61 protein-coding genes, 1 pseudogene and 2 riboswitches (1 of these 64 only partly in view) are annotated in these 54,429 nt (G+C 62.7%); of the genes and pseudogenes, 19 read left to right on the plus strand and 43 right to left on the minus strand.

Annotated features, from left to right (window positions below; all coding sequences use genetic code 11):
* Positions 1-134, plus strand: a 134-nt coding sequence (locus tag AB9K34_RS13210; RefSeq protein ID WP_148044812.1) for a transposase, incomplete at its 5' end; no start/stop codon positions are given.
* A gap of 45 nt (positions 135-179) precedes the next feature.
* On the opposite strand, the pseudogene AB9K34_RS13215 reads toward AB9K34_RS13210, so the two are convergent.
* Positions 180-392, minus strand: a pseudogene (locus AB9K34_RS13215) (glutathione S-transferase family protein); the annotation flags it as partial.
* 17 nt (positions 393-409) lie between these two features.
* On the opposite strand from AB9K34_RS13215, the gene AB9K34_RS13220 reads away from it, so the two are divergent.
* The gene (locus tag AB9K34_RS13220; protein WP_369955041.1) at positions 410-748 is read left to right on the plus strand and encodes an FAD-binding protein; all 339 of its coding nucleotides are present in this window, start codon (positions 410-412) and stop codon (positions 746-748) included.
* Between the two features lie 159 nt (positions 749-907).
* Here the strand turns inward: AB9K34_RS13220 and AB9K34_RS13225 are convergent, their stop codons facing one another.
* The 6 genes from AB9K34_RS13225 to AB9K34_RS13250 all read right to left on the minus strand — a co-directional run bounded on the left by AB9K34_RS13225 (position 908) and on the right by AB9K34_RS13250 (position 5,458).
* Entirely contained in the window at positions 908-1,375 is a 468-nt protein-coding gene (locus AB9K34_RS13225; RefSeq protein WP_369954898.1) for a CreA family protein, read from the minus strand.
* A 171-nt stretch (positions 1,376-1,546) separates the two neighbouring features.
* Entirely contained in the window at positions 1,547-1,747 is a 201-nt protein-coding gene (locus tag AB9K34_RS13230) for a CsbD family protein (protein ID WP_369954899.1), read from the minus strand.
* 440 nt (positions 1,748-2,187) lie between these two features.
* On the minus strand, positions 2,188-3,234 hold the full coding sequence (locus tag AB9K34_RS13235) for a hypothetical protein (RefSeq protein WP_369954900.1): 1,047 nt from the start codon (positions 3,232-3,234) through the stop codon (positions 2,188-2,190).
* 202 nt (positions 3,235-3,436) lie between these two features.
* Positions 3,437-4,516, minus strand: coding sequence for a DUF3618 domain-containing protein (locus AB9K34_RS13240; RefSeq protein ID WP_369954901.1), 1,080 nt, complete (start codon positions 4,514-4,516; stop codon positions 3,437-3,439).
* Positions 4,506-4,907, minus strand: coding sequence for a phage holin family protein (locus AB9K34_RS13245; protein WP_369954902.1), 402 nt, complete (start codon positions 4,905-4,907; stop codon positions 4,506-4,508). The genes AB9K34_RS13240 and AB9K34_RS13245 overlap by 11 nt, the downstream gene beginning before the upstream one ends.
* Positions 4,904-5,458 (minus strand): hypothetical protein, encoded by a 555-nt coding sequence (locus tag AB9K34_RS13250; RefSeq protein ID WP_369954903.1) that lies wholly within the window; start codon positions 5,456-5,458, stop codon positions 4,904-4,906. The genes AB9K34_RS13245 and AB9K34_RS13250 overlap by 4 nt, the downstream gene beginning before the upstream one ends.
* Before the next feature lie 273 nt (positions 5,459-5,731).
* Between AB9K34_RS13250 and AB9K34_RS13255 the strand changes: the two genes are divergently transcribed.
* Entirely contained in the window at positions 5,732-6,229 is a 498-nt protein-coding gene (locus AB9K34_RS13255; RefSeq protein WP_369954904.1) for a DUF892 family protein, read from the plus strand.
* Between the two features lie 103 nt (positions 6,230-6,332).
* Here the strand turns inward: AB9K34_RS13255 and AB9K34_RS13260 are convergent, their stop codons facing one another.
* The gene (locus tag AB9K34_RS13260) at positions 6,333-7,118 is read right to left on the minus strand and encodes a Crp/Fnr family transcriptional regulator (protein ID WP_369954905.1); all 786 of its coding nucleotides are present in this window, start codon (positions 7,116-7,118) and stop codon (positions 6,333-6,335) included.
* A 369-nt stretch (positions 7,119-7,487) separates the two neighbouring features.
* Here AB9K34_RS13260 and AB9K34_RS13265 point away from each other — a divergent pair, with 369 nt between their 5' ends.
* From AB9K34_RS13265 to AB9K34_RS13275, 3 genes are all read left to right on the plus strand, one after another.
* On the plus strand, positions 7,488-7,739 hold the full coding sequence (locus tag AB9K34_RS13265; protein WP_369954906.1) for a GlsB/YeaQ/YmgE family stress response membrane protein: 252 nt from the start codon (positions 7,488-7,490) through the stop codon (positions 7,737-7,739).
* Between the two features lie 90 nt (positions 7,740-7,829).
* On the plus strand, positions 7,830-9,305 hold the full coding sequence (locus AB9K34_RS13270; RefSeq protein WP_369954907.1) for a phospholipase D-like domain-containing protein: 1,476 nt from the start codon (positions 7,830-7,832) through the stop codon (positions 9,303-9,305).
* A 254-nt stretch (positions 9,306-9,559) separates the two neighbouring features.
* Positions 9,560-10,225 (plus strand): L,D-transpeptidase, encoded by a 666-nt coding sequence (locus AB9K34_RS13275; RefSeq protein WP_369954908.1) that lies wholly within the window; start codon positions 9,560-9,562, stop codon positions 10,223-10,225.
* A 34-nt stretch (positions 10,226-10,259) separates the two neighbouring features.
* Here AB9K34_RS13275 and AB9K34_RS13280 read toward each other — a convergent pair whose 3' ends face one another.
* Entirely contained in the window at positions 10,260-10,529 is a 270-nt protein-coding gene (locus AB9K34_RS13280; protein ID WP_369954909.1) for a hypothetical protein, read from the minus strand.
* 390 nt (positions 10,530-10,919) lie between these two features.
* Between AB9K34_RS13280 and AB9K34_RS13285 the strand changes: the two genes are divergently transcribed.
* Both AB9K34_RS13285 and AB9K34_RS13290 read left to right on the plus strand, forming a co-directional pair.
* A complete protein-coding gene (locus AB9K34_RS13285) occupies positions 10,920-13,106 on the plus strand; it encodes a heavy metal translocating P-type ATPase (protein WP_369955042.1) in 2,187 nt (728 codons plus the stop codon).
* Between the two features lie 81 nt (positions 13,107-13,187).
* Positions 13,188-13,685 (plus strand): murein L,D-transpeptidase family protein, encoded by a 498-nt coding sequence (locus AB9K34_RS13290; RefSeq protein WP_369954910.1) that lies wholly within the window; start codon positions 13,188-13,190, stop codon positions 13,683-13,685.
* Positions 13,686-13,786: 101 nt separating this feature from the next.
* Here AB9K34_RS13290 and lspA read toward each other — a convergent pair whose 3' ends face one another.
* From lspA to AB9K34_RS13335, 9 genes are read right to left on the minus strand one after another with little or no spacing between them, the layout of a single operon-like run.
* Positions 13,787-14,260, minus strand: a complete 474-nt coding sequence (lspA, locus tag AB9K34_RS13295; protein ID WP_369955043.1) for a signal peptidase II — start codon at positions 14,258-14,260, stop codon at positions 13,787-13,789.
* Positions 14,261-14,265: 5 nt separating this feature from the next.
* The gene (locus AB9K34_RS13300) at positions 14,266-15,048 is read right to left on the minus strand and encodes a ZIP family metal transporter (protein ID WP_369954911.1); all 783 of its coding nucleotides are present in this window, start codon (positions 15,046-15,048) and stop codon (positions 14,266-14,268) included.
* Positions 15,049-15,070: 22 nt separating this feature from the next.
* Positions 15,071-15,529, minus strand: coding sequence for a DUF411 domain-containing protein (locus AB9K34_RS13305; protein ID WP_369954912.1), 459 nt, complete (start codon positions 15,527-15,529; stop codon positions 15,071-15,073).
* Complete coding sequence (locus tag AB9K34_RS13310; RefSeq protein WP_369954913.1) at positions 15,526-16,899, minus strand: M23 family metallopeptidase; 1,374 nt, start codon at positions 16,897-16,899, stop codon at positions 15,526-15,528. Before AB9K34_RS13310 ends, AB9K34_RS13305 begins: the two co-directional genes overlap by 4 nt.
* Entirely contained in the window at positions 16,896-17,522 is a 627-nt protein-coding gene (locus AB9K34_RS13315; protein WP_369954914.1) for an SCO family protein, read from the minus strand. Before AB9K34_RS13315 ends, AB9K34_RS13310 begins: the two co-directional genes overlap by 4 nt.
* Positions 17,522-17,989 (minus strand): copper chaperone PCu(A)C, encoded by a 468-nt coding sequence (locus AB9K34_RS13320; protein ID WP_369954915.1) that lies wholly within the window; start codon positions 17,987-17,989, stop codon positions 17,522-17,524. The genes AB9K34_RS13315 and AB9K34_RS13320 overlap by 1 nt, the downstream gene beginning before the upstream one ends.
* A 28-nt stretch (positions 17,990-18,017) precedes the next feature.
* Positions 18,018-18,677: a DsbA family protein gene (locus AB9K34_RS13325; RefSeq protein WP_369954916.1), complete on the minus strand. Its 660-nt coding sequence runs from the start codon at positions 18,675-18,677 to the stop codon at positions 18,018-18,020.
* A gap of 5 nt (positions 18,678-18,682) precedes the next feature.
* A complete protein-coding gene (locus AB9K34_RS13330; RefSeq protein WP_369954917.1) occupies positions 18,683-19,096 on the minus strand; it encodes a disulfide bond formation protein B in 414 nt (137 codons plus the stop codon).
* A gap of 5 nt (positions 19,097-19,101) precedes the next feature.
* Positions 19,102-19,704 (minus strand): SCO family protein, encoded by a 603-nt coding sequence (locus AB9K34_RS13335; RefSeq protein WP_369954918.1) that lies wholly within the window; start codon positions 19,702-19,704, stop codon positions 19,102-19,104.
* Between the two features lie 179 nt (positions 19,705-19,883).
* Between AB9K34_RS13335 and AB9K34_RS13340 the strand changes: the two genes are divergently transcribed.
* The 4 genes from AB9K34_RS13340 to AB9K34_RS13355 all read left to right on the plus strand — a co-directional run bounded on the left by AB9K34_RS13340 (position 19,884) and on the right by AB9K34_RS13355 (position 22,818).
* Entirely contained in the window at positions 19,884-20,312 is a 429-nt protein-coding gene (locus AB9K34_RS13340; RefSeq protein WP_369954919.1) for a helix-turn-helix domain-containing protein, read from the plus strand.
* Between the two features lie 379 nt (positions 20,313-20,691).
* Entirely contained in the window at positions 20,692-21,426 is a 735-nt protein-coding gene (locus AB9K34_RS13345) for a cytochrome c biogenesis CcdA family protein (RefSeq protein WP_369954920.1), read from the plus strand.
* Between the two features lie 92 nt (positions 21,427-21,518).
* The gene (locus AB9K34_RS13350) at positions 21,519-21,908 is read left to right on the plus strand and encodes a hypothetical protein (RefSeq protein WP_369954921.1); all 390 of its coding nucleotides are present in this window, start codon (positions 21,519-21,521) and stop codon (positions 21,906-21,908) included.
* Positions 21,898-22,818: a cation diffusion facilitator family transporter gene (locus tag AB9K34_RS13355; RefSeq protein WP_369954922.1), complete on the plus strand. Its 921-nt coding sequence runs from the start codon at positions 21,898-21,900 to the stop codon at positions 22,816-22,818. Before AB9K34_RS13350 ends, AB9K34_RS13355 begins: the two co-directional genes overlap by 11 nt.
* Before the next feature lie 622 nt (positions 22,819-23,440).
* Here the strand turns inward: AB9K34_RS13355 and AB9K34_RS13360 are convergent.
* From AB9K34_RS13360 to AB9K34_RS13405, 10 genes are all read right to left on the minus strand, one after another.
* On the minus strand, positions 23,441-24,691 hold the full coding sequence (locus AB9K34_RS13360; protein WP_369954923.1) for a hypothetical protein: 1,251 nt from the start codon (positions 24,689-24,691) through the stop codon (positions 23,441-23,443).
* Entirely contained in the window at positions 24,688-26,223 is a 1,536-nt protein-coding gene (locus tag AB9K34_RS13365) for a VWA domain-containing protein (RefSeq protein WP_369954924.1), read from the minus strand. The genes AB9K34_RS13360 and AB9K34_RS13365 overlap by 4 nt, the downstream gene beginning before the upstream one ends.
* Positions 26,220-27,200: a VWA domain-containing protein gene (locus AB9K34_RS13370; RefSeq protein ID WP_369954925.1), complete on the minus strand. Its 981-nt coding sequence runs from the start codon at positions 27,198-27,200 to the stop codon at positions 26,220-26,222. Before AB9K34_RS13370 ends, AB9K34_RS13365 begins: the two co-directional genes overlap by 4 nt.
* Positions 27,197-27,679 carry a DUF4381 domain-containing protein gene (locus AB9K34_RS13375; protein ID WP_369954926.1) on the minus strand — a complete coding sequence of 161 codons (483 nt, stop codon included), beginning with the start codon at positions 27,677-27,679 and terminating at the stop codon, positions 27,197-27,199. The genes AB9K34_RS13370 and AB9K34_RS13375 overlap by 4 nt, the downstream gene beginning before the upstream one ends.
* A complete protein-coding gene (locus tag AB9K34_RS13380; RefSeq protein WP_369954927.1) occupies positions 27,676-28,632 on the minus strand; it encodes a DUF58 domain-containing protein in 957 nt (318 codons plus the stop codon). Before AB9K34_RS13380 ends, AB9K34_RS13375 begins: the two co-directional genes overlap by 4 nt.
* 13 nt (positions 28,633-28,645) lie before the next feature.
* On the minus strand, positions 28,646-29,629 hold the full coding sequence (locus AB9K34_RS13385; protein WP_369954928.1) for an AAA family ATPase: 984 nt from the start codon (positions 29,627-29,629) through the stop codon (positions 28,646-28,648).
* A gap of 128 nt (positions 29,630-29,757) precedes the next feature.
* Positions 29,758-30,468 carry a DUF1194 domain-containing protein gene (locus AB9K34_RS13390; RefSeq protein WP_369955044.1) on the minus strand — a complete coding sequence of 237 codons (711 nt, stop codon included), beginning with the start codon at positions 30,466-30,468 and terminating at the stop codon, positions 29,758-29,760.
* Complete coding sequence (locus tag AB9K34_RS13395) at positions 30,468-30,896, minus strand: VOC family protein (RefSeq protein ID WP_369954929.1); 429 nt, start codon at positions 30,894-30,896, stop codon at positions 30,468-30,470. Before AB9K34_RS13395 ends, AB9K34_RS13390 begins: the two co-directional genes overlap by 1 nt.
* 69 nt (positions 30,897-30,965) lie before the next feature.
* Entirely contained in the window at positions 30,966-32,384 is a 1,419-nt protein-coding gene (locus tag AB9K34_RS13400; RefSeq protein WP_369954930.1) for a tetratricopeptide repeat protein, read from the minus strand.
* An 11-nt stretch (positions 32,385-32,395) separates the two neighbouring features.
* On the minus strand, positions 32,396-33,274 hold the full coding sequence (locus AB9K34_RS13405) for a factor H binding protein domain-containing protein (protein WP_369954931.1): 879 nt from the start codon (positions 33,272-33,274) through the stop codon (positions 32,396-32,398).
* Between the two features lie 185 nt (positions 33,275-33,459).
* Here AB9K34_RS13405 and thyX point away from each other — a divergent pair, with 185 nt between their 5' ends.
* Both thyX and AB9K34_RS13415 read left to right on the plus strand, forming a co-directional pair.
* Positions 33,460-34,365, plus strand: a complete 906-nt coding sequence (thyX, locus tag AB9K34_RS13410; protein WP_369954932.1) for an FAD-dependent thymidylate synthase — start codon at positions 33,460-33,462, stop codon at positions 34,363-34,365.
* Positions 34,366-34,460: 95 nt separating this feature from the next.
* Positions 34,461-35,894, plus strand: a complete 1,434-nt coding sequence (locus AB9K34_RS13415) for a cobyric acid synthase (RefSeq protein WP_369955045.1) — start codon at positions 34,461-34,463, stop codon at positions 35,892-35,894.
* Here the strand turns inward: AB9K34_RS13415 and cobF are convergent.
* The 7 genes from cobF to cbiE form a co-directional block, all read right to left on the minus strand.
* Positions 35,891-36,646, minus strand: a complete 756-nt coding sequence (gene cobF / locus AB9K34_RS13420; RefSeq protein WP_369954933.1) for a precorrin-6A synthase (deacetylating) — start codon at positions 36,644-36,646, stop codon at positions 35,891-35,893. The genes AB9K34_RS13415 and cobF overlap by 4 nt on opposite strands.
* A 58-nt stretch (positions 36,647-36,704) precedes the next feature.
* The gene (locus AB9K34_RS13425) at positions 36,705-37,382 is read right to left on the minus strand and encodes an energy-coupling factor ABC transporter permease (protein ID WP_369954934.1); all 678 of its coding nucleotides are present in this window, start codon (positions 37,380-37,382) and stop codon (positions 36,705-36,707) included.
* A 49-nt stretch (positions 37,383-37,431) separates the two neighbouring features.
* Positions 37,432-37,624: riboswitch (cobalamin riboswitch) on the minus strand.
* A gap of 36 nt (positions 37,625-37,660) precedes the next feature.
* Positions 37,661-38,380, minus strand: coding sequence for a uroporphyrinogen-III C-methyltransferase (gene cobA / locus AB9K34_RS13430; RefSeq protein ID WP_369954935.1), 720 nt, complete (start codon positions 38,378-38,380; stop codon positions 37,661-37,663).
* Positions 38,377-39,693, minus strand: a complete 1,317-nt coding sequence (locus tag AB9K34_RS13435; RefSeq protein ID WP_369954936.1) for a cobyrinate a,c-diamide synthase — start codon at positions 39,691-39,693, stop codon at positions 38,377-38,379. Before AB9K34_RS13435 ends, cobA begins: the two co-directional genes overlap by 4 nt.
* A complete protein-coding gene (gene cobM, locus AB9K34_RS13440) occupies positions 39,686-40,480 on the minus strand; it encodes a precorrin-4 C(11)-methyltransferase (RefSeq protein WP_369954937.1) in 795 nt (264 codons plus the stop codon). Before cobM ends, AB9K34_RS13435 begins: the two co-directional genes overlap by 8 nt.
* Entirely contained in the window at positions 40,477-40,860 is a 384-nt protein-coding gene (locus AB9K34_RS13445; RefSeq protein WP_369954938.1) for a cobalamin biosynthesis protein, read from the minus strand. The genes cobM and AB9K34_RS13445 overlap by 4 nt, the downstream gene beginning before the upstream one ends.
* Entirely contained in the window at positions 40,842-42,041 is a 1,200-nt protein-coding gene (gene cbiE / locus AB9K34_RS13450) for a precorrin-6y C5,15-methyltransferase (decarboxylating) subunit CbiE (protein ID WP_369954939.1), read from the minus strand. Before cbiE ends, AB9K34_RS13445 begins: the two co-directional genes overlap by 19 nt.
* Here cbiE and AB9K34_RS13455 point away from each other — a divergent pair.
* Positions 42,040-42,792, plus strand: coding sequence for a cobalt-precorrin-6A reductase (locus tag AB9K34_RS13455; protein WP_369954940.1), 753 nt, complete (start codon positions 42,040-42,042; stop codon positions 42,790-42,792). The two genes, cbiE and AB9K34_RS13455, sit on opposite strands and share 2 nt — an antisense overlap.
* Here AB9K34_RS13455 and cobJ read toward each other — a convergent pair.
* The 8 genes from cobJ to AB9K34_RS13495 all read right to left on the minus strand — a co-directional run bounded on the left by cobJ (position 42,765) and on the right by AB9K34_RS13495 (position 52,055).
* Positions 42,765-43,517 (minus strand): precorrin-3B C(17)-methyltransferase, encoded by a 753-nt coding sequence (cobJ, locus tag AB9K34_RS13460; RefSeq protein ID WP_369954941.1) that lies wholly within the window; start codon positions 43,515-43,517, stop codon positions 42,765-42,767. The genes AB9K34_RS13455 and cobJ overlap by 28 nt on opposite strands.
* Positions 43,514-44,242 carry a precorrin-2 C(20)-methyltransferase gene (locus AB9K34_RS13465; RefSeq protein ID WP_369954942.1) on the minus strand — a complete coding sequence of 243 codons (729 nt, stop codon included), beginning with the start codon at positions 44,240-44,242 and terminating at the stop codon, positions 43,514-43,516. The genes cobJ and AB9K34_RS13465 overlap by 4 nt, the downstream gene beginning before the upstream one ends.
* Positions 44,239-44,868 carry a precorrin-8X methylmutase gene (locus AB9K34_RS13470; protein WP_369954943.1) on the minus strand — a complete coding sequence of 210 codons (630 nt, stop codon included), beginning with the start codon at positions 44,866-44,868 and terminating at the stop codon, positions 44,239-44,241. Before AB9K34_RS13470 ends, AB9K34_RS13465 begins: the two co-directional genes overlap by 4 nt.
* Entirely contained in the window at positions 44,868-45,995 is a 1,128-nt protein-coding gene (gene cobG, locus AB9K34_RS13475; protein WP_369954944.1) for a precorrin-3B synthase, read from the minus strand. Before cobG ends, AB9K34_RS13470 begins: the two co-directional genes overlap by 1 nt.
* The gene (gene cobN / locus AB9K34_RS13480; protein ID WP_369954945.1) at positions 45,992-49,288 is read right to left on the minus strand and encodes a cobaltochelatase subunit CobN; all 3,297 of its coding nucleotides are present in this window, start codon (positions 49,286-49,288) and stop codon (positions 45,992-45,994) included. Before cobN ends, cobG begins: the two co-directional genes overlap by 4 nt.
* A 15-nt stretch (positions 49,289-49,303) precedes the next feature.
* Positions 49,304-50,359, minus strand: a complete 1,056-nt coding sequence (gene cobW, locus AB9K34_RS13485; protein WP_369954946.1) for a cobalamin biosynthesis protein CobW — start codon at positions 50,357-50,359, stop codon at positions 49,304-49,306.
* A gap of 1 nt (position 50,360) precedes the next feature.
* On the minus strand, positions 50,361-50,750 hold the full coding sequence (locus AB9K34_RS13490) for a DUF1636 family protein (protein ID WP_369954947.1): 390 nt from the start codon (positions 50,748-50,750) through the stop codon (positions 50,361-50,363).
* Between the two features lie 80 nt (positions 50,751-50,830).
* Positions 50,831-51,026: riboswitch (cobalamin riboswitch) on the minus strand.
* Between the two features lie 108 nt (positions 51,027-51,134).
* Positions 51,135-52,055 carry a manganese-dependent inorganic pyrophosphatase gene (locus AB9K34_RS13495; RefSeq protein ID WP_369954948.1) on the minus strand — a complete coding sequence of 307 codons (921 nt, stop codon included), beginning with the start codon at positions 52,053-52,055 and terminating at the stop codon, positions 51,135-51,137.
* Positions 52,056-52,227: 172 nt separating this feature from the next.
* On the opposite strand from AB9K34_RS13495, the gene AB9K34_RS13500 reads away from it, so the two are divergent.
* The 4 genes from AB9K34_RS13500 to groL all read left to right on the plus strand — a co-directional run.
* Positions 52,228-52,854: a sulfotransferase family 2 domain-containing protein gene (locus tag AB9K34_RS13500; protein ID WP_369954949.1), complete on the plus strand. Its 627-nt coding sequence runs from the start codon at positions 52,228-52,230 to the stop codon at positions 52,852-52,854.
* Positions 52,844-53,521: a DUF2161 domain-containing phosphodiesterase gene (locus tag AB9K34_RS13505; RefSeq protein ID WP_369954950.1), complete on the plus strand. Its 678-nt coding sequence runs from the start codon at positions 52,844-52,846 to the stop codon at positions 53,519-53,521. The genes AB9K34_RS13500 and AB9K34_RS13505 overlap by 11 nt, the downstream gene beginning before the upstream one ends.
* Before the next feature lie 271 nt (positions 53,522-53,792).
* Complete coding sequence (locus tag AB9K34_RS13510) at positions 53,793-54,104, plus strand: co-chaperone GroES (protein ID WP_369954951.1); 312 nt, start codon at positions 53,793-53,795, stop codon at positions 54,102-54,104.
* A gap of 47 nt (positions 54,105-54,151) precedes the next feature.
* Positions 54,152-54,429, plus strand: partial view of a chaperonin GroEL gene (gene groL / locus AB9K34_RS13515; RefSeq protein WP_369954952.1) — the 5' portion only. 1,366 nt of this gene lie beyond the right edge of the window; 278 of the gene's 1,644 nt are visible here — the first part of the coding sequence; its start codon is at positions 54,152-54,154; its stop codon lies off the right edge, out of view.

Here is a 54,429-nt window from a genome sequence, read left to right on the forward strand (position 1 = left end):
TGGTCGAGCGCTGCTTCAACAAGCTCAAAAACGCCCGGCGCGTCGCCACCCGCTACGACAAGACCGCCGAGAGCTTCCTTGGCTTCATCGACATCACATCTATCCGCCTATGGCTCCGCCATTTGTCAACATGACCTAGTGCAACCACACAGGCAGCGTCCCCGCTCCACCGTCAGGGATCAGAAATCCAGATCTGCATAAAGCGGCGGCGGGCGAAAGCCGGGAACCTGATCGACCAGGATCGACCGAAACGCCGGACGGGATTTGATCTTGGCGTACCAGTCCTTGACAACCGAGGACCGGTTCCAGTCCACGTCGGAAATGTAATCCAGCGCCGACAGATGTGCGGCGGCCGCAAAATCCGCCAGCGTCATGACACTCCCCGCCAAAAACAAACTGGGCGCGTCCGATCTCCGAACCGCCGTTCTACGGCTATTCACTGCGAATCGGCGTCACTTTTACCTATCTCGGGCTGAAGGTGAACGAGAGGGCTCAATGTTCCATCGGCGACCGCGCGGCTACGAACCTTTGGGCGGCGGGCGAAACCATGGCCGGCTCGATCCTGGGACAGGGTTATTTGGCCGGGTTCGGCATGACCATTGGCACAGTGTTCGGCCGTATCGCGGGCAGGAAGGCCGCAGCCCATGCCTGGCCACGGCGCTTTGCAGATCTTTTTGACCGGTCGGGCATGTCGATCACGGTGGGCCTGATCGTCTGCTTCGGACTGCTCTTTGACTTGGTACGGTGAGCAAGACCCGAATCCGGTGCAGGCTTCTATGCTTACATATCGCATGGGCTGGGGTCCATCGTTCGATTCATCATACAGGAGAACCGCCGGGCTTGGACCCGTTGCATTGAACTTCGAAACCATCCCGGCTCGTTCAAATACGCTTTTGAACTCGAACGATCACTCTTCAAGATACAGCGGCACCGTCGACAGGGACATCTTGGCTGACCCGTTCTGAACGTCGCGGGCGTGAGAGATGTAGATCAATGCCTTGTTGTCGGAGTCGTAAATCCGACGCACGTTCAGGGATTTCCAGATCACCGAGCGGCGCTCCGAAAAGACGCTTTCGCCCTCTTCCGAGGTATCGATGTCACCCATCGTGATCGGGCCGGTCTGGCGACAGGAAATCGAGGAGTTCGACGGATCCTCGAACCAGTCACCCTTTTGAAGCCGGTCGATCACCCCACGATCGAAATAGGCGACATGACAGGTAATGCCATCAACCTTGGGGTCGGCAAAGGCTTCGATAATGATGTCATTTCCAAGCCAGTCGACATCGACCTTGCCAACCTCTTCTGCGTGGACGGTCGATGCAATCAGGGCGGCGAAGGTCGCCTTGGCTGCAAGCTGCCGTATGCAACTTTTCATATATTTCACCGTCGTCAGGTCAGACCGAGAATACTCAGAACAAGCAAAACGACGACGATGACACCGATAATGTAAAATACGCGATTCATGAGGGATTCCTGTTTCCGGTCGCCCGGATATTTCTGGATATTGCATTTGGTGGGGCCGCCGTGAACCGGCGGCCCCAAGAGGTCAGGAGTTTTCGTTCAGGAAGTCATCGACTTCTTTCTTCGCTTCTTCCTTGGATTTTCCGTATTTTGCCTGGAGTTTGCCTTCCAGTGCTTCCCGGTTGCCATCCATCTCTGCCAACTCGTCGTCGGTCAGATCGCCCCACTTGGCTTTGATGTTACCGGTCATTTCCTTCCACTTCCCTTGGACTTGATCCCAGTTCATTTTAGATCCTTTCTTAGTTAAGTTAATTTACGATCAGGCTTTCGTCGTTGCTTTGTCAACTCTTGCCTGCCGTTCTGCCAGTCAGATGCTCAGGACTGGCAGGTTTGCCACCCGTCCGGCGTTGGGTGTCTTGTCACCTTTCGCGCCGGACCACGGCGGTATTCAACAGCCTTCGATGACACCGCGACGACAGATGCGTCTTCGCGATGATCTTTGCTTGGGATTGTCGGCACGGATACAAGCTCACTCTCTATCGGCTCAGCGAGCCACCGACACCATCGTTGCTGTTGTTGTTCACGATCTTTCGATCGGGAAAGAAAACCAGCTTATTGACCGTTCCTGGATCGACAACCAGCGTGGCGGATAGATCATTGGAACTGTCACATTCGTTCGAGGTCGAGCCCGTCAGGTGCGCCGGGCTCGACCCATTGGATCCGGTATCAGTCAATATTGATGGGCCGTCCGACATAGGCGCCGAAGACCGCTGCGCCCAGACCAACCAGAGCGGCGAGAGCAGCGAGCAAGGCAGCCTTGGCCGCGCGATCGGATGCCTGATCCGCCGCCTCAAGGGCGCTGGCCTGGAACGCGTCCAGTTGTTGCTGAGACTCGTCGATCGCGGTCTGAACCTCTGCCCGCAACTCTTCCATGCGCGCCTGGATCTGATCGACATAGGCTTCCGCCTCCTGGGGCGTCATGCCGAGCCGTCTTTGCATCACGCGAAGCGCCTCCTGCCGGTCTTCTTCGGAGAGAACCGCATCTTCGCCGCCAATGAGCGTGTCGGCGAGGTTTTGCAGTTCTGTCCGGGCGTTCGTCGGATTCCGCAGGATTTCAATCGCTGTGGAGGAGACCGCCCGAAACGCCCTTTGCTGTTCTGCGCGGCTGATGACGCTGCGGAAAGCCTCGCGTGTTTCTTCGCGGAAGTTCTGCGGCGTGATGCCGGCCTCGCGGAGTCTGGTCGCAATGGGTTCCGGAAGGTCTTCCAGACCGATCTGGCTGATTGCGAGGTCTGGCAGGTTGACGTCGTCGGGGATCGCGCTTCCGACGGCCGAGCCGGTTGCCGATACGGCTTGCGACACGGTGTTGCCCGCCAGGCTGAGCGCGGATCCGGCCATGTTGAACACACCGATGCCCGCGCTTATCGTCAGCCAGGCTGCGGCAAGCGTCGACAAGGCCCAGACCGTCGCGCCGTGCAGCATCGATCCGACACCGTGCAACACGCCCGCAAGACGGCCGGCAACGAACCCGCCGATGCCAAGCGCGATGACCTGACTCACGAACAGCCAGATCGGAGACGCTGTCGGGACGCTCCCCATAACGTCATTTTCGTCGATTTCGATCGCGGTCAGCCCGATGCCAAGACCAAGCAGGCTGAGGACGGCGAAGATGGCAAGACCGACGAAAACTCCTGCGAAAATGGCACCCCATGCCGAGCGCCCCCCACGATCGAGCTGCGTTTCATGCAGGTACGCTTCCCGTTGACTTACCATGTATTGTTCTCCATTGAATTTGTCCGATTTATGCCAGCAGGGTGTCCCGTGGTTTCTAGTCGGCTGATGTTTCGGTGATATGACGGGTGTTTGCCCGCCGACCTGAGCCGGTTTTCGCATTTGACGACTTGCAGGGTGCGATGGGCGGTTCCCCCGGTGAAGGCAGAGCCGACGCGTTCATACAGCGCGAAAAGAAGATGTCTCATTTGCGCGAATTCGTCCCCAGGCTCTGGTTTTCCGCCTCCGACTTCGCCTTGTCGGCGACCCGTTTGACGGCTTCTTTCGCCTTGTCCCCCGCTGCCTGAACGGCGGATTTGTCATCGGGATCGGACGGGTCAGAGCTCTCGAGTTCCGCTTTCGTCTCGGCGGCAATATCCTGAGCCTCTTCCTTTACAGAGGCCACGACCGAGGCGACTTTCTTTTTTTCCTCGTCGAAGATGCGTTCGGCTTCGTCAAACAGGCTGTCGCTCCTGGCGCCCATAAGCCTGTCTTCGCGTCCCGTACGCGGGAGGGCACCCGCAACCGCCGCACCGAATGCGAGCGCGAGCGCACCGATCACCAAAGGCTGGCGTTCATAGAAATCCGCCACCGCCTCGGTCCCATCGCCGACGGAACGCGCAACGGAACGGCGCATGTCAATCGCCTTTCTGCGGGCCGCAATCACGCGCTGACGGCCTTCTTCGGTCAGGTTTTCCGTGCCTTCGGAGATACGCTGACCCATGTTCGACAGACCCGACCGGGCGGCATCCGCAGTGCGCGCCACACCGGACTTTGCCGAGGCCGCGGTTTCGCGAATGGAAGAACCCGCGCCAGCTACGCGATCTTTCGCAGATTGAACCATGCCGGTCGGGGCGTCTGTGCCCGTTCCCGTTCCACCGGTATAGTCCTGTCCGATCGGCGAGGGGTCGTAATCCTCACGCGACCACGAAGGTTCGCGAAAGCCGGGTTGTGACATGTTATGCTCCAGCCGGCCTTGCACATCGTGCCCGTCACGGTAGCGATCGCGCGACTGAAACTCCGGAGCCGGGCGCTGGGCGCTTCCAAACATCAGCCACGTCAGACCAATACCGGTCAGCGCGAGCGGAATCGGGTTCGCTTTGACCTGCTCTGAAATAGACCGGCCCATATCGCCGCCATGTTCGCGAAACCGGTCGCCGACCTGACGCACCAGTTCCTCGACAGAAAACTTGCTCTGCAATTCGTTCAGATTGGATGCCAGATCAGAACGATGATCCTCGATTTCCCGTTCGATCTGTTTCACGCTGCGGGTTTCACTTGTCATCGTATGCCCCCTTGACCGCTGCGGCATCGCGCTGAACATTCTTCAGTGTGCGCGACGGAGCGAGGCTGGAAAGTTTCAAATCACTCAGGCCCTTGTTGACCAGGATGTAGGCGGCGATACCCAGCAGCGCTCCGACGATCAGGGCGGCCCAACCGGTATCCAGCCCGGCCTCGGCCAGCGCCGCGACAAGAGCGGCGGCGAGGACGTTGAGCGCAACCAGCGCAATGATCGCGGCACCTGCAATCAGTCCGATTGCGGCACCGGCCTTGCTAACATTGTCGCTGACCTCGGCGCGGGCGAGATCTATCTCGCCCCTGACCAGTCCGGTCACGTTGGCCATGGCATCCGACAGCAGCGCTCCTGCGCTCTTGCCTGTGGGTCTGTCGCTCATGACAACTCTCCGTCCATAGAGGTTCCCGAGGGTCCAGCATGCGCTCCCTGTGCCAGTGCATCCCCGGTGCCCGGCGTGTTTCCCGCCTCGGAGATGTCGCTGCCCGACGCCTTGGCAAATCGGGTGGCGGCAAAGCCAACCAGAGCCGCACCCGCCAGAAAGATCATGGGATTGCGCCGCGCAAATGCGCTGACGTCCTGCACCATCTCGCCGAGGTCCTTGTTGCGCATCGCATCCGAGGCGTCGGCAAGGCTCTCTGCAATTTGCCCGAAGGTGCGCTCCTGCGGTGATCCGCTGCGCATTTCACCGGCTGCTGTGCGGAGCGCCGAGGCAACATCAGACAGTTCATCTGCTGCGGTGTTCTTGGCGGTATTGGCCTTTTCCGACGCGGCGGCTGCGGCATCCTGCGCCGCGCTCTGCGCCGAAGCCCTGGCTTCGCCAGCCAGTTTAGACACCTCCGCCCTGGTCTTGTCCTTGGCTCCGTCCGAGTCTTTCGTCCTGTCCGAATCGGAGCGGGCATCCGGATTTTCTGGTTTGTTTTCAACCATCATTGTTCTCTCCGTCCAAGTTCAGAATACAAGACTGATCACGGCGAGAACGACGACGATCACCCCGATCAGATAGAAAACGTTGTGCATCATTGTCCTCCGTCATGCGCATCAAGCGCGCTTCGATATAGATACGGCTTTGGTGCCCGTGATGCGCGGCGCAAGACGTTAATCTGTGTTAAGGTTTTTGAAGATTGGTGCGCCATTTGGCGGAATGGTGAACTGGAGCGCGGTCAAAACAGAGTAGCCTGCATGTGCATCTCGAAAGGAGTGGACATGAGTATCGACACGCTTGAAGACCTCTACATCGAACAGCTCAAAGACCTGCACAGTGCCAATAGCCAAGCGTACAAAGTAACCAAGGATATGGCCGCGGCGGCGACCGACGAAGACCTGGTTGCCGCGCTCAACGCGGGTGCCGATGGCATTCAGCGGGGCATCGACGAGATCACTTCGATCTGCGCCCGCCATCACGAACGCCCGGCGGGAGAGCATTGCAAAGGTATGGAAGGGCTGGTGGATGAGGCCCGCGCGCACGCCATCGACGAATCATTCGGCGAGGATGCGACACGCGACGCCATGATCATCACGCAATATCAGCGTCTGGTGCACTATGCGATTGCCGGATATGGCTGCCTCGTGGCGTTTGCCGACAGGCTGGAACTGGCGGAGGATGTGGCCGCGCTCAAGACCTGCCTTGACGCATCTTACGAAGGCGACCGGACCATGACGGAGCTTGCGACCAGCGGTATCAACGCGGACGCAGTTGCCTGATTATAGCATTTCGCGATAAACCTGAATCACCTAACGCTGCCTGAAGTCAAAAATTTCAACGCGTTAGGTGGTATCAGACGTTTCAAGTTAATCGTGAAACGCTTTAGTCCTGCATCGCCTGACGTGTGGAATCGCTAAGCACCACCTTTTGGGCAGGCGGGAACCACGACGTATCCATATCAACGAACGGGTTCACGAATTCGCATTCCCGTTCCCACTTGGCGCGATCGCGCAGGCGCATATAGGGCCGTTCGATCTCGATCTCGCCAGCGGCGGCAAAGCTTCTGAGCAGCTTGTTGATATAGATCGACGTCAGCCCGACCGCCTGCCCGATCTCGACCTGGCTGAAGGGAACCTGAAACCGGTTTCCGAGGCCCACATTTGATACTTCCAGACGGGAGCGGAGTTGCAAGAGCCAGAACTTGAGCTTCCGGGTTGCATCCATCGAAGCAAGGCTGCTGGCGTGATGGCGAAGCGCGATCTGATCGAGGCTCCCGATTGCGGTCAGCAATGCGCCGAGGCGGGGGAAATCCGAAAAGAGCGGTGCCAGGCCGCTGCGCGGGAAAGGACAGACAACCCCGTCGGTCTGCATGACAACGCGATGGTTCGCATGTGACGAGCCGATCTCGGCGAGCCCAATGACTTCGCCCGGCAGGTATATGCGTAAAATCTGGCTTCTGCCGTCCGAACTGTCGGCTTTGACCACGGCCCAGCCTGTTTTCAGAATATTGATGCCCTCGGTCTGATCGCCAACGCGGATGATCGTTCCGCCCTTGCCCTGCGCACGCTCGTCTTTTTCCATTTCGGCGACAAATTCGCGCTCCTGTTCGGTGAGGCACACGAAGCGCGACAGGCGGCTGACAAGACAGCTTTCATAATGGTGATTCATGGGAAACCTAAATTGTTTTATGATGTACCGGCTCGCCTGAGCGGGCGCCCTTAGGTATGTTATCCTACAGTCATACGGTTCAATGAGGAAAGAAACATCGTGGAACTATCGCGGACCATTCAGTCGGTCATCATATCGCCATCAGCCATGTCCTTGCAAATCGGCATGAGCCAGAAACTGTCGATGAGCCGATTGTCGCCGCTCTTCCGCTCTGCATCCTGTGCGGCGACAACTCCGCGTCACACCTTGTTTAGCGCGTATCGTACTGGCGCACGAGACCTGATTGACTAAGCTACCATTGGATCTGATCGTGCTATCGATCAAGGTGTGATCCAATCACTTCAACACTCTGCTTTGGGAGAAAAGACTATGGAAGATGCTGGGATCGGCTGGATTGCAGCGATTATCGTGGGCGGGCTCGCGGGCTGGATCGCGTCCATCGTAATGAAGTCAGACACTGGTATTCTTCTGAATATCATTCTCGGGATTGTCGGAGCGGCGCTTGCCAGCTTCATTTTCGGTCTGCTCGGCGTCTCCTTCGGGGGCTGGCTGGGATATCTGGTGGCCGGTGTCGTCGGCGCCTGTATCCTGGTCGGCGCTGTGCGTGCGATCCGACGCTGACATATACACAATACGGGTGGACGCAGTGGTAAACACTGCGTTCACCATTTTTTAAGCTGCCGTCATAATCGCAACGGGATGTAGACTGATATGTTCGAACCGGGACGGAATTGCTGGCGGCTAGAGCAGGCGGAACAATTCGCCTTCATCGTTGATGCTGAAGAATATTTCATCGCGGTCAGGGCGGCGATGCTGAGGGCTCGGCACACTATCACATTGATCGGTTGGGATTTTGATGCTCGTATCAACCTGGGCGATGACGAAGGTCCGCCCAAACTCGGCGATTTCATGGTGTGGCTGGCGGACCGGACGCCGGCGCTTCAGATAAGGCTGTTGCGGTGGGATACGGGTGCATTTCAGGCGATGTTTCGCGGCAATACACTTGCGACGATGTTGCGCTGGAAACTGCACAAGCAGGTGACCCTGAAACTGGATGGCGCGCATCCATTTGCCAGTTCCCATCATCAGAAGATTGTCGTGATCGATGATTGCATCGCATTTTGCGGTGGCATCGACATGACGATCGGACGCTGGGACCGGCGCGCGCACGAAGATGACGACCCCGGCCGCATCGGACCCGATGGCCAGATGCACCCGCCGTGGCATGACGCGACAAGCGCCTTTGACGGCGAAGCGGCGCGCGCGCTGGGCGATCTGGCGCGGAAACGATGGAAGATCGCGACCGGCGAAACGCTCGAGCCGGCAAGCGAAACGCACGATTGCTGGCCCGATAAACTTGTGCCGAACTTCCACGACGTCGAACTTGCCATTGCGCGAACCCAGCCGGAAATGGACGGTGTCGAACCTCTGCACGAGATCGAGGAGATGTATCTCGACCTGATCGCCGAGGCAAAATCATGGATTTATGCCGAAAGCCAGTATTTCGCATCGCGACGTATCGCACACGCGATTGCCAAGCGGCTGGTGGAAGAGGACGGTCCGGAGATCGTGATCGTCAACCCGATTTCAGCGGAAGGTTGGCTTGAACCGATCGCCATGGACAGCGCCCGTGCGCGGTTGCTCGAGGCGCTGCGACAGGTGGACAAGAACGGGCGGTTCCGTCTCTACCATCCGGTGACCGCGAAGGGGGAAGAGATCTATGTTCATGCCAAGGTCATGGTCGTGGATAACCAGTACCTGCGTGTCGGGTCATCGAATTTCAACAACCGTTCGCTACGGCTCGATACCGAATGCGACGTGGTGCTGGGTGCAGGGTCTCCTGCAAAAACCGAGTACAGCGATGAAATCGCTTTCCTGCGCAACGATCTTATCGCGGAACACCTGGGGACCAGGCCGGACGAGGTCGCGAGACGGCTGGACGAAAGAGGATCGCTGATCGGTGTGATCGAGGAATTGCGTGGCGAAGCGACCGGGCGAACATTTCAGCCTTACGAAAAGCCTGACCTGAGTGATCTTGAGGAATGGCTTGCGGACAATGAGATTCTTGATCCCGAAGGGCCAGACGCGATTTTCGAACCGCCCAGCAAAAGAGGTTTGTTCAAAGGCTGGCGCAAGGCGCTTTGGCGGAAAGGCAACACCAAAAGGTCAAGGCAACGGCGCAGCTAGGCCGAACGCCCGGCGATTGTCGGGTAGCGAGGCGGCGGTGCAGGGCGTGCCGCGCACCGGTGTCCGGGCGACAAACGGGCGTGTCCATGCGGCTTTTATGATCCGGCGACCGTTGCGGATCGGGCTTCGCAACAATTCCACACGACCTGGTGAACACTTCTCACTTGAACCTCTAGTGGCTGGAAGAGTTAAGTTGGCGCAAATCGGTCTGGCAATGCCGCGACCGAACAAGGAAATTACGCGGAGCACCATACATGCTGACAAGACGACATTTCATCCAGACCACCGCCGCGCTGTTCTCGGCGTCCATCTCGAAACCGCTGATGGCGAGTAGCTGGCCCACTGAGGCGGAAAAGGATGCATGGGACGCACAGGTCACGCCGCCCGGATATAATCCGGCCACATCGAATCCGTGGGGTCTGCATCCGCGCTTCCTGCCTCAGCGGGTCATGGCCAGGGCCGGACTCGTTCCCGGCGATATCCATGTCGATGCGGTGGCGCGCTATCTCTACCACATCGAGCAAGGCGGCACAGCCATGCGTTATGGCGTGGCGATTGCGCGTGGCACACTTTACGAACCGGGCGTTTACACGATCAAGCGCAAGGTCAAGTGGCCGCATTGGCAACCAACGCAGAACATGATTGACCGGGACCCGGAACTCTATGTCGGCGTTGCCAACGGGATGGAGCCCGGACCTGACAACGCGCTCGGGTCGCGCGCGCTTTATCTATATGTCGGCGACCGGGATACCTATCTGCGGATTCACGGCACGCCGGATCCGCGCAGCATAGGCGGCCGCGCGAGTTCCGGTTGCGTCCGCATGGTCATGGCGCACATCAACGATCTTTATCCGAATGTCGAAACCGGTTCGACGGCATTCCTGTATTCGGCCGAGGACAGCGTCACCTCGCAAAGTTGACGGATCATTGGCGGTCTGACGGCGGTCGGTCCGATCAGGACTGGCGGGCGACGCAGATGGGATTGCCACCCGTCGACCGCAATGGCACCAGGGTCGTTTCCACCGGCCCACTATGCGCATACCAATAGCAATTATCTTCGGGGACAAGCCGTGCCGTGGTGAGATCCTGGTCCGGTGCGGCGAGCGCAACGACTGTTTCGGGGACATTGCCGATCATGGTCTGTTCATTGTCTTTCATCGTCGGTGCGGCACAGCCTGCGAGGGTCACTAGCGTTATCATGATCGCTGCATGTCTTTGAATCATATCCATCTCATTCTTTTCTGCGGGTCAGTCTTGGCGTTTCACGGTCTCGGTGCGTTTCAGGGGGCCGCGGGTCTTTTTCGTCACCGGGCGAAGTTTCGGTTTTAGTCCTTGAAGCTCTAGTTGCTGTAGGGGTTATGTGAATGTGGAATCAACGAACTCCGAGGTCAATCCATGTCTTCAGATGGCCACCGCCACGATCACAAGCACAGTTCCGGCTGTGCTGAACATCCACACGACGATCACAATCATGCGAGCGGTGAACACGCGCACACGCATTCTCATGGTGAGGGCGAGGCATGTTGTGGTGCCGGTGCCAACACCGGCCCGGCGCTTCCGATTCCGACAAACGGGCGGAGTTTCCAGGTCTCTGGCCTGGATTGTGCCGAAGAGGTGGCGATCCTGAACAGGGTTGTCGGTCCGAAAGTCGGCGGGACCGACCATCTGGCCTTCGACGTCATAAACGGCCGCATGACGATCCTGGACACCGCCGAGAACATTTCGGATGCCGAGGTCACCCAGTTGGTCGCGAGCACGGGCATGACCGCAAAACCGTGGGATGCCGACAACGCGGCAGTGGACCAGGCGGCGCATCTGGCACGGCAGAAGCGGTTCACGGCTCTGAGCGGAGGCTTCTGGGCGGCGGGGTTTCTCTATCACATCGTTGAAACCGGGATGGGTGGCGCACTCGGACTGTTTGCCGGTCATGGTGAAACGGCAATGCCGCTGGCGGAAGCGAGCCTCTTCGCGGTTGCGATCCTCTTCGGGGTCTGGCTGGTTGCGCCAAAAGCATGGTCTTCGGCGCGACGGCTTTCGCCCGACATGAACCTGTTGATGGTCGTCGCCGTCGCCGGTGCCATCGGTCTTGGCGAGTTTTTTGAGGCGGCGACAGTCGCATTCTTCTTCTCCCTTTCCCTCTATCTCGAAAGCTGGAGCGTCGGGCGTGCGCGCAATGCGGTCTCCGCCCTGCTGGATCTGGCCCCGCCCACGGCGCGGGTGATCCGGGCGGATGGCACAGAGGCGGATGTCCCGGCGGCAGAAGTTGCGGTGGGCGATCGCTTCATCGTGCGCGGCGGCGACCGTGTCCCCCTTGACGGCGAGGTCGTGGAAGGCGCAGGTGCGATCGACCAGGCCCCGATTACCGGTGAAAGCGCGCTTGTGCCCAAGGAAGTGGGCGACGAGGTGTATGCCGGCACGATCAACGGTGAGGGCACACTCACGATACGTGCCACCAAAGCCGCCTCGGACACCGTGCTGGCGAAAATCATCCGCATGGTTGGCGATGCCCACGCGCGGCGTGCGCCGGTCGAACAATGGGTTGCGAAATTCGCACGCATCTACACGCCCATCGTCATGGCGTTGGCGATTGCCATTGCGGTTCTGCCGCCGCTGCTGATGGGCGGAGCGTGGGATTACTGGTTCTACAATGCGCTGGTGCTTCTGGTCATCGCCTGCCCCTGCGCACTGGTCATCTCGACGCCGGTGTCCATTGTTGCAGCACTTACCGCGTCGGCCCGCGCAGGTGTGCTCATCAAGGGTGGTGCCTATGTCGAAGCGCCGGGGCGCACCACGGCGCTTGCGATGGACAAGACCGGGACAATCACCATGGGCGAGCCCGAAGTGGCTGCAATCTATCCGTTTGGTGACGCTTCGGAGCATGACCTGATGCAGCGGGCGGCGGCGCTCGAGGCGCGCTCTTCACACCCGCTGGCCCGTGCGATCCTTGCACGTGCGGCCTCGGACGACATCGACGTGACGGCGGCCGACGACACCCGCACGGTGCCGGGTCGGGGATTGGAAGGGCGCGCCGACGGGCACGCCATCTGGCTCGGTTCGGACCGGTTCGCCGACGAGAGGGGATTTGGCGATGACATCCCGTCGGATCTGCGCGACCGGATCGAAGGGGCGGGCAGCACGCTCGTTGCCGTGGGCGACGAAACGGGCGTCACAGGTATTCTGGAGTTGCGTGACCGCATCCGGCCCGACGCCAAGCGCATCGTCGCGGAACTGCATGAGAAGGGTGTCAGGCAGATCGTCATGTTGACCGGCGACAATGAGCGTACCGCCCGTGCGGTGGCTGCCGAGGTCGGCATCGACGAGGTGCGCGCCGAACTTCTGCCTGAAGACAAGGTCGCCGCGATCGAAGAGCTTGTTGCGCGGCATGACATGGTGGCGATGATCGGGGACGGCGTGAACGACGCACCGGCCATGGCGCGCGCGCATTATGGCATCGCAATGGGCGCCGTCGGCTCGGATGCGGCTATCGAGACGGCCGACATCGCGCTGATGACCGACGATATCGGTCGGGTGCCGTGGCTGATTGGGCATTCACGCCGGACGATGACGATCATCCGCCAGAATATTGGTATCTCCCTGGCGACCAAGGCGGTGTTCGTCGGCTTGACCGCGTTTGGCATGGCCTCGATGTGGGGCGCGATTGCCGCCGACGTCGGCGTATCCCTGCTTGTTGTGGCCAACGCGCTGCGGCTGCTGAACGGTCATCGGGTCAAGGATGATCCATCGGGTGGTGAACCGGTGGACGACCGGATGCCGAAAGGCGCGCTGGCGCATGGTCATTGATCCGGCGTTTTTGTGCGAGTAGCGTTCAAAAATGAATCAGGCTTCGCAAAAAAAAGGAGTCGAGCAGTGATGAAGACCGGAATGTCACGACGGATCTTGCTATTGGGCGGAGTGGGCGCTTTTCTGTCCGGCTGCGCCAGCAAGTTCAGGACCTACAGGGGACCGGAAGTCACCCGCCTGCGGATGTACAAGGCGCAGCGTCTGCTGGTCTTGGACGGTGCGGATGGTGTCTTGCGACAATACCCCATCGGGCTTGGTTTTGCCCCCGAAGGACACAAGCAGTTCGAGGGCGACGGACGCACGCCTGAAGGATCCTACATCATCGACCGGCGAAACCCCGAGAGCCTTTTTCACCTCTCGATCGGCATTTCCTATCCGAATGAGGCAGACATCGCTTTTGCGGCGGCGCAGGGGCGGTCTCCCGGAGGAGATATTTTCATTCATGGCGGTCCTCGGCGCGGGATCGACCCGGTGAACAAGCGCGACTGGACAGCGGGGTGCATCGCTGTGACCGATCGGCAGATCGAGGAGATCTATGCGATGGTCAGGGACGGAACGCCAATCGACATATACGCCTGAGCCGCGCCAGCCAGGCGGCCAAAACGGTCATTATGTGTGCTGCAAAAGCAGGAACCCGAGCGCGTATGCGGGGGCAATGACGTCAGACCGTCAGGTCCCCGTCATGAGCCGGTCTGAAGTTTCTCGCCCAGCCATGGTGCCGCGAGCAAAAGGCCCACGCCGCCGACCACGAACACATCGGCCATGTTGAAGGCCGGCCAATGTGTCGATCCGATGTAGAAATCAAGAAAGTCGGTCACCGCGCGGTGGCGCGTGCGGTCCATCACGTTGCCAAGTGCTCCGCCGATGATCGCGCCATAGGCAAGCGCCTCGACCCGGCAGGTGGTGCGCGCCAGCAGGACCGCGAGCCAGACGCAGATGGCGAGCGCCATGATGACGAGGCTCCACCATGGCGCGCCACCAAGCAACCCGAACGTCACCCCATCATTACGCAGATAGATCAGATTGAAACCGGGAAAGACCGGGAGACCGGTGCTCAGAACGGCGGCATTGGCGACGACGACGGCCTTGGTTATCTGATCGACGAGCAAGGCAGCTCCGGCGGCAACGGCGCCCTGGAAAATCCCACTCCCCATCTGCATCACGCCAGCCATACATCCAGGAACAGCATGATGACGAGACCGACTGCGAGACCGAGTGTGGCCCGGTTCTGGTGACCGGAACGGTGGGTCTCCGGGATGATCTCGTGGCTGATCACATAGAGCATGGCACCGGCCGCAAAGGCGAGTCCCCACGGCAGCAGCGGCTGCGATATGGTGATGATGCCGGCTCCCAGAAGCCCGCCCAACGGTTCGACAAGGCCGGTGAGGGCGGCAATGCCCCAGGCGCGCCATCTGGAATACCCCTCGCCAAGCAGCGAAACGGCAACTGCCAGACCCTCGGGGGCGTTCTGCAGTCCGATGCCGATGGCAAGCGGCAAACCACCCGAGAACCCGTCAGCACCGAACCCGACACCGACGGCCAGACCTTCGGGAAAATTATGGATCGTGATTGCGATGATAAAAAGCCAGACGCGGCGCAGCGACGCGGCATCGGGACCTTCCCGTCCGGTCTTGAAATGTTCGTGTGGCAGCCGTTCGTTCATCAGGGCAACCGCGCCCATGCCAAGCAGGATTCCGATACAGACGATGGCCGCCGGAATCGCACCGTTGTCGAACTGTCTCTCGGCAGCCTCGAGAGCCGGGATGATCAGCGAGAAAAACGACGCCGCAAGCATGACGCCCGCCGCAAAGCCAAGCAACAGGTCGCGCGTGGCGCGCGAGGGGATGCGTCCGAAAAGAACGGGGATGGCGCCGATTGCGGTCATCGAGCCGGCGGCCAGACTTCCAAGAAAGCCAAGTGCAATGGGAGAGAGTTGTTCCACGTATTCCCGCCTCGCTGAACTGTCAGTTCGACGCCGGGTAACTGCTGAAAATCTCGGTCAAGCCATCGCCGCCGATCAGAACAACGTCATATGCCTCACGATCTTCTTCCGGCCCCATACCCGGCGACCCATAAGGCATTCCGGGCACTGCCAGCCCCACGGCATCCGGGCGTTCATCCAACAGTTGTTTGATGTCGGATGCCGGTACATGGCCTTCAATAACGTAACCCTCGATCACAGCGGTATGGCAGGATACCATATGCTGTGGCACGCCGTTCTCGCGTTTGAAACTTGCGAGAAGCCCGCCGGCCATGTCTTCGCCCGCCGGCGCGAAACCGTTTTCCTCAAGGTGCTCCATCCAGGAGAGGCAGCACCCGCAGCCGTCGGTCTTGCGAACATCGATGGAGATCGCCTCGGCCAAGGATTGCGCTGCGGGCAGCACCGCGAACGCAAATGCAAGAACGCGCGCATGTCTTTTCATGTGTCAAAGCCTTTCGGTTGTGGGAATTCGCTGGCGAGCCTTTCAGCCAAGAGCGAACGTGCCTTGCTCAGCCTTTCAAATGCGGCTGTCGTATCTTTCACACGTTCGACCGCCTTCGCAAGCCGGTCGCCTTCAAGTGGATCGGTAGGACGACCGTCAATGCGCACTTCGTAATGCAGGTTGGGACCCGTTGCGGTCCCGGTTGCCCCGACGCGGCCGATCACATCACCCGCAAGCACGCGCTGCCCTTGCTTCAACCCGTCCGGCACACCGCTCAGATGCGCATATCGCGTGAGCGTATCGGAGCCATGTGTCACCTCGACCACGCGGCCATATCCGCCGCGACGACCGATAAAGCTCACGCGGCCAGGCGCCGTTGCATATACGGGAGTGCCTTTGGCCGCGGCAAAATCAACACCTGTGTGCATCCGGACATTGCCATAAACCGGGTGCGTGCGGCGGCCGAACACGGAACTCAGCCGTGCCCCTTCCACCGGCTGCGCAAAGACGCGCAGCATCTTGCCATCGACATAGATCGTCGCCCGGCCTGTACCGTCATCCGGCCAGACGATCTCATAGACCGACCCGCCGAGGTCAAGCGCGGCGAAGGAAAGTTCGGGCTGACCGATCCTCTCGGTTCCGGCGCGCGCCTCGCGCCAGAGCAGGCGCATCGTCTCGCCGCCCGAAAGTTCACGCCGAAAGTCGACTGTGCCGCTGAGCATCTGCGCCAGATCGACCGCGAAGCGTGCGGGGATGCCCTCCTTGTCCAGCGCCGCGAAGATAGAGCTTTCGATCACCGCCTCGCCGGCAAATGTCATCACTTGGGCGTCCGGCTCCAGCACGCGGGTGACAAATTCGTCGCCGAGAACCGTTTCGATGCGCACGCCGTCTTCGACGGCCAATGCCACGCGTGTCGGAGTGCCGTCGGCTTTCGAGATGACGGTGACCATATGACCGGGGCGCAATCGGCGCAGATCATATTCCGCCCCGAGCGCGAGTGCGATCTCGGCGCGGTCAGGTGCGGCGATGCCGGCGTCTGCCAGTGCGGCATCCAGTGTCTCGCCCGCCGCGATTTCACGCGACCACGTGATCAGGGGTGGTTCTATCGCGGGCAGGGATGTTTCGGCGGAAGCGGGCTGCACGAGGGGCAGAGGGGCAGTCGCAAGCCCGACGCCGACATGCGCCGCCTTGGGCAAGGTCACTAATCCGTCGGCAGGCTGCGGTGTGGTGAGCGGATGGGGACCCCACGGTGTCGCCTCGGCAATCGCCGGTGGGGCCGGCGCTTTCATCAATGCCCCTGCGATACCAAGACCGGTCACCGATAATGCGCCTGCGGCGGCGACGGTCGCCAAGCCGGTTCTTATCTTCATGTTGCCCCCTTGACATCTTCTGACAGTACGCGCCTCAGCTTGGGCACTGCAAATTCTCTCGGTTCATGATAGTCGATCGTCGTGACAAAGCGGCCCGTGTCATCGAACAGGAACACGCTGGCCGTGTGGTTCATGGTGTAGTCGCCATCCCCGGTCGGGACGCGTTCGTAAGAGACACGAAATCCTTCTGCGGCGCGGGCGATCTGGGCCTGCGGACCGGTCCAGCCGCGAATGGCAGGATGAAAATAGCTGACATATTCAGCCATGGCATCGACGGTATCCCGCTCCGGATCGACGGTGATGAAGATCACGTTCATCTGCGCCGCCTGATCCCCGAGCTCTTCCAGCCAGCCCGAGAAATCCGACAGCGTCGTCGGGCAGATCTCGGGGCAGTAGGTGAAGCCGAAAAACACCATGGTTGGGCGTCCGACCAGCGTGCCTGGACCAACGTCATTCCCCTCATGATCGATCAGGCGGAAATCCATCTCCGAAAGCGAAGCTGGCCGTTGTCCGCCCGGTTTCGGCGCTGCGGGACCGTCCACGCGCCACCACCCGACACCAAGCGTCAGCCCGAGCGCACCGGCACCGGCTGCACAATACTGAAGAATGCGCCGACGCTGCATCAGCCCTCCGGTCCGCGTGCGGCGATACCGAGGATCGGGACCTCGACGATCACTTCGCCGCCATCCGCGAAGGTCAGTGTCAGCGGGAAACTCTCGCCCTCGGTCATCGGGTTTTGAAGTTTCATCAGCATGGCGTGCAGCCCGCCCGGCTCAAGTGCCACGCTCTCGCCCGCTTCGATCGTGATTTCGTCGACAGGCGTCATCGAGCTGACCCCATCGGCGTTGGTTTTGGTTTCATGGATTTCGGGCATCATTGCCAGTGGCGTTGCGAGCCCGGTCAGCGTTACCGCATCTTGACCATTGTTGCGCACGATCATGTACGCGGCACCCGGTCGCTTGACACCGATCGAGGCGCGGGCCCAGGGTTTGTCGACACTCACATCCTCCGAACCGGCAAATGCCGGGGCAGACAGGCCTGCGGCCAGCACGAGAACGGCCAGTCCATTGAGGTATCGCAGCTTGTTCATGGTAGTTTCTCCTGTATCTGAGCACGCATCAGCCTTGGCTGGCTGCAACCTCGGACGCGACCAATTGCCGAAGTTCGGCTTCACCGAACGGATCCAGCGGTTTCGAGTTCACGAAGAACGTGGGTGTTTGACGCACGCCGACCGCTTCGACATCGGCGCGATCCTGGTTCAGCACGGCAACGACTCCGGGGGCCAGCATCTGCGTCTTGGCGGCTTCGATATCCAGACCTCCGCTTGCGGCGATTTCGAGGATGAGGCCCGGTGCGGGGGCACCGTGAGACGCCCATCTGGGTTGTTCCCGCAAAACCGCTTCGAGCACGGGTTCGAACACGCCCTGCATCCGCGCAGCTTCGAGAATCCTGACCGCCTCCATCGAGGCTTCGCCGTGAAAAGGCGTGTAGCGGATCACGACACGGACCGCATCGCCGTGCTGCGCCATCATGTCCTTGATAACCGGATAGAATGCGCGACAGGCTTCGCAGGCCGGGTCAAAGAACTCGACGATGGTGACCGGCGCGGTTTCGGGTCCGAGGATCGGGGAATAGGGCCGGATCAGCACGTCGTTCACCCCGGGCGCGACGGGGGCTGCATCGGTCACGGGTTGCGGGCGGCTGACATACCAGGCCGCTCCGCCAAATGCGGCAGCACCAACGGCGAGAACGGACAAAACGAGGCCGCGTCGATTCATGTTTGTTATTCCTTCAGTGAAAGAGCCGACAGCACTGCGATCATTGCGAAGGCGACAAGCGCCATCAGCGGAATCGGTATGCCGAAGATCAGTTGATTGTCGTCCGTGCAGGAGGGGCCGGTTGCTGTGCAAGGCTGGATACGCTCGGGGATCAACCCGACATAAAGGCCCAGGTGCCAGGCTGCGATGGCCGCGCCGCCCAGAGCCAGCGCGAGTCCGTATCGACCAACGCGCGCGTCCTGCCACCACAGGCCAAGCCCCAGCACGATGGCCAGGGGAAACATGAAGGCGCGCTGGAACCAGCAGAGCACGCAGGGTGCCTGTCCGAGCACTTCGCCAATAAAGAGCACGGCGAGCGATGAGATCAGTGCAATGATCCATGCCAGACCAAGCGCGGTTTCTCCGGAAAGTCGAGTCATGCGGATCAGATCCTCTCTTTCAGATCGGCGATGATGTCCTCGGCGGGCGTGCCATAGGGCCAGGAGTCCGCGAAGCCTGCCTGCGTGTCGAACAGGAAAAGATGCGATGTGTGGCCCATCGTATACCCGTCCGGGGCAGTGGACTCTTCGATCCGCTCGTAGAATATGGGGAAGGTTTCGGATGTCGCTGCAATCTGCTCGGGTGTACCGGTAAGTCCGATGATCTCCGCGTCGAATAGCGGAACATATTCTGCCAGGGCCGCAGGCGTATCCCGCTCGGGATCGATCGTGATGAAGATCGGCCGCACCTTTGCCGCCTCGTCGCCCAGGCCTTCCATCACGGCGGCAACTTCGGACAGGGTTGTCGGGCAGATATCAGGGCAGTTCGTGAAGCCGAAAAAGATCAGCATCCAGCGCCCTGCGAAATCTTCGTCTGTCTGGACCATGCCGCGATGATCGGTGAGTTCGAAATCAGCGAAGAAGGTGGGTTCGTCTTCGGCACGGGTCCGGTCGGAACGGTAGTCGGACCAAAGCAGTAACCAGATGGAAACGAACGCCGCGACTCCCACTAAAGCCCATAATATCTTTTGAAGACCTGTAAGCCTCACGCTGCTCCGCCCGGATTTGATTCTGTGTTTTGAGTGCGTCTACATCCTCTAGCTGCTGGAGGTTCAAGCCGTATTTTGACCGGAAACGGCCTGTTCACCGACCTGTGAGACGCCCGTGGGAACTTGTGCCGCGTGGCACTTAAAGCTACACCCGCTGTAGGTAAGATGGAGAGATGGTGATGTTGACGATCGGCACTCTGGCGAAAAAGACCGGAACCAAGGTGCAGACGATCCGCTATTACGAGCAGATCGGGCTGTTGCCCGAGCCGGGGCGATCGGCTGGCGGCCAGCGCCGCTACAGCAACAGCGAACTGGATCGCCTGTCCTTTGTCAGGCACGCGCGGCAGCTTGGGTTTTCACTGGATGCGATCCGCGAACTGCTCGATCTCAGCGATCACCCGCACAAGTCCTGCGCCGATGCCGATGCCATCGCCCGCCGGCAACTCAAGCAGGTCGAACAACGCATGGCCCGGCTTGAGGCCCTTCGGACAGAGTTGCAGAGGATGGTGCGCGAATGCAGCGGCGGCGATACCGCTGACTGCCGTGTGCTGGAAGTGCTGCGCGACCACTCCGAGTGTCTGACCGACCACGAAGAAATCGGCGCCTGATTGCGCGCGTTCTTGTGCAGGGCATCGGCTGCTGTGCCGCACGGATAAATTGGTGTCTCGATGCCTCGAAATTCTGGTTGGTATCTTGTGTCGTATCAGCGGTCATGCCCGGCTGATCTCGTGCGCGGCCAAAGCGGTCGGGAAAACCGGGCCGCTGTGGCCTGTTCCGGGGTGAAATCGCGAGCCTCTGACCGCTGTATGTGTTCGTTCGAAGGTTATTCGCCGGATTTGCCGGATACGCTTGTCGCCGGTGCCTGCGGATAACGGCCACACTCAACATCGCCGGGCTGCGCCTTAACCAGAAAATCTTGTTGATCCTCTAGTGGCTTTAGCTTTTACAAGGGCCGCGTTTCATGCGCCAGAACAAGGCAGGAATTGAATGATCGAAATTTCCGGTGTTGGGATCGCCGCCGCCTTTCTGGGTGGGGCCATTTCCTTTCTGTCGCCCTGTGTCCTGCCTTTGGCGCCCGGCTATGTCTCTTATATCGCAGGGCAGCCCGTCACCGCCTCCGGAGAGTTGCGCAGCTTTGGTGAACGGGCGCGCAGCGTGATTCTCAGCCTGTGGTTCGTCCTCGGATTTTCCACGGTCTTCGTGGCGCTTGGGGCTGGCGCCAGTCTGCTGGGCGGGATGCTTTTGCGATGGAAATACGAACTTGGTCTCGCCGGCGGCGCTCTGATCATATTGTTCGGGCTTGTCATGATGGGGGCGATCAGGATCCCCGCCATGATGCGGGACACCCGGATGAATGTCTCTGCCAAAGGGGGCAATCCACTGGGTGCGTATCTTCTGGGGCTTGCCTTTGCGTTCGGCTGGACGCCCTGCATCGGACCGGTGCTGGGATCGATCCTCGCGGTGAGCGCGACGTCAGGTGCGGATGGCGTTGCGCTTCTGGCGATCTATTCCGCCGGGCTGGGCTTGCCCTTCCTGCTGATCGCGCTGTTCACCAACGAGATCGCGGGCAGGCTCAAGCGGGTCGGTGCGCTGGGGCGATGGCTCTATCGTGTCTCGGGTGGATTGATGGTGCTGATGGGGATCGGCGTGATGACAGGTCAGATCAGCCGCCTTGCCTTCTGGTTGCTCGAAACCTTCCCGGTGCTTGGCACGATCGGATAGGATCGTGATTATGGACAGGCTGTGAAAAAGGCTTGCACCTACAGTCACTGTAGGGATTATCACTCTTCTTGAACCATTCCGGGAGAGACCCTTTGACACGCTCCGATTGCCATTTGCTTGCGACGCGATTGCTGGACTTTGACACGTCCACGGTCTCTGGACTGATACGGGATCGCGGATCGGAAAAGCTCGCCCGCCAAGAACGGATTGGTGCGGTGTACGAGTTTGCCCGGAACGAGATCGGGTTCGGCGACAACCGCGCCGGCGATATTCCCGCATCCGAGGTGTTGGCCGAAGGCATCGGACAGTGCAACATCAAAGAAACCCTGCTCATGGCCTTGCGGCGCGACCCGCTCTATCGCCTTGCGCACGGTCACTGGACGAGTGCGCGGTTTCGCAGAATCCGATCGGGGCACGTGCCGCGCATTCCCGGCATGGCCCTCCCAAACCATATCCAAAAGGAGACACAAAGTGCCACATGATCACGGTCACGCGCAGATTGATCCTGACTCGGGGGACCGTCGTGTCTCGATCGCCATATGGGCGAACGCCCTCCTGACAGTTGCGCAGATTCTGGGCGGCATCCTCTCGGGGAGCCTGGCCCTGATCGCGGATGCGCTGCACAATTTCTCGGATATGGCGTCGCTGGTGATCGCGTTCGCCGCGCGCAAGATCGCCAGGCGCCCCGCCGACGACCGTATGACCTTCGGATATGGCCGCATCGAGGTCGTCGCCGGTCTGATCAACTACACGACCCTGATTCTCGTTGGTGTCTATCTGCTCTACGAGGGGGGGATGCGGATGATCGATCCGCCCGAAGTCGCGGGCTGGACCGTCGTGATCCTGGGCGGCATCGCTCTGATCGTCGACACGCTGACGGCGCTGCTGACCTATTCCATGCAGAAGGGGAGCGTGAACATCCGGGCCCTGTTCCTGCACAACCTTTCGGACGCTCTGGCTTCTGTCGCCGTGATCGTCGGTGGCTCGCTCATCCTTCTCTACAATATGTGGTGGGTCGACCCTGCGATCACGATCGGTATTGCCGTCTATATTCTCTACCTCGCCATAACGGAAATCGGCGAACCCATTCGCATTCTTATGCTGGGAAGCCCGCCCGACCTGGACGCCGGGACAGTGGTTGCGGCCATCAGGGATGTCGATGGGGTCCGGGACGTACACCACGTTCACCTCTGGCAGATGCAAGAGAACGAAGCCGCGCTCGATTGTCATGTGGTTGTCGATGAGGGTGCGTCACCGGAAGACACCAAGGTCGCCATCAAGGCACGCGTCGCAGAGCAGTTCGGTATTCGTCATTCCACCCTGGAGTTCGAGGATCCGGAAAACGCCCACGACGACGCGCAACTCTACGGGCACGAGGATCACCGGGCCTGATACAGGGAGATTTTGCTGGGCACTCCGCGATGTAGAGGCGCGCCAGAGCGGAGTATGAAAGGTACGCAAGATTGGGTCCTGATTCAAATTTTATGCATTTTGATGGTTAAGGTGCCATGACAGGGTGTGCCTTGAGCAGATCAATGTTTGCACGGCCATACATCTGGTGCTTCAGCGTCTTCAAACGATTGATCCGATCCTCTGTCTGTCCGTTGCCATGGTTCCTGCAACGCGGTTGCGACAGCAGCTTAGTCTTTCTGCAGGCAGCGCGCGAAGGGTGCGATCATGCTGTCTCTGGCCGCATCGAGCCACGCCTTCAATTCGTTCGCACGTGCATTGCGCACCATGTCGGTGAGGCGGTTGAACAGTAGCTACATGCGTTGCCCGTGATGATCGTCATCGGCCGATACAGCTGCGCATTGTCACATAAGCTTTTGAAAAAACGCCCTGTTTGCCTTTCCATCGCGACTGGCGATCAGGAGAAGATCAATCAAGCGGCCGTGTCGATCAACCGGTCGCGATCAGTTCGCAATCGCGCAGTCATGGCAAAGGACTTCCGGTCCGATAGGCCCTGTGCGGTGTGACGGGGCAGTTCCGTCTCGCGCGGTCAGCGCAAACAAGCTCAGGGGTTGAGCGGCGGCAGGGCCTCGTCGTCGGGGACGTGTCGCCGCACGGCGTGCCAGCGCCGTCTTGCCGCCGCATAGGCCGCCGAAAGGTGCCGCCATGCATCCGTGTCGTCACGCCGTTCGCCCCTGCCGAACCGTGCCGCGCCGAGCGCTGCTAGTGCGCTGTTCAACGGGGTGAAGTCCTGCTCCGTCGCAGCGTGTGCCACGGATTTCCAGCGATCAAGCGCGGTCATTGCCGCAGAAAGGTCGCGCCGGGCTATCGCGCGATGCACGGCGCGATGGGCGTATCGCTCCGAGTTCTGCCAATCCTGCCGCAGCGCCTCATACCTCTGGATCAGGGCGGGGCGAAACCGCCTGAACAGACCCAGGCCCGCGATCAGCAACACGCCTGCGAGCGCCAGCCATTTTGCAATTTCTCCCGGATCCGGGGGCGGCGCGGGGGCACCCGTCACGGATAATGGAATTTCCGGAACCGATGCGGTTTCGATCGCGCCGGTTTCAAGGTTGAACCAGTCAATCGCGATTGCAGGCAACACCTGCGTCCCGTCTCCCTGCGCCACATAGGTCGTGACCTCGGTGCGGGTGCCCGACAATATGCCACGTTCATCGCTCTCCGACACCACCGGGTCCCTTGGATAGGCGCGCAGGGCCGTACCGCCGGACGAGACCGCAAGCCGCGGGATGAGAACCGGTGTCGTCCCCTCGATGCGCGCAGTCACGCGCCGGGTGATCGCATCCCCCACCGTCATCTCGGCCGTGCCGTCGATCTCCTGCGTGAGCGTGAACCCACGCGCCAGGACCGGAGGCGAGAGTTTCGCGGCAGCCGCCGGTATGGTGGCGACAAAGCGGATGTCCGGCAATGGCGCAGAATATGCAACGGGATCCGTACTGTCCGGATCCGCGTAGGTGATCGCCACATTGCCCGTGGGCAGGACGTAGTCGCCGGCCGCCAGCGGATAGAGTTGATAGGTGCGTTCGATCCCGTACCAGGTTTCGCCATCCACGCGGTCGCTTGCCGGGTTGGAGGCCCGTTCAGGCTCGTGCACCATCAGCGAAGGTATCTCGAGCGTCGGGAAGCCCGGCGGCTTGGGCATCCATGTGGGCACCAGCACCCGAATGCGCAGTTCGAGCGGCTGCCCGACCACCACGGTGTCGCTTGCCAGCTCCACGCGAAGTTCGGGGTCCTGCGCCAGCGCCACGACCGGGCAGACGGGTATCAGGAGCAGACTTGCCAGCCACCGTATCATTGCGACGCCCCCGAGGTTTCAACGGAATTCTCAAGAAGAAAGCGCGCGCGCAGGAAATCGCCCATATCGGTGTCGATGCTGTCTATCCACTGTTGCGCGGTCTGTGGGGCGGCGTCGCCGGATGGGGCCTCGATGCTGGTCTCGGCACCGCGTTGGGCTTCGTTGTCAAATACGATCTCGTCTGCGCCGACGCCACGGTCCTCGCCGGTGTCGGACTGTTCCCGTGCCCTTTCGACATAGGCGACGATGGCCCAGGCGACGTCGCGATTGGTTGCGGCGGTCGGAAAATCCGGTTGCCGCTCCAGTGCCTTTTCAAAGGCCCGCGCACCGGGGCGATACTCGCCGTTCCGAATACGCGAGATCCCCTCTGCAAAGGCGGCGTCCGGGGTGTCGAGTGCGGCAAAGGTTTCGGCGGCCTCTGCATATTGCCCGGCCCGCATCTGGGCGTATCCGCGCCACATAGGATCGGCGAACAGCGCCGCCGCCCTGGCGTAGTCCTTGCTCTCATAGGCGAGCCGACCCTGCTGATCGGGCGTCAGGAACCAGTCTCGCCATCCCTCGGCATTGCCCGCCGAGGGAAGCTGCAAACCGGTCGCGATCAGAAATGCCATCGTCCAGCGCATGGTCCAGCCACGCCGGAACCACAACAGCGTCAGCAGCGCCGCGGGCCAGAGCAGCCAACTGCCGCGATCCTGCCATTTCAGACGCTCGTCGGCCAGCAAGGCGGCTTTGTGGGCCGAGCGCAGGGTCCTTTCAATGTGCGCCAGATCGCTGTCATCGGTGCTCAGGGGGACGACCGTGATGCCGTCGATCTGGCCAAGCTGCGCCGGAATTTGCCCATCCGGCAGTGTCACCAGCACAACAATCGGGGGCAGGGCGCTGTCATCCTGTGCGTTGAAGCCCGCGATTGCCGCCGGATCGAAATCATCGAGCACCATGAGGATGGCCCCCGGCGTTTCCGCACTGTCGTTGATCTCGAGCGCCAGCGCGAGCGCCGCAGCAGGGTCATCGCCGGTTTTCGGCATCACCGCCGGGCTCAACCCGTCCAGCAGGGGGCGCAGGATATTGGGGTCTTCGGTCGGTGGTGAAACCCGGTGGGCAGAGCCCGCATAGGCGATCAGCGCGGTTCGGGCGCCGGCGCGGGCTTCGACGAGATCGAGTATCTTGAACCGGGCGCGATCAAGCCGCGAGGGGGCAAGATCGCCGGTTTCCATGGATTTCGTGACCTTGAGAGCGACCACAAGCGGCGCGGTTTCCGATACCAGCGGGTCGGGCATGCGGCTCCAGCTCGGCCCGGCGCTCGCAATCGCCAGCAGCGCCAGCCCCACGGCCACCCCGTCGATCGGATAGACGCGCCGGCCCGCCGTGCCACCGACCTTGAGTGCCGCCGCAAGGTGCGGTGCGATTTCACCAGCGGCGATTTCGCGATCCGCCTTGCGTGGCCGCGCCATGATCCAGAGCACGGCGATGGGCAGCAGACACAGCAGCCAGAGCGGGCGCAGGAAATGAAAGGCTTCAATCGTTGCCATCATGCCGTCGCTCTCCTGCTTTTCACCAGCAGGATGGCAAGCGTCAGCAGCCCGAGCAGCAAGGCGGCACCGGCAGCAATCCATGACAGGTTCTCGGTTGGCCGAAAGCTCGTGCTGGTGGTGATGCGGGGAGTCATTTCGTCGATCTGACGATAAATCCGGTCCAGCGCCTTGGCATCATCCGCGAAGAAGTAGGTGCCGCCGGTTCGCTCGGCGACATCCCTGAGTGCGTCGAGATCTTCCTTGTCTTCGCCTGCCGCCTCGGGATCGCCAACGCCGATGGTCTGAATGGTGACACCGCGATCTGCGGCGATCGCGGCGGCATTGATCGGGGTCATGCGGCTGCTGGTATCGTCGCCGTCGCTCAGCAGGATGATCAGCCGCTCGTCCACCTCGCTGGCTTCAAAGGTGCGCACGGCCAGACCGATCGCGTCACCGATAGCGGTGTTGGGGCTGGCCATGCCAACCTGTGTCTGGTCCAGAAAACCATCGAGACTTTGCAGATCCTCGGTGAAGGGGGCCTGCACAAACGCCTGCGATCCGAAAACGATCAGGGCCATCCGGTCGTTGTCTCGGGCGGCGATGAAATCCTTGATCACCGATTTGACCACGGCCAGCCGCTGTTGCGGGGCGCCGTCCGCGCCAGTGAAATCGCGCTCGTCCATCGAGCCGGAAATATCCAGCGCCAGCACGATGTCGCGTGCGGATTTCTCGATGACCACCGGCTCGCCCAATCGCTGGGGTTGGGCCAGTCCGAGTACGATCAGCGTCCAGATGCCGAGCGTGGCCCCGGTCTGGAATCTGCTGCGCCGCAGGATGGTTGCCCCCTGGGAGGGGGTTTCACCGGCCGCATCGGTCAGCATGCGGAAAAAAGGCACCCGGATCGCGGCGACCCTTTCCCTGTGCGGGGGCAGATACCGCCAGGCAAACCACGGCAGGGGCAGCAACAGCAGCAACCAGGGGTGCGCCAGCGTGATCATTTGCGCGCGTCCTGAACGGGGCGACGGTGCGCCTTGACCCAGCGGCGCGCCAGTTCGGCAAGGCCGGGCGTCGCGGCAACCTCGCGGTAGGGGGCCTCGGCCAGAGCCCGTCCGGGACCGTTGGCAAACCCGTCTCCGGGCATTGTCCGGTCCAGAAAGTTCAGCCATCTCTCGCCGGTCAGTGCGGCCACGTCCTCGCGCGGAAAGGCGGCAAGGGCGGTGCGGCGCAGGATCTGCGCGATGCGCGCCGGATCGTCTCCGGCTCCGGCCAGTGCCCCGAGGGCTGCGCGGCGATAGGCGTTGGCGCGCCGGTGACGCAAGACCAGTCGCAACAGGATCAGCATCGTGGTAACGAGGGCGACCGCCAGCCATACCCAGCCGATGGTTTGAGGGGTCATCGCGATCGGTGGCGGTTCCGGTGCCGGCTCCAGGCGGTCAAGCAATTCGATGAGGTTGAGGCCGTCCAGCTCTTGCGTCATCGTGCGGGTCCCGTCTGGCCGAGCAGGTGGCGAAGTTGTTCGAGCGCCGGGCGCGTCGTCGTCATCGGCAGGAAGGGCAACCCGTAGGCGCGCGCCCAACGGTTCAGCCGCGCCAGCCGCCCGCGCATGACCGCTTCGATCCGCTCACGTATCTTGCCGTCTGCCGTGTTGATCTCGGCCTGCAATTCGCCATCGGAAACCGCCACACGAAAGCCCTCAGGCAGCGCCTCGGCCATCGGGTCGGCAATGCTGAAAAGCAGGACGTCATTATGCCGGGCGAGCGTGCGCAGAAGGCGTTCTGTACGATCATCGATGCCGTCGAAATCCGAAAAAATCAGCACCAGATAATCGGTCTTGGCAATCCGTGTCGCCGACTCGAGCAGGGCGTTGAACGAACCGGGTTCTTCAACCGAGTGCGACGCGCTCAGGTGTTGATTGGCTCGGGCAATCGACGCGAGCAGGCGGTGCAGCGCGTCGGGTGAGCGGACAGGACGATGTTCAGCCACGGCGTCATCGCCGAAAACCAGCCCGCCGACACGGTCGCCCTGCGCCAGCAGCCGATGGGCCGCCAGTGCCGCCGCTTCGGCAGCAACCACCGATTTCATGTAGACCCGACTGCCAAAGAACATCGACATGCGCTGATCCACCAGCAACAGCGTCGGGCGGTCACGCTCTTCGGTATAGACGCGGACATGGGGCTTGCCGGTACGTGCGGTCACTTTCCAGTCGATGGTACGGATGTCGTCGCCCGCGAAGTAGGTGCGCAGTTCTTCGAAATTCAACCCGCGCCCGCGCAGCCTGGATGCATGGCGGCCGTTCAGAACCGATTGCGTGGGTTGCCGTGGCAGCAGGCTCAGGTTTCGCGCGGGGCCGGCGAGCCGAAACAACTGGCGCAGATCGACATGTACACGGGGGTCGTGCTGGCCTGCCGGGCTATGCGCGCTTGCGGTCATGATCCCCTCGTGACTATGGCAACGCGACCAGTTTGATGATCTCGTCGGTGATATCGTCCGCCACTTTTCCGTCGCCCTGCGCTTCGTAGCTGAGCGAGATACGATGGCGGAATACGTCATGGGTGATCGCGCGGACATCCTGCGGATCGACATAATCGCGCCCGGCCATCCAGGCATGGGCGCGGCTGCATTTGTCAAGCGCCAGCGATGCGCGCGGACTGGCGCCGACGTCGATCCATCTGCCAAGCGCTTCGTCGAGTTTCGCCGGGGTCCGCGTGGCATAGACCAGATCAGCCATGTAGCGGTCCATTGCATCCGAGACATGGATCCCGCCAATCTCGGCACGCGCGTCGAAAACGGCCTGCTGCGCGATGACCTCGGGTTTGGCGGTGGTTTGCCCGGCATGCGCCTGCGCGGTGCGCTCCTCGCCACGAACCAGCCGGATGACGTCTACCTCGTCCTCGACCGGTGGATAGGTGATGTTCACATGCATCAGAAAGCGGTCCATCTGCGCTTCGGGCAGGGGATAGGTGCCTTCCTGTTCAATCGGGTTCTGCGTTGCCATCACGATGAAGAGCGGCTCCATCCGGTGCGTGGTGCCTGCGACCGTGACCTGCCGTTCTTCCATCGCCTCAAGCAGCGCCGCCTGCACCTTGGCGGGGGCGCGGTTGATTTCGTCGGCCAGCACGATGTTGGCAAAGATCGGACCGGGATCGAAGCGAAACTCGGATTTGCCGTCGCCCTGCACGTAGACCTCCGTACCCGTGACGTCGGATGGTAGCAGATCGGGTGTGAACTGGATGCGGCTGAACCGGGCATCCAGGTTCTTCGCCATCGCCTTGATGGCGCGAGTCTTGGCAAGGCCCGGCAGACCCTCGATCAGCAAGTTGCCATTGGCCAGAAGCCCGATGATGAGCCGGTCAATCACATCGGTTTGCCCGATGATGGACTCGCCCATTCGACGTTTGAGATCCTGGATGTGATCAAGCGCAGTCATACGCAACTCCCAGCGGCAAATCATCAGTTCTGTTCAGCCTATCGGCTCGGGCCGCTTTGTGGAAGATCTGCTTGTGTCGATGCGCTGAATGCGCGGGCGTGCCGGACCGGACCGTGTGACGCGTTCGATCAGCCGGCTTCGTTCGGCCCCGAGAGCGCACCCAGACTTGGCACGTCAAGCTCGCGCTCCAGCTTGCGGCGCATTGCGCGTTCGTAATCGTCAAATCCGCTTGCAATCTCGAGGAATGCGCCGGGGCCGCGCAGGATCTCGTCGCGATAATAGTCGATCAGGGCGACCTCTGCCTCGTATTCGCCGGCATTGACGACAAGCCCGTTCACTGTCACACCGTCGAAGGGAAACTCCGCATAGGCGGCGGCGGGGCCAAAACCCTCGTTGTTTACCCCGTCCCCGGCCATGTCGAGCGTTCGGAACAGGCATTGCGGCGCGCGCGACAGCAGCCCGGCACCATATCCGAGCGCATAGCCGATTGCAGTTGGAAAGGCATTGTGACTGCGCGTCGATTGGCCGACCCTGCGGGCGGCGTCGAGCAACGCGTTCTGATCGGTGATCAGGCGCCAGTCGAGGATGATTTCCTGGTTGTAGCGCCCACTCCATTCATAGATCGCGAGCGCCACGGGCAGGTCGGTTGCAAAAAACGCGCGCCGTACCTCCGGGGCGATCAGCGCGGCGGCCAGCCCGTTGCGTTGCAGCCGGTCCTCCGCGGCGTCGACCGAGGACGAAACGTCAATGGCAAGCGCCAGCGCGAGCCGGCACTCTGATGCGTCTGTCGCCCCGGCTGCACCGGCCACGGCCAGTGCGACAGCGGCGGCGCGGCGGATCACCAATGGCCCGTGTTCTCCATGCTGGCCCAAGGCTCTGCCGATACCAGCGGTTCGCCCGCCTGCAACAACTCGACAGAGATATTGTCGGGACTGCGCACAAAGGCCATGCGCCCGTCGCGCGGCGGCCGGTTGATCGTGATGCCATTGTCCATCAGGTGCTGACACGTTTCGTAGATGTTGTCGACGCTGTAGGCGAGATGCCCGAAATGGCGGCTGTCGCTGGGCAACCCCTCATCCCCGTCCCAGTTGTATGTCAGTTCGACCGGGCATTCCTCCTGTCCCGGAGGCGCCATGAAGACCAGGCTGAACCGGCCCTCTTCGCTGTCGTGCTGACGCGTCTTTTTCAATCCCAGAAGCTCGAAAAACGCCATCGTCTTTTCAAGATCGGCAACGCGCACCATCGTGTGTAGATATCGGATTGTCATGTTGGTCTCCTCGGTTGACCCGAACACTAACGCTTTCTTGCTGCGGGGCCAGTGGCTGGTCCCGAAATTTCAGAATTTTGATCCGATACCGAGCGAGACCGAGAATTCGCGCGAGGAAAAGCGGCTGAAATTCGAATCCTTGCGCCCGGTGCGCAGGCGCAGGGTGGGCACGAACCCGGCATAGTCGTAACGGTCGAACACCAGCGTCAGATCGCCATAGAGCGATTTATCGGTGCGCGGGACCGCGCCGTTCAGGCTGAACAGGAACTGGTCGTAGTTTGTATATCCCATGACCAGCCCCATCGAGAGGCGTGTGGGGCCGACCGCACGGCCAAGCGTATAGCTCGCCCGCATCGATACCGTCGAATAGGTGCCGTTGATGCTGACCGCGTCCACGTCCTGATAGGCCAGCGCGAGCCCGAGGATGTCACCATTCGCCAGTTCTTTGCCGAAATCAGCACCAAGGCTCAGGACACGCGCGTCATTGGTGGTATAGCGCGCATCATAGCGGCGTTCCGCATCCGCGCGCAGCGCATAGCGCGTAACGGGATCGGGTCGCCAGCTGCGCGCCACGCCCAGGCGTGCAAAGCGATAATTGCGCTCGCCCCCGTACCAGCTTTCGCCGATTCCCAGATCAACGCTGGCCTGACCCCGTGACCCATCCCCGCCGACCGCGCGAAGATGTGTCAGTGTCGCTGCGACGTAGGTCGAGGCAAAATCCGAGCCGGATACGTCGGGTGCGGTGGCTCTTGCGCTGTCAGACAGCGCCACGCGCTCGACATACAGCCGCGCGCCGAGGGTCGTCATGCCTGTTTCATTCACATGCAGCCGGTAGGAGGGGGCAATATCAAGCGAGGCGATCAACCCCGAGAGGGCAAGCCCCGCCCCCGAAATCGTTCCTTCGTCCGGGACTCCGTCGATGATGTTGCGCGAGGTGTCGGACCCGTTGTTCACGTTATCCGAGGGGCGCAGATCACCGCGCAGCCGCAGCGACCACGGGTTGACCCGGCGCAGCAGCTTGTAGTCCTGCGCGACACGTTCTTCATCGGCCTCGGTCGGCGCATGAATTGCGGTGCGGCGCAGCCAGAACTGGGACAGGCTGTATCTTTCACCCTCGAACGCCATGCGTGCCGCAAGCTGTGCGGCCTCGAACCGGGCGGGGCCGGCCTCTGCGTTGCGATAGGCATACCCGGCGGCGCGGCGGGCAAGGTCCGGATCGCCAAGTCGGGCATAACCGCGTGCGATGATGTAATAGGCCAGCGGGTCCCGTGGATCGGCCCTGAGCACCGCCTTGGCAAGTTCGATGGCAACGCCCGGATCTCCGGACTCCAGCGCGTTGATGGCCATGTTCCGCACCTGTGCCGCGTCCAGTTCGAGCGGCGCGGCAATACCGTCCCGCGCCCCCGCCACCATCAGCCCGAGCACGATTGTCAGCCAGAGTGCGGCTTGGCGGACCAGATCGAAAGGGAACAGGCGCGGGCGCGGCATGTGCCGACGCCTCAGTTGCTGCGTTCCAGAACGAACAGTCCGAATTCCTCTGCGTCGGACTCGCCGGACACGTGACCGGATGTATAAAGCGCGCCGGCGACTGCGTTGGCATTCGGACCGCCGAATGCGCCGCCATATTCTCCCCTGCTTTGCTCTTGCTGGGTCACGTTGCCCGCAAAGGAGCCGTCGGCCTGAATATCTGTCGGTGCGATTTGCAGCGGCTCGAGATCCGCGCCCGTGGCGGCATAGGTCCGGTTATAGATCTGTCCCTTGACACGCATGTTCGAGAAATCCGCGTTGATCCGCGCGTCGCCGAAAACCCGCCCGGCCTGTCGTGGCCGCACGGCGGGGTCCGTGCCGGGTGGCACCGGCAACAGGGCATCGCCGTTGTCCGGCAGGTTCATCAGACCGACATATTCGCCGTCATAGCGCACATCGGCATTGGCTTCATTCGCGGAAGGCACCGAAAAACCGCTCGCGGAGTATGTCGCACCGCCGTTGTAATATCCGTCCAGCCCGCCCGACACAGCCACGACACCGCTGGCGCCGTCCACCGCACGGGCATAGGCCGTGGTGTGCGTGTTGAGCGGATCGGGCTGACGTTCGAATGCCTGATACTGACCACCGGGCGAATCCAGCGACGCCTCGCGCACGTATTCAACCGGTAACTGCGTGCCGTTGAACGAGACACCGGTGATCACCAGACGCGGGTCGGTCGGATCGGGGGTATATGTTGCGGCGTCCAGATCGCTGGAGACAGCCTCGGGTATCGGGCTTGTCGGCGCGACCGGATCCGTGCCGCCTCCGTCTTCCTCGTCGAGAAATGGATTGCCGCCGCTGCACGCCGACACGGCTGTCGCAAGGGCGACGCCAAACACAAACCGCTTCATCTGCCTCATCAACCTTTTGGTGGTCGTTGCGCACAGAGTCCGCGTCCCGCATTGAAAAGTCAACGCGTATACACGCCAAAGTCGATCAACGTGGCCGATAGGTGACCCCCATTTAGCGGTTCACGTGCGCCACATCACTATATACAGTCGAGTTCTCAAGAGATTCTGCTGCGAAAGGATTCGCCATGCCGCTGTCACCAGAACAACAGGCCGAAATCGACGCGTTGCGGTCCGATCCGCAGCCGACCTTGCGCACGGTCGCGCCGGGCATGGAAAAGCACCTCTATCAGGCGCGCCAGGTACTGGATCACGGGTTCGTCCGGGTCATCGACTATATGGGGGATGATGCGGCGATCTGCCAGGCGGCCCGCGTGAGCTATGGCAAGGGGACGAAATCGGTCCAGAATGACGAGGGATTGATCCGCTATCTGATGCGGCACTGGCATTCCACGCCGTTTGAAATGTGCGAGCTCAAGCTGCACGTGAAACTGCCGGTCTTTGTCGCACGACAGTGGATCCGGCATCGCACGGCGAATGTGAACGAATATTCCGCGCGCTATTCGATCCTCGACCGTGAATTCTATATTCCCGCGCCCGAGCACATCAACGCCCAGTCGCAGGTCAACAACCAGGGCAGGGGCGATGTGTTGCAGGGCGAGGAAGCGGCGCGGGTGCTGGAGATCCTCAAGGCGGATTCCGCCCGCTGCTATGACAATTACGAAACGATGATTTCCTCTGACGGGCAGGAGGGGCTGGCACGGGAGCTGGCGCGTATGAACCTGCCGGCGAATATCTACACGCAATGGTACTGGAAGGTGGACCTGCACAATCTCTTCCACTTCCTGCGCCTGCGCGCGGATTCTCATGCCCAGTACGAAATCCGCGTCTATGCCGATGCGATCTGTGAAATGGTCGCCGACTGGGTGCCCGCGGCCTATGGTGCCTTTGAGGATTATCGCATGGGCGCAGTCACCATGTCGGCGCAGATGGTCGATTGTTTGCGGCGGATGCTTAAGGGCGAAACCGTGACACAGGAAAATTCCGGTATGAGCGCGCGGGAATGGCGGGAGTTCGAAGAGGTGGTTTCCTGATCCGGCCTGCCCGGACCATCGCGCCGGAACAGCCGAAATGACTTGCCGGAGGGCTTCCTGATGCGTGGCACGATTTTGCCGTGACCAAGGCGTTGATGATCCAGGGAACCGGGTCGAACGTGGGAAAGTCCATGTTGGTGGCCGGTCTGTGCCGCGCTGCCCGGCGGCGGGGGCTGTCTGTCGCGCCGTTCAAGCCACAGAACATGTCCAACAATGCCGCCGTCACCACAGATGGGGGCGAAATCGGGCGCGCTCAGGCGTTGCAGGCGCTGGCCTGCGGGCTTGAGCCGCATACGGACATGAACCCGATCCTGCTCAAGCCCGAGACCGATACGGGCGCGCAGGTCGTGGTGCAGGGGCGGCTTCGGACAACCGTGCGGGCAAGGGAGTACTCCAGGCTCAAACCGACCCTGATGCCAGCGGTGCTCGAGAGCTTCCACCGCCTCGGCACGGCGCATGACCTGATCATTGTCGAGGGCGCCGGCAGCCCCGCCGAGGTCAACCTGCGCGACGGCGACATTGCCAACATGGGCTTCGCGGTTGCTGCTAATGTCCCGGTCGTGCTCGCCGGCGATATCGACCGGGGCGGTGTCATTGCGCAGATGATCGGCACGCGGGCGGTCTTGTCCCGCGAGGATGAGGCCATGGTTGCCGGTTTCCTGATCAACAAGTTTCGTGGCGATCCGAGCCTGTTCGATGAAGGGTATGCGCTGATCCAGAAGCGTAGCGGATGGCAGGGTTTCGGTGTTCTGCCGTGGTTCGCCGACGCGTGGAAGCTGCCCGCCGAAGATGCGCTCGACATTGCTTCGGCGCCGCATACCGGCGCCTGCCACGTGGTCTGCCTGTGCCTGTCGCGGATTGCCAATTTCGACGATCTCGACCCGCTTGCGCAGGAACCGGGGCTGACGCTGACGATGCTGCGCGCGGGCGAACCGATTCCCGGTGATGCGGATCTGGTGATCTTGCCGGGCAGCAAATCGACCCGGGGCGACCTGGCCTTTCTGCGCGCGCAGGGGTGGGATATCGACCTTGCGGCGCATGTCCGGCGTGGCGGTCATGTTCTGGGCATTTGCGGAGGCTACCAGATGCTTGGACAGCGCGTGCGTGATCCGCAGGGCATCGAGGGACCGGCAGGGGAAACGCCGGGGCTGGGCCTCTTGGATGTTGTCACCGTGATGGAGCCTGAAAAGAGATTGACGCGGGTGCGGGCCGAGCATCTGGCATCAGGGCAGAGGTTCGACGGCTATGAAATCCATATCGGTCAGACAGACGGTCCGGATTGCGCCCGACCCTTCGCGCGTATCGACGGTGTTGACGAAGGCGCGATAAACGGCACCGGACGGGTGATGGGGAGCTATCTGCACGGGCTCTTTCGCAATGACGGGTTCCGCTCGGCATTCCTGTTCGGCCTTGGCGTGGCCAATGCGGGCCTGCGGTATGACGCGGAGGTCGAGGCCACGATGGATGCGCTGGCGGATCATATCGAGACCCATCTGGACGTGCCCGGATTGCTTGCGGTTGCGCGTTAACGCGAAATACCCCGGCGACGCCGGCGCAACAGGTAGATATCCATGATCCAGCCGTGATCGGCGCGGGCGTGCTCCCGCGTGGTGCGGATCTGCTCTGAGACCTCATCGAGCGGGCCGCTGATCAAAATCTCCTGGGCCATCCCCACATAGGCCCCCCACCAGATGTCATATTGCGCCGCGTCGAGAGTCTGGAAGGAACATTCGCCATCCAGCATGATCATCGCGGTGTCGGTGCCCTGCGGCCAGCCGGTGTCGCGCAATTGTCGGCCCGTCGTCACCATGAACGGCGCGCCGAGTTCGTTGACCGGAATGGCATGCGCGGCGGTCAGCGCCTGCAGCGCGGTGATGCCGGGAATGACGCGGGTGTGCGGTTGCGGATTGAGCCGTGCGGCGATCCTCAGCGAACTGTCATAGAGCGAGGGATCGCCCCAGACCAGCAACGCAACCACCCCGGCCTGCGGGCAGGTATCCATCGCGGCCTGCCATCGTGTTGCGATTGCGTCGTGCCACGCGTCCACCCCGCGCAGATACCCGTCATCGGTCCGTCGCTGGGGGATGTCGAAATACGCGATGCGCGGGGGCTCATCGGTCACGTCGTTTATGATGGTTTCCCGCAACCCGGCGAGGTCCGATTTGCCGGCCCCCTTGCGCGGGATCAGGATCAGGTCGGCGCGCCGGATGGCCTCCACCCCTTCACGGGTCAGGTGATCCGGATTGCCGGTTCCGATTCCGACCAACAACAAGTCTTGCATGACAAACAAAAGGCCCCGTCGCGCGAACGGACGAGGCCCTGCTCCTTGTTGGTTGCCCTCAGGCGGCGTTGTGCAGGCGATCCGTGACCAGCGCGGAATGGCGCAAGCCCTTCATGGATTTGGCCGCGGCCAGCACCGCGAGATCGATCAGCGGCTCGATCAGCACGACCATCATGTAGGCAAGTCCGAAGCTGCCGACCGAGGCAAAGGTCTCGGCACCTGCGCCTTGGCCATAGAGTGCCCAGAACGCGACCCAGGCGACAACGCCGCCTTGATAGGCTGCCGACAGTTTCAGCACATCGGTGTATGTCAGGTCGACATAAGCCACGTCCTGCGGCAACATCTTGCGCGCCATTGCCCCGATGGCAAAGAGCGGCACCAGCAGGGTGGTGATGTTGACGAAATACATCGGCATGTCGGTCGGGGCAAAGAACAGGCCCTGAATCAAAAGCCCGGCGGCGAGACCGACGGCGGCGGGCGCGATGCCGAGGATCAGCAATAATGTCGTGCCAAGGATAAAGTGGACCTCGGAAACACCAACGGGGAAATGCGGCAACACCTCGAAGAATACGAGCACCGCCGCCGTCGCCAGCGCGCTGCGCGCGACGAAGGACGGGACAGAGCGGGTTTTCAACTCGTCAGCAATCAGTTTCAGCGAATAGCCCGCGGCGGCGGCTGCCGTTCCATAGGCCAGTACCATTTTGGCACCGTGCACGATTCCGGGTTCGATATGCATGTTCTTCAATCTCCTTACCGCCAACCCCGGCGGATTACGTGGCCGCCAGCGCGACCGGTTTCACCACGGCAGGTTTCCTGACTTTCGGATCGGCGCACGTGCTGTCCCTTCCCGGCATTGTGCCAGTGGTTCCATCGACGCGTGCTCCCCGATTACAGTTGCGGGGGCAGTCCGGGCATTTCACCCTGTTCCCTATTATCCCAGACCTTGAGAGCCTGGGCACCGTGTTCCCTTTCATGGGAGAGATGCGTGTCTTGCGTCAAGCCCAAAACCGGCACTCAACCCTCTGCCAGCGGCCCGTAGAGGATCAGCGCGGGCGCCGTACCCCGCTCGGTTGCCAGCCGTTCGGCGAGCGCGGAAACGGTGGTACGGTGCAGCGCCTGTTCTGCGGTGCCGACGGCTTCGGCCAGCAGCGCAGGCGTATTTGACGGCAAGCCGTGCGCGACGAGCAGTTCCGCCAGCCTTGGAAAGGTGCGTTTGCCCATGAACACCACGGTGGTTGCCTGATCATCCGCGAGCGCGGCCATGTTGAGGTCCTCGGGCAATTCGCCGGCGACATCATGGCCGGTCACGAATTGAACCCGGCGCGCGGTCAGCCGTCGGGTCAGCGGTATGCCCGCCGCCGCCGCCGCCGCGCAGGCCGACGGGATGCCGGGTATGATCTCATGGTCAATGCCGGCCTCCCGCAGCGCGACCAGTTCTTCTTCGAGCCGTCCGAACATGCCGCCATCCCCCGACTTGAGCCGTACGACCCTGGCGCCGCCCCGGGCATAGTCGACCAGCAGGCGGCTCACGTGGTCCTGCTTGGGCGAGGGACGCCCGGCGCGCTTGCCGACACCCACAAGGTCGGCGCCGGCTCTGGCATGTGACAGGATCGGCCCCGACGACAGGTCGTCAAACAGGATGGCGTCGGCGTGTTTCATCCGGTCGACGGCCTTCAGTGTCATCAGGTCCGGGTCGCCGGGACCGGAGCCGACAAAGGACACGAACCCGCTCATCGCGATGCCTCCGCGATCAGGTGAAAGAACGTGCCGGTGACATTGCCTCGTTTTGAACCGGTTTCGGCAACCGTGGCCCCCTCGGCGTCGGTGACATCCGCAAGCGGCATGTCGGGCTGTTCGAGAATGGTGGAATAGTGAAACTCGTGGCCGCGCAGGGCGGCGTCGGCGGCAAAGCCGGGCATCGCCGTCGTCAGCATTGCCTTGCGGTAACCAAGATGGAATTTCCGCTTTTCATACGAGGTGACAAGACCTATCAGCCCGGCCATCCGGTGGCGGATGCCCGCCTTGTCGATCAGTGCCTCGCCCAGTGCCATGTAGCCGCCGCATTCACCGTGTACGGGGCGAGACGCCGCATGGTCTCGCAGCCCGGCCAGGAAACGGCTCGCTGCGGCGATCCGCCCGGCATGCAGTTCCGGATATCCTCCGGGCAGCCATACCAGGTCTGCCTCCGGCGCGGGCGGCTGGTCCTGAAGCGGTGAGAACGGCATGATCTCGGCGCCGGCGTCACGCCACCCGGCCAGCAGATGGGGGTAGGTGAAAGAGAATGCCGCGTCCTGCGCCAGAGCGATCCGTTGCGCGGGCGGACGCGGCAGCGCGGCCGACGAGGGCCCGCCCGGGCGCGAGGAGGCCGCCGCCCGCAGTGCGTCAAGGTCGACATGTTCGCGCAGGAAGGCGGCATAGCCCGAAATCGCGGTTTCGAGATCCGGATGCTCGACCGCCTGTATCAGACCCAGATGCCGCTCGGGTAGCGTCAGGTCGCCGCGTCGTGGCAGCACGCCCAGCACCGGCAGCCCGGCCCGCTCCATCCCCAGCCGCGTCAGGCGTTCGTGCCGGGGGCTGGCTACGCGGTTCAGGATCACGCCGGCAAAGGGCAGGTCCGGGTTGTAGCTGCGAAATCCGAGAGCCGTCGCCGCCGCCGATTGCGCCTGTCCGCCCACATCGAGCACCAGCACAACCGGCCATCCCATGCGCAGCGCGGTTTCGGCACTCGATCCGTGGCCCGTCTCACCCGGCTTTGCCACCCCGTCAAACAGGCCCATCGATCCCTCGGCGATCACGATATCCGCTCCCGCGGCCTGTCTGGCGACGGCATCCAGCAGGCCGTCATGCATCGCCCAGCTGTCCATGTTGAACGAGGCTCGCCCGGCCGCCGCGCGGTGAAAGGCCGGGTCGATATAGTCGGGTCCGCTCTTGAACGGTTGCACCGCCAGCCCGTCCTCGGCCAGTGCCCGCAAAAGCCCCAGCATGACGGTGGTCTTGCCGGTCCCCGATGATGGGGCGGAAATCAGAAGGCCGGGCGGGTTAATCATCGCCGTGTCTCCAGCCAGACCAGGGACTGTCGGCGCTTTGCGGTCGATAGCGGCGGTCGTAATCCCTGGAATAAAGGCAGCTTTCGGTAAACCCCTCTGCTGCCAGCGCCGGTCCGACGAGTATCAGCGCGGTGCGTGAAATCCCGTCATCCATGGCGTCCTTCAATGTGCCCAATGTCGCACGAATGATCCGCTCGTCAGGCCAGCTCGCCCGATAGACGACCGCGACCGGGCAATCCGCGCCATAGTCGGGGGTCAGATCCGCGATGACACGATCGAGGTTGCCGATCGACAGGTGAATGGCGAGCGTTGCACCGGTCGCCGCGAAATTCGCCAGCGTTTCGCCCGGCGGCATTGACGAGGCGCGGCCCGGCGTGCGGGTCAGCACCACGGATTGCGCAAGCCCCGGCAATGTCAGTTCGCTGCCCAGTGACGCGGCGGCGGCGGCAAAGGACGGCACGCCCGGCGTTACGCTCACGGCGATGCCTTCGGCCCTCAGGCGGCGGATCTGTTCGCCCATCGCCGACCAGACCGACAGATCGCCGGAATGGAGCCGCGCAACATCCTGCCCCGCATCCGTCGCGGCGCGGCACTCGCCGATGATCGCGTCAAGATCCATCGAGGCGGTGTTGACCACCCGCGCATCCGGCGGGCAATGCGCCAGGATCTCTTCGGGAACCAGCGATCCCGCATAGAGGCATACCGGGCAGGCTGCGATGATATCACGCCCGCGCAACGTCAGAAGGTCGGCGGCGCCCGGTCCGGCGCCGATGAAATGTACGGTCATGTGTCTTTCCCGATTGCGATGGCGCAGGTGGCAAGCCGGTCCTGCGAAATGTGACGATGCACCAGAAGCCGCGCGCCCGGTCCCGCTGCGGCGAGGGCGACGGCTTCGGCGACACTGCCGGTCCCGCGCCGGGACAGACTGTGCGCGGATTGCGTCGCGGTGCAAACCGCCTGCATCTGGTCAGCCGAAACCGGCCATACCGGCAGATCGCGCGCGGTGGCCCAGCCCGACAGGCAGGCGGCACCCGCCTTATCCGCAGGTGCCGCGACCGCGTCAACGATCCGATCCGCCGCCGCACCGTCAAAAGCCGATTGCAGGCTGGCGTGACTGGCCGCTGCGCGAAATCCGAACCCGGCGACGATCATAGGCTGACGCTCCATTGCACGACCGGATAGGCGGATTTCCATCCGCGCTTGCGCCCCAGCGGCTGCGCCTGCGCCAGTTCGATCCGCAGCAGGGCGCCGCCATGCGTGTCATGCGCCTGCGCCAGCAACGCTTCGCTTTGCAGCGTCACCGCGTTGGCGACCACTCGCGTGCCCGATTGCAGGTTGCCGACAAGCCATGCCAGCATCTCGCCAGACAGGCCGCCGCCGATGAATACCGCGTCCGGCGGGGGCAGGTCGCCAAGTGCGTCGGGCGCATGCCCCGTTATCACCCGCAAACGGTCGGCGCCCAGTTCGAGGGCGTTGCGTTCGATGCGGGCCGCACGCGCGGGGTGGGGTTCTATGGCGGTTGCGCTCAGGCTGTCATGGCTCAGCAGCCATTCGATGGCGATCGAGCCACTGCCGCCGCCAATGTCCCAGAGATGTTCGCCGGGTCGCGGTGCAAGGGCCGAGAGGGTCAGCGCGCGCATCGGGCTCTTGGTGATCTGCCCGTCGGTTTCGAAAATGCTGTCCTCTCTGCCAACGGTCAGGGGCAGGGCGATGCCGTGCCCGGCAACCTCGATCCCGACACAAACCGGATGGTGGATGTCGTCGAAATCCAGCGTTGCGGCGAGGCTGCTGCGCCGCCGTTCGCGCGGCCCGCCAAGCGCCTCGTGGACATGCAAATCGCTATCGCCGAACCCCAGCGCCGTGAGCAGGTCGGCCAGGTCCGCAACCGCCGCGCCGTCGCGTAGCAGCACGATCACGCGTTGCCCCGGTGCCAGATGCGGGCGTATCCGCGTCAGGGGCGCGGCGTGCAGGCCCAGCGTTACGGTGCGCTCCAGGGGCCAGCCCAGCCGGGCGGCGGCGAGCGCAAAGACCGATATGCCGGGCAGCGCGCACCATTCGTCTGGCGCAAGCTGCCGCGCGATCACCGATCCGGCACCGAACCAGAACGGGTCGCCAGAGGCAAGGGCGACCACATGCCGCCCGCGCAGCGCGAGCAATTTGGAAATGCCGTCGGCAAAGGGCACAGGCCATTCCAGCCGTTCTGCGCCCAGACCCGGCAGCAGGTCCAGATGCCGGCGCGCTCCCATGACGATTTCCGCCCGCTCCAGCGCTTCACGGCTTGCAGGCGGCAGCCCCGCCGGTCCATCTTCGCCCAATCCGACAATCGTCAACCACGGAGCGTCAGCCATGCCAGCAAAACTCCTGATCCTGGGCGGCACCGGCGAGGCAAGCGCGCTTGCCCGTATCGTGGCCGAGGCCGGGTTGGACGCGGTGTTTTCCTATGCCGGTCGCGTGGATCGTCCGCGTGAACAACCGGTCCCGGTGCGGGTTGGCGGCTTTGGCGGCGAAGATGGGTTGGCGCGGTTCCTGCGGTCGCAGGCCATCAGCCATGTGGTCGATGCCACGCATCCCTTTGCCGCAGGGATGAGCACCAACGCCGTCGCGGCTTGTGAGGCAACCGGCGTACCGTTGATCGCGCTGACCCGGCCGCCATGGAGCGCCGGACCACGGGATCAATGGACGCATGTACCCCATATCGCCGCGGCGGTCGATGCGCTGGCCGGTGTGCCCCGACGGGTGTTCCTTGCGGTCGGGCGCATGCATCTCGCGGCCTTTGCAGCCCTCTCGCAGCATCGCTACCTGCTGCGCCTTGTCGATCGACCCGAGGCGCTGCCGCTGCCGGGGGCGGGCGTGGTGATCGACCGGGGTCCGTTCAGCGTTGAATCCGACAGGGCGTTGTTGCAGCAACATCGGATCGAACTGGTGGTTTCCAAGAATGCCGGGGGCGACGGCGCGCGCTCCAAGATCGACGCGGCGCGGCAATTGGGGTTGCCGGTGCTGATGATCGACCGGCCTGTCATTCCCGCGCGAGACGAGGCGCGGACGCCGGCGCAGGTTATGGAGTGGCTGGCTCATTCCGGCGTGAACCTTGGCGTGTAGACGATTGGCGATCTGCTGTTGTCCACGACGCGTGTGCGGGACGAGCCGACGATCACCACGGTCCGCATGTCGGCCATGTCCGGGGTCGCATTGCCCAGTGTCGTGACGTTCAGATTCTCTTCGGGCGTGGACACGGCCCGCGCGAACAGGATCACCCTGTCGGGACCGCAGGCGTCGCGCAACAGGTGCAACGTTTTTTCAAAGCCTTCCGGACGGGATTTCGAGCGCGGATTGTAGAACGCCATTGCGAAATCGCCCTCCGCCGCAAGGCGCAGCCGCTTTTCGATGAGGTTCCACGGTTTGAGGTTGTCACTCAGATTGATGGCGCAGAAATCATGGCCGAGCGGGGCTCCGGCGCGGGCGGCGGCGGCCAGCATCGCGGTGATCCCGGGCAGGACGGAAATATCCAGGTCACGCCAGCTTGCCGGGCCCGCCTCGACGGCCTCGAACACCGCCGCAGCCATCGCGAACACGCCGGGATCGCCCGATGAAACGACCACGACCCGTCGCCCCCGCGCCGCCAGATCGAGTGCGTGGCGCGCACGGTCCAGTTCCACGCGGTTGTCGCTGGCATGCAGGGTCAGCCCGTCGCGCGACGCGATGCGGGCGACATAGGGGATATAGCCGATTACATCGGTCGCCTCTGCCAGAGCTGCCGTCACTTCCGGTGTCACAAGCGCCTGATCGCCCGGACCCAGCCCTGCGATACGAACATGGCCGCTCATGGCCGGCGCCCCTGGCCATGCACGAGTATGATCGAGAAATAGGGTGCCGCGACGCACGACACCTCGCTGAGCGGTGTGACGGTCTGGTCGGGCATGGCGGCGTGTTCCACCAGCCACGCCCGGTCCGCAAGACCGCTGCGCGCAAGGGCGCGGCACACCTTGTCGAAATTGCGCCCGATCTTCATGACCACCAGCGCATCGGTATCGGCCATGTGACGGACAAGGGCGTCTTCGGACAGGGTGCCCATCAATACAGTCAGAACATCGTCACCCCAGGTGATCGGGGTTCCGGTCGCCGTCCATGCGCCGGACATCCCGGTCACGGCGGGAACCACATTGACCGGAACCTTGCCATGCAGGCGGCTGTAGAGATGCATGAAAGAGCCGTAGAAAAACGGATCTCCCTCGCACAATACGATGACATCCTCGCCTGACCGGGCCAGCGAAGTCAGGCGTTCGGTACAGTCGGCGTAGAAGTCAGACAGCATCCGGTTATAGCGCGGATCGCTAAGCGGGATCTCGGTGGTGACCGGGTATTCCATCGGGAATTCGACCGCGTTTTCCGGCAACAGGTCTTCAACGGTGGCGCGTGCCCGCCCGACATGCCCGGCCTTGCGGAAATAGGCCACGTGCCGCGCGCCGCGCAGCAGCCGGTCTGCACGCACGCTCATCAGGTCTGGATCGCCGGGGCCGAGGCCGACGCCGTATATCGTGCCGGTGCTCATTCCGCGCGGCTCGCGATGGCGTTGAGCGCGGCGACGGTGATCGCGGATCCGCCCAACCGGCCCTTGACGATGCAGCAGGGGACTGGCTGCGCCGCCCACAGGGCATCCTTGCTCTCGACCGCGCCGACAAATCCGACGGGGCAGCCGATGATTGCCGCCGGGCGCGGGCAATCGGGGTCTTCCAGCATGTTGAGCAGGTGAAAGAGGGCGGTCGGCGCGTTGCCGATTGCCACGATTGCCCCGTCGAGGCGGGGCCGCCACAATTCCAGCGCCGCGGCGGACCTTGTGTTGCCCATGCCTGCGGCCAGCGCCCGCACACGTGGATCATGCAGGGTGCAGACAATCTCGTTATCGGCGGGCAAACGTGCGCGCGTGATGCCTTCGCTCACCATGCGGGCATCGCACAGGATGGGTGCTCCGTCATCCAGCGCGGCACGGGCGGTCGCGACAAACTGCGCAGAGAAATGGATGAATTCTTCCAGTCCGACCATGCCAGCGGCGTGGATCATGCGCACCGCGACCTGTTCTTCGTCAGCGTCGAACCGGGTCAGGTCGGCCTCGGCGCGGATGGTGGCAAAGGACTGCGCATAGATCGCCGCGCCATCGGTTTCATATTCGTAAGGCATCAGGTCAGGTCCGTCAGGGTCAGCAGGTCATCGGGTGTCAGGTCACGCATCGCAGGCTCATCCCCCGTGCGCCCGTGTTTTACAAGATCAAATCGCCCCGCGCGGCCCACAAGCGTTACATCCGCCGGAGTGCTGCGGGCGCAGCCCTTGGCGCAGCCCGAGACATGCAGGCTGCCCCGGGTCCGGGACGCGAGCGCGCGGGCGATGGCGCGGGTTTCAACTTCAGCCTGCGGGCAGAAGGGTGCGCCGGCGCAGGCATCGGCGCAGAGCAGCGGGTCGCCGCGTTGCGTTATGAAGGCTCCCGGATCGGCTGGAGCGGCGCCTTCCAGCAGGAACATGCGCCAGGGCGTGACGCGCAGGGCGCCGGCCCCCGTTCTCTGGATCAGAGAAGCCAAGGCATTGGCATCGAGCTGTCCGAATGGCGCACCGTAGAGTATGCCCATGTCATGCGGGCCGGGTTGGCAAACCGCCGTGTCGCGGGCGACCGGCGTGCCGTGCCAGATGTCGGGCAGCGGATGGGCGGCAATCAGCCGCGCCATGCGGCGCAGATGCGGTGTGCGGTTTTCCGAGAACCATCGGGCGAGGGCAATTGCGGTTTCGATGGCGTCGGCCTCGGTCACGGCGCGACCTGTTTCCGCGCCATCCGCGCGCAGGACCAGACCGGTCGGTCCGCGTTCGAGCCGGATATCGGCAGAGCACTCGGCGAGCATCCGGACGGGGCCGGTATCAACGGCAAACCCGAACTTGGCCGGAAGCGCGGGCAATTCTTCCAGGCGGTCGGTCAGGTTTCGGGCCAGCCGGACGGTGAGGTCGTCATTGTCATAGAAGGGTGAAACGAGAATATTGCGGCGGGTTTCGAGGGCCGGGTCTGCATCCAGCAGGTCGAGCGCGGCCAACTCTGCGAGCAGGGTCTCGTGATCGTCCTGTTGTACGCCGCGCAATTGCAGGTTGGCGCGGTTGGTCAGGTCGATTGTGCCATTGCCATATTGCAGGGCGGCGGCGCAGAGGCCGAGTGCCTGTTTTCGGTCAAGGCGTGCCAGACGCGGGCGCACCCGGACCACCAGCCCGTCGCCGGACATCATCGGTCGATAAGCGCCCGGGCACCAGCCCCTGACCTGCGCGCTCATGTCCTGCCCCCGATTGCCGCGCGGATCGAGTTGCGCCGGGTCGTCCAGAGGCCGGACTCGTGCAGGGCGCGGAACCTGTCCTGCATGGCGCGGTGCGCTTCGGGGTTGGTCTCCGCGAGGAAGCGATCGACGGTCTCATCGCCAAGCGTTGCGTCATGGTAGAGATCAAAGAGATGCGGCGCGACCGCATCGGCCAGGTTCGCAAAAGCGGCCATGTGATCGAGCGTCGCCGCGATTTCCGCCGCGCCACGAAACCCATGCCGCTGCATCCCCTTGATCCAGCCGGGATTGGCCGCGCGGGCATGTACCACGCGGGCCACTTCCTCGGGCAGCGTGCGGGCGCGGGGTGTGGCCGGGTTGCTGTTGTCCAGATGATAGAGCGTCGCCCTGCCGCCGGTCTGTGCCTTGGCGGCGGCAAAGCCGGCCTCGTGCGTGGCATAATCATTGGCCAGCAGCAGGTCGGTTTCCGCCAGATCCTGTAAATGCACGAAGGCATCGGCCCGCGCCACCCTGTCGCGGATGCCATCGTCATCGCGCGCGATATGCGCGCCCTCCAGGGCATATGCGCTGGCGTTCAGCCACGCCTTGCCTGCCTGTGCGCGGGCTTCTTCCGTATAGGTGTCTGGCAGATCGCCCATGCCGAGCCCATAGCTGCCGGGGGCGGGCCCAAAGACGCGCGCGGCCGGCGCCTGTCCGGCATAGGGGTTCCAGTCGGCGGCTTCGTCCCGTTCGGCAAGGGCGCGCACCGCCTGCCCGAACAGCGCCGAGAGCGACGGGAACACGTCGCGAAACAGGCCGGATACTCGCAAGGTCACATCCAGCCGGGGTCGGTCAAGCTCGGTGATCGGCAAGACCTCGATGCCCGAGACGCGTTCGCTGCCCGGATCCCAGACCGGCCTGACCCCCAGAAGGTGCAGCGCCATGGCAAATTCCTCGCCCGCGGTGCGCATCGTCGCCGAGCCCCAGAGATCGACGATCAGCCCGCTGGGATAATCGCCCTCATCCTGCAGATGGCGGCGCACCAGTTCCTCGGCGAGTTTCACGCCCTGCGCGTGGGCGCTGCGGGTGGGCACCGAGCGCGGATCGGTGGTATAGAGATTGCGCCCGGTGGGCAGTACGTCAGTCCGCCCGCGATAGGGAGATCCGGACGGACCTGCCTCGACGCGACGACCCTGCAGCGCATGGATCAGACCGGTGCGTTCGGCATCTGCGGTCATCCCTGTGTCAAACGGGCTGGAAATCCGGGGGGCGCGGCCAAAGACATGCAGCCCGTCGCCAAACTGGCTTTCCTTGATGTCACAGACAAACCGGTCGATCCGGGTGATCGCTTCGGCGGTACTGGCGGCGCGGTCAAGGCCGAGATCGTCCTCGACCCCGATGGCCTGTGCCTCGGCCCGGATGTCGGCTTGCAGGCGGTCGCGGCGGCGCGGGTCCAGACCGTCGGCGTTCGAGAACTCGTCGAGCAGCGTCTCCAGCCTTACCATCCGATCGGGTGTCTCGCTGCTGCGCAGGGGTGGGGGCACGTGGCCGAGCGTCACGGCGCCGATTCGCCGCTTGGCCTGTGCCGCCTCGCCGGGATCGTTGACGATGAACGGATAGATCACCGGCAGATCACCGATCAGCGCCTCGGGCCAGCAGTCATCCGACAGGGCCACCGCCTTGCCGGGCAGCCATTCCAGTGTGCCGTGCGCTCCGATATGGATCAGCGCATCGGCGGCGAGCGCATGGCGCAGCCAGAGATAGAACGCGACATAGCCGTGGCGGGGGACGCGCGACAGGTCATGATAGTCGTCGTCGCGGCTGGCGGGCTGTCCGCGCTCGGGTTGCAGGGCGACGATTGCCTTGCCGCGCCGCAGGGCGGTGAAGCGTATCGCGCCATCGACACAGGCGGGGTCCTCTTCGGGCACGCCCCAGGTTACGTTCAGATCGTCGCGCAGTGTGTCGGGCAGGGTCGCCAGAGCGGACTTGTACGCCTCGACCGGCCAGTCGATCCGCGCGGTGGCCAGCGCCGTATCGAGCGTGGTGCCCGGCGCGGTGTCATAGCCGTGTTCGTGCAGGTCGGCGAGGATTGCCTGCGCCGAGGCCAGAGCATCCAGCCCGACCGCATGGGCCATTTGCCAGTTCTTGCCGGGATAGGTGGAGAGCACCAGGACCGGCACCTTGTCCGCGTCCGGTTTCTGCGCGAGCCGTATCCATCCGGCGACCCGGTCGGCAATCGCGCTGATCCGGGCCGGCACCGGTTGATGGGTGTGGCGGGCGAATTGCAAGGCCTCGTCGCGCGTATCCGGTTCCTTGAAACTGGCGACTCCGGCAAGGATGCGGCCATCGACCTCGGGCAGAACCACGTGCATGGCAAGATCGGCAGGGGACAGCCCGCGTTCTGCTTCGGCCCAGGCGGTCCGTGACGACGTTGCAAGAGCGACCTGAAAGACCGGGGCCCGCGCCACGTCCAGCGGCGACGCGCCGCTCTCTCCCTTGCCGGAAAAGGCCGTGGCGTTGACGATGGCATCCGGCGCGAGCGTTTTGACCTGCCGCGCAAGCCAGCCCGCCGCTTCGGCGGCCTTCAGCGACGGGACAAACAGCGCGCCGACATCAAAACCCCGTGCCCGAAACGCGCCGAACATGGCCTCGACCGGGGCGAGGTCCGCCGCCGCGAGATAGGCGCGGTAAAACGTGATCAGGATGCGGGGCCGGCCGTTGTCACCGAACATGGTTGCCGGGCAGGTCACTCCCTGTTCCGGCGTCCATGCACCCACCTGCGGCAGCGTCTTGGCCCCGAGCACCGGCCCGGCATAGAGCCCGGCCGCCAGCGCGAATTGCGCCAGTGCCGCCTGCGCCGCGACGGTTCCGCCACTGTCGCAGAGATGTTGCAGGCGTCTCAGGGTCGAGCGGGGCAGGGTCGAATAATCGTCAAGGCGCGGGTCCGCCCGACCATCGGCGGGCAGCACGGCAACCGCCAGCCCGTTTTTCGCGGCGAGCGCCTGCACCTGCTGCAAACCGTAGGACCAGTAGGGCACGCCACCGATCAGGCGGATCAGGATGCCCTTGGCGCCGCTCAGCGTCTGTTCGACATAGGTGTCGACCGAAAGCGGATGTTTCAGCGCCGCGAGATTGGCCAGACGCAGCGAGGGCATTCGCCCTTCCGGGCCGCCGCCGCGATGCCAGCCTGACGCAAAGGCGCCAAGGTCGCTGTCGGAAAAGGACAGAACCACCAGATCCGCCGGGCTCTGGCCCAGATCGGTCGGGGTTTCCGTTTCTTCCAGCCCGTGGCTTTCGCGAAAGACGACATGCATCGGAGCCGTACTCTTCTATTCCGCGGCGACCGGGGTGCCGGTCAGGATGTCGTTGATCGCGGCGGTGTCGATATCGTCATGCTCGGCAATCACGACGAGACGGCCACGGCGCATTTCACCCGGTTTCCAGGGGCGATCGAACTGATGACGCACGCGCGCGCCGACCGCCTGCACCAGAAGCCGCATCGGCTTGCCCGCGACCGGGACATATCCCTTGACCCGCAGGATGTTCTTTTCGTTGGCCAGCCGCTCGATCCGCGTCACGAGGTCGGCGGGATCGGCCTGTTCCGGCAATTCGACGACAATGCTCTCGAAATCGTCATGTTCATGGTCATCGGCCTCGTCATGGTGGCTGGGACGTGCATCCATGTCGTCTTCGGCTGCGGCCTCAAGGCCCAGGATCACACGGACATCCACGACACCTTCGGCAACCTCGACCACGGGCAGCGGGCGGGGCGCTTCGGCGGCGATGATCTCGCGCGCCCTTGCGATGCCATCCGCACCGGCCAGATCGGGTTTGGTCAGCAGGATAATATCGGCACAGCTGATCTGGTCCTCGAACACTTCGGAGAGCGGGGTTTCGTGATCGATCGAGTCATCCGCCATACGCTGGGCATCGACGCGCGCCACATCGGGCGCGAACCGTCCGGTGGCCACGGCCTCGGCATCGGCGAGTGCGATCACACCGTCCACGGTGATGCGGCTGCGGATATCGGGCCAGTCGAACGCCTTGAGCAGCGGTTTCGGCAGGGCCAGCCCGCTGGTCTCGATCAGGATGTGATCGGGACGTGGCTCAAGCGCCATCAGGGCTTCGATGGTCGGGATGAAATCATCGGCGACGGTGCAGCAGATACAGCCGTTGGACAATTCCATGATATTCTCTTCCGGACAGTCCGGGATCGCACAGGATTTCAGGATCTCGCCATCGACACCGACATCGCCGAATTCGTTGACCACCACGGCCAGCCGCTTGCCCTGCGGGTTCTGCATGAGGTGGCGGATCAGCGTGGTCTTGCCGGAACCGAGAAAGCCGGTGATCACGGTGACGGGCAGTTTGGACAGGTCGGACATGTTACTGGTCTCCAATCGGGGGGATGCGTGCGATACAGTTCTTGCGAAAATGCACCGGCCTTTCACGCCAGGGTATCAAGCCGTCGGGCGTGTCGTGATAGCGAGAGGCGACCTCCAGGATCATGTCCGCGTCACCGGTCTCGTCAAAATTGCCATAGACATAGGTCCAGCGCTGCGCGCCGCCGCGCAAGACGATCGAACAGCCGCTGTCACAGTTTGACAGGCATTCGACCGGGCGCAGGGTGACGCCGGAGGGCAGGTCGCCCGCTGCGAGGCTTTCGTAAAGCACCGCGCCGGGGCGGGGGCCCTCGATATCGGTGGACATGCCCTTGCGGCAGGTCGTGCAGACCAGCAATTCGACCGGGGCGGTCCCGTTTGCAGTCTGGTTCATCCGGTCACCTTCCATGTCTGGCAGGCGGGGCAGGCGGGCAAAGCCGGGGCCGGGCCCGTCACCGAGGCACCCCGCCCGGTTAACGTCATATCGGCGCTGGCAGGTCTCCCGGCTTGCGGATGTCAGAAAGCCGGGGCTTTCTGGCGGTCTGCCCGCCTTCCCGACCCGTCTGGGCCAGTGGCTTGGGCGACCTCTCCGGTCACGGTCGCGGGGGCGGCTGCGTCGTGCATTCCCTTTTCATCTGCTTTCGCAGAAACCAACACTTGGCGGAATGACCAAGGGGCGGCGGGTTGTCAAGCGTTTGAAGCTACGCCGGTGTATTGCGGCGGGTGGGTCAGAGGCGTGCAGACCCCGGTGCAGCCACCGGGATCCACAGATCGTGGCTCAGACCTTGAGGTTGGGAATGATCTGCTTCTTGCGGCTCACCACGCCGGGCAAGACAACGCTGTCGCCGGTTGCAGAGGCGTCAAAGCTCTTGGCCGCGACCGTTTTGACCAGATCGTTGGGCACCAGCAGCGTTGACTCTTCGTTCAGGATATCGACCACGAACAGCAGAACCTGATCGACGCCGTCTTCGGAGGCAACGGTGGTCATTGTCTCCATCAGGCTGGCCTTGCGATCGAGAACGGTGGCAGGCGATGTGGTTTCGAGAACCGATACGCGGAATTTTGTCCCGTCGACCTCGTATTCCTTGCTGTCCATGCGGAGCAGTTCCGCATCGCTGAACGACGAAACATCGGATTTGGCGGCGAACATCTCGGCGGCATAATCCGGGATCGACAGGCCCAGCTCGGCGGCGAGTTTTTCGGCAACGGCCTTGTCGTGCTCCGTGGTGGTCGGGCTGCGGAATTCCAGCGTATCGGACAGGATGCAGGTCAGCGCGGTGGCCTTGGCCCAGTCGGGCATCCTGGCGGCGTCGTCACCCATCAGGTCGTAAATAATGGTCGCGGTGCAGGCGAGCGGACGAATCGTGATGTCGATCGGACCCTTGGTTTCCAGGCCGCCTACCAGCTTGTGATGGTCGATGATGCACTGGATATCGGCGTTGTTGATGTTCGCAGGCAGTTCCGCGGGGTTGTTGGTGTCCACGATCACGACCGGAGCGTCATCGGCAACATCCTCGATGATCGCCGGCTTGGGCAGGTCCCAGCGTTTCAGAAGAAAGGCGGCTTCGGTGTTGGGTTCACCCAGCAACACGGACTCGGCAGGGGTGCCTTTGATCTCGTTCAGGTACCACGCCCAGAGGATGGGCGAGCCGGTCGAGTCGGTGTCGGGAGATTTATGTCCAAAAACCTGAATGGTCATCTTGTGGGTCCTGTATAGGGTGCAATTCGCGCGCCTTATAGAAACGCGGTCGGCGCTTGTCACCCGCTGTTGCGCGGAATGCGACCCTTGGTCTGATTGCTGCGGACCCTGCTTCGCGTTGACTTTCGCGCGGGCGGTTGTGAGGGTGTCGGCGGATCGCCCGGACCTGTCGATGATTTCCCACGCGCACAAGACTGTTTTCGTTCACATCCCCAAGACCGGCGGGCAAAGTGTCGAGAACGTGTTTCTGGACGATCTGGGCCTGGCATGGCGCGATCGTGCGGCGCTTTTGTTGCGGCAGAACAACGACCGTGCCGCGGGGCCGCAAAAGCTGGCGCATCTATATGCCGACGAATACGTGAAGCTCGGGCATATCGCAGCCGGTGATTTCGACCGCTACCTTAAATTCGCGATCGTGCGGCATCCGTTCGAACGGGTGCTTTCGGAATTTCGCTACCGGTCGGCAGCGGCCGCGAAGCGGGGACGCTCGCTAGGGCTTGAGGACATGTTGAAGCTGGATATCGCCGACGATTATCCGGACACGGCACGCCATCTGGTGCCACAGGTGCGTTATATCATGGATGACAGGGGGCGCTGTCTGGTGGATCGGGTCCTGCGGTTCGAGAGATTGGCACAAGAGATTGCTCCGGTATTCCGGCAGATTTTCGGCGAGGTACGACACTTACCGCACAGAAATCGTGCCCGTGCGGAACCGAATGCGCGCATCACAGCCGGGCAGGCCGACGCGCTTTATGATCGATACCGCGAGGATTTCGAGGCCTTCGGGTATGAACGATAAGGTCTTCACGCAAGAGCAACAGCTCTATCCGCCGATCAAGCTCCTGCTCGAACGGCAGGGATACGAGGTCAAGGGCGAAGTCGGGGCGGCGGATGTGGTCGCGCGCCGTGGCGAAGAGCCGCCGGTGATTCTGGAGATGAAGCTGCGTTTTACCCTGTCGCTGTTTCATCAGGCGGTTGAACGGCTCAGGATCACCGATCTGGTTTATGTCGCCGTGTCGCGCCCCACGGGGCGCAGTGCGCGAAGGGCGTTGAAAGATAATCTTGCGCTATGTCGGCGATTGGGCCTCGGGCTGATGACCGTTCGCCTGGATGGGCATGTCGAGGTTCATTGCGATCCCAGTCCCCACACGCCGCGAAAATCGCGGAAGCGTGCGCAGCGGCTCTTGCGGGAATTCGACCGGCTGCGCGGTGATCCGAATGCGGGCGGTGCAACCCGGCATGGGCTTGTGACCGGCTATCGTCAGGACGCGTTGCGTTGCGCCGCCTACCTGGCCGAGCACGGACCGAGCAGGGGTGCAGAAGTGGCGCAGGCGACGGGCGTCGCGGCGGCGACCCGGTTGATGGCCGACAACCATTATGGCTGGTTCCGGCGCGAGAGTCGCGGCGTGTACGCGCTGACCCCGGTTGGCAGCGACGGCCTCGTTCATTGGGCGGACAGCTGGTAGCAGGATGCCAGCATATGCCCGTACAGGTCGCAGATTTGCGCGGTCCGGCGCGGGGTCTGACCGTGTACGTGCGCCTCAGCCGTGGATCTCTGACATGCGGGGCGGAGGCAAGCGCATGGCAGAGATGGGCGACACTTTTTTGTGAAACGACCTGTTGACAGGCTCGGCGGTGCCTCCTACCTATGTGCCGTTATCACTCCTGCGGGGTGAGTGATAACACCCTTACGGGAGCGGAGGACCCCGAAACTTTGAGCGTTAAGGAGCTGCAAAGATGGCATTCAAACCACTTCATGACCGGGTGCTGGTGCGCCGCGTCGAAAGCGATGAAAAAACCGCTGGCGGGCTGATCATCCCCGACAGCGCCAAGGAAAAGCCCGCCGAAGGCATCGTTGTTGCCTGTGGCGAGGGCGCCCGCAAGGACAGTGGCGAACTGATCGCAATGGCTGTTGCGGAAGGCGATAAAATCCTCTTTGGCAAATGGTCCGGCACCGAAGTCACCGTCGACGGTGAAGAGCTGCTGATCATGAAAGAGAGCGACATTCTGGGAATCATCGAAGCAAGCGCAGCCGCAAAAGCGGCCTGAACGCCACGCTTCGTCTGACCCCAACTCAGTAAACTAGGAGACAATCCATGTCTGCAAAAGACGTCAAATTCGACACCGACGCCCGCAATCGCATGCTCAAGGGTGTCAATATCCTTGCCGACGCGGTGAAGGTGACACTGGGCCCCAAAGGCCGCAACGTGGTCATCGACAAATCCTTTGGCGCGCCGCGCATCACCAAGGACGGTGTTTCGGTCGCCAAGGAAATCGAACTGGAAGACAAGTTCGAGAACATGGGCGCGCAGATGGTGAAAGAAGTCGCCAGCCGCACCAATGACGAAGCCGGCGACGGCACCACCACCGCGAC

It is taken from the genome of Sedimentitalea sp. XS_ASV28 (assembly GCF_041224545.1).
Lineage (GTDB): Bacteria > Pseudomonadota > Alphaproteobacteria > Rhodobacterales > Rhodobacteraceae > Sedimentitalea.

What these genes read in the sequence shown, in the direction of transcription:
- AB9K34_RS13280 (WP_369954909.1), bottom strand. Translation starts at nt 10,529, where the DNA reads ATGATTCAAAGACATGCAGCGATCATGATAACGCTAGTGACCCTCGCA.
- cobG (WP_369954944.1), bottom strand. Translation starts at nt 45,995, where the DNA reads ATGAGCGCGCAGGTCAGGGGCTGGTGCCCGGGCGCTTATCGACCGATG.
- AB9K34_RS13405 (WP_369954931.1), bottom strand. Translation starts at nt 33,274, where the DNA reads ATGAAGCGGTTTGTGTTTGGCGTCGCCCTTGCGACAGCCGTGTCGGCG.
- AB9K34_RS13465 (WP_369954942.1), bottom strand. Translation starts at nt 44,242, where the DNA reads ATGAGCACCGGCACGATATACGGCGTCGGCCTCGGCCCCGGCGATCCA.
- AB9K34_RS13435 (WP_369954936.1), bottom strand. Translation starts at nt 39,693, where the DNA reads ATGATTAACCCGCCCGGCCTTCTGATTTCCGCCCCATCATCGGGGACC.
- cobM (WP_369954937.1), bottom strand. Translation starts at nt 40,480, where the DNA reads ATGACCGTACATTTCATCGGCGCCGGACCGGGCGCCGCCGACCTTCTG.
- AB9K34_RS13250 (WP_369954903.1), bottom strand. Translation starts at nt 5,458, where the DNA reads ATGATGGTTGAAAACAAACCAGAAAATCCGGATGCCCGCTCCGATTCG.
- cobN (WP_369954945.1), bottom strand. Translation starts at nt 49,288, where the DNA reads ATGCATGTCGTCTTTCGCGAAAGCCACGGGCTGGAAGAAACGGAAACC.
- cobW (WP_369954946.1), bottom strand. Translation starts at nt 50,359, where the DNA reads ATGTCCGACCTGTCCAAACTGCCCGTCACCGTGATCACCGGCTTTCTC.
- AB9K34_RS13315 (WP_369954914.1), bottom strand. Translation starts at nt 17,522, where the DNA reads ATGCAGCGTCGGCGCATTCTTCAGTATTGTGCAGCCGGTGCCGGTGCG.
- AB9K34_RS13470 (WP_369954943.1), bottom strand. Translation starts at nt 44,868, where the DNA reads ATGCCTTACGAATATGAAACCGATGGCGCGGCGATCTATGCGCAGTCC.
- cobJ (WP_369954941.1), bottom strand. Translation starts at nt 43,517, where the DNA reads ATGAGCGGCCATGTTCGTATCGCAGGGCTGGGTCCGGGCGATCAGGCG.
- AB9K34_RS13240 (WP_369954901.1), bottom strand. Translation starts at nt 4,516, where the DNA reads ATGACAAGTGAAACCCGCAGCGTGAAACAGATCGAACGGGAAATCGAG.
- AB9K34_RS13325 (WP_369954916.1), bottom strand. Translation starts at nt 18,677, where the DNA reads ATGAATCGACGCGGCCTCGTTTTGTCCGTTCTCGCCGTTGGTGCTGCC.
- AB9K34_RS13305 (WP_369954912.1), bottom strand. Translation starts at nt 15,529, where the DNA reads ATGAAAAGACATGCGCGCGTTCTTGCATTTGCGTTCGCGGTGCTGCCC.
- AB9K34_RS13370 (WP_369954925.1), bottom strand. Translation starts at nt 27,200, where the DNA reads ATGATCACGCTGGCGCACCCCTGGTTGCTGCTGTTGCTGCCCCTGCCG.
- AB9K34_RS13330 (WP_369954917.1), bottom strand. Translation starts at nt 19,096, where the DNA reads ATGACTCGACTTTCCGGAGAAACCGCGCTTGGTCTGGCATGGATCATT.
- AB9K34_RS13385 (WP_369954928.1), bottom strand. Translation starts at nt 29,629, where the DNA reads ATGACTGCGCTTGATCACATCCAGGATCTCAAACGTCGAATGGGCGAG.
- AB9K34_RS13400 (WP_369954930.1), bottom strand. Translation starts at nt 32,384, where the DNA reads ATGCCGCGCCCGCGCCTGTTCCCTTTCGATCTGGTCCGCCAAGCCGCA.
- AB9K34_RS13375 (WP_369954926.1), bottom strand. Translation starts at nt 27,679, where the DNA reads ATGACGCAAGAGCTGGACGGCCTCAACCTCATCGAATTGCTTGACCGC.
- cbiE (WP_369954939.1), bottom strand. Translation starts at nt 42,041, where the DNA reads ATGGCTGACGCTCCGTGGTTGACGATTGTCGGATTGGGCGAAGATGGA.
- AB9K34_RS13275 (WP_369954908.1), top strand. Translation starts at nt 9,560, where the DNA reads ATGCTGACAAGACGACATTTCATCCAGACCACCGCCGCGCTGTTCTCG.
- AB9K34_RS13345 (WP_369954920.1), top strand. Translation starts at nt 20,692, where the DNA reads ATGATCGAAATTTCCGGTGTTGGGATCGCCGCCGCCTTTCTGGGTGGG.
- AB9K34_RS13360 (WP_369954923.1), bottom strand. Translation starts at nt 24,691, where the DNA reads ATGATACGGTGGCTGGCAAGTCTGCTCCTGATACCCGTCTGCCCGGTC.
- AB9K34_RS13415 (WP_369955045.1), top strand. Translation starts at nt 34,461, where the DNA reads ATGATCCAGGGAACCGGGTCGAACGTGGGAAAGTCCATGTTGGTGGCC.
- lspA (WP_369955043.1), bottom strand. Translation starts at nt 14,260, where the DNA reads ATGGGGAGTGGGATTTTCCAGGGCGCCGTTGCCGCCGGAGCTGCCTTG.
- AB9K34_RS13245 (WP_369954902.1), bottom strand. Translation starts at nt 4,907, where the DNA reads ATGAGCGACAGACCCACAGGCAAGAGCGCAGGAGCGCTGCTGTCGGAT.
- AB9K34_RS13510 (WP_369954951.1), top strand. Translation starts at nt 53,793, where the DNA reads ATGGCATTCAAACCACTTCATGACCGGGTGCTGGTGCGCCGCGTCGAA.
- cobA (WP_369954935.1), bottom strand. Translation starts at nt 38,380, where the DNA reads ATGAGCGGGTTCGTGTCCTTTGTCGGCTCCGGTCCCGGCGACCCGGAC.
- AB9K34_RS13500 (WP_369954949.1), top strand. Translation starts at nt 52,228, where the DNA reads ATGATTTCCCACGCGCACAAGACTGTTTTCGTTCACATCCCCAAGACC.
- AB9K34_RS13310 (WP_369954913.1), bottom strand. Translation starts at nt 16,899, where the DNA reads ATGAAGATAAGAACCGGCTTGGCGACCGTCGCCGCCGCAGGCGCATTA.
- AB9K34_RS13340 (WP_369954919.1), top strand. Translation starts at nt 19,884, where the DNA reads ATGTTGACGATCGGCACTCTGGCGAAAAAGACCGGAACCAAGGTGCAG.
- AB9K34_RS13235 (WP_369954900.1), bottom strand. Translation starts at nt 3,234, where the DNA reads ATGGTAAGTCAACGGGAAGCGTACCTGCATGAAACGCAGCTCGATCGT.
- AB9K34_RS13505 (WP_369954950.1), top strand. Translation starts at nt 52,844, where the DNA reads ATGAACGATAAGGTCTTCACGCAAGAGCAACAGCTCTATCCGCCGATC.
- AB9K34_RS13455 (WP_369954940.1), top strand. Translation starts at nt 42,040, where the DNA reads ATGCCAGCAAAACTCCTGATCCTGGGCGGCACCGGCGAGGCAAGCGCG.
- AB9K34_RS13290 (WP_369954910.1), top strand. Translation starts at nt 13,188, where the DNA reads ATGTCACGACGGATCTTGCTATTGGGCGGAGTGGGCGCTTTTCTGTCC.
- AB9K34_RS13225 (WP_369954898.1), bottom strand. Translation starts at nt 1,375, where the DNA reads ATGAAAAGTTGCATACGGCAGCTTGCAGCCAAGGCGACCTTCGCCGCC.
- AB9K34_RS13395 (WP_369954929.1), bottom strand. Translation starts at nt 30,896, where the DNA reads ATGACAATCCGATATCTACACACGATGGTGCGCGTTGCCGATCTTGAA.
- AB9K34_RS13495 (WP_369954948.1), bottom strand. Translation starts at nt 52,055, where the DNA reads ATGACCATTCAGGTTTTTGGACATAAATCTCCCGACACCGACTCGACC.
- AB9K34_RS13260 (WP_369954905.1), bottom strand. Translation starts at nt 7,118, where the DNA reads ATGAATCACCATTATGAAAGCTGTCTTGTCAGCCGCCTGTCGCGCTTC.
- AB9K34_RS13425 (WP_369954934.1), bottom strand. Translation starts at nt 37,382, where the DNA reads ATGCATATCGAACCCGGAATCGTGCACGGTGCCAAAATGGTACTGGCC.
- AB9K34_RS13380 (WP_369954927.1), bottom strand. Translation starts at nt 28,632, where the DNA reads ATGACCGCAAGCGCGCATAGCCCGGCAGGCCAGCACGACCCCCGTGTA.
- cobF (WP_369954933.1), bottom strand. Translation starts at nt 36,646, where the DNA reads ATGCAAGACTTGTTGTTGGTCGGAATCGGAACCGGCAATCCGGATCAC.
- AB9K34_RS13490 (WP_369954947.1), bottom strand. Translation starts at nt 50,750, where the DNA reads ATGAACCAGACTGCAAACGGGACCGCCCCGGTCGAATTGCTGGTCTGC.
- AB9K34_RS13265 (WP_369954906.1), top strand. Translation starts at nt 7,488, where the DNA reads ATGGAAGATGCTGGGATCGGCTGGATTGCAGCGATTATCGTGGGCGGG.
- AB9K34_RS13320 (WP_369954915.1), bottom strand. Translation starts at nt 17,989, where the DNA reads ATGAACAAGCTGCGATACCTCAATGGACTGGCCGTTCTCGTGCTGGCC.
- AB9K34_RS13365 (WP_369954924.1), bottom strand. Translation starts at nt 26,223, where the DNA reads ATGATGGCAACGATTGAAGCCTTTCATTTCCTGCGCCCGCTCTGGCTG.
- AB9K34_RS13270 (WP_369954907.1), top strand. Translation starts at nt 7,830, where the DNA reads ATGTTCGAACCGGGACGGAATTGCTGGCGGCTAGAGCAGGCGGAACAA.
- AB9K34_RS13230 (WP_369954899.1), bottom strand. Translation starts at nt 1,747, where the DNA reads ATGAACTGGGATCAAGTCCAAGGGAAGTGGAAGGAAATGACCGGTAAC.
- AB9K34_RS13255 (WP_369954904.1), top strand. Translation starts at nt 5,732, where the DNA reads ATGAGTATCGACACGCTTGAAGACCTCTACATCGAACAGCTCAAAGAC.
- thyX (WP_369954932.1), top strand. Translation starts at nt 33,460, where the DNA reads ATGCCGCTGTCACCAGAACAACAGGCCGAAATCGACGCGTTGCGGTCC.
- AB9K34_RS13445 (WP_369954938.1), bottom strand. Translation starts at nt 40,860, where the DNA reads ATGGAGCGTCAGCCTATGATCGTCGCCGGGTTCGGATTTCGCGCAGCG.